We start from the raw sequence: 41371 nt of genomic DNA on the forward strand, positions 1-41371 counted from the left end.
GCATTACGTGAAAAACAGATTGCTATTGGCTCCACTTCTGGCTACACAGAGGAAATGATGAACGTCGTGGCCCGCGAAGCCTCGAATAAAGGATACCAACCTGACGCGATTGTAACCTCAACAGAAGTACCTGCAGGACGCCCTTACCCTTGGATGTGCTATATGAATGCAATGAAACTAAATGTGTTCCCTATGAAGCATATGGTGAAAGTTGGCGACACCGTAAGTGACATGAAGGAAGGTGTCCATGCAGGAATGTGGACAGTAGGAACAATTTTAGGCAGTAGCACACTAGGTCTTTCCCAAGAAGATGTGAACACTATGGATGAATCTCTATTAAAAGAAAAGATGGCGTCAGCACGTGACACCCTTTATGAAGCTGGAGCTGATTTCGTTATTGATGATATCTCAGCATTACCAGAGCTCATTGATCAAATCAACACACACTTACAAGAAGAAGTGAGCACTCATGTCTAATCACGTTCGTCATGGGGAGGGAGATGTTAACCAGTCTCCCCTTCGCTCTCACTGGATGGCTTCTCACCAAAAGGATACAACAGATTGGTTACAGGAGGATGAAACTTACTTTTTACACCAGTCCTTATCGACACCATGCCTTGATGTGTTAGAAGGAGCGCAAGGTGCTACGATTACTACATTAGAAGGGAAAGAACTGTACGATTTTCATGGAAATGCAGTACATCAAGTTGGTTTCCAACACCCCCATGTCATTGAATCCATGAAAAAGCAGCTAGACACGCTAAGCTTCTCTACAAGACGCTACACAAACAAGCCTGCCATACAGCTTGCCAAGAAGTTAGCTGAGTTAGCACCAGGAAGTTTATCTAAATCCTTGTTTGCTCCCGGTGCAACATCTGCTATTGGTATGGCTTTAAAACTAGCACGAATCGCTACAGGGAAGCACAAGACGATTTCCATGTGGGAATCCTTCCATGGCGCGTCTATGGATGCCTTATCTGTTGGAGGTGAAGCCCATTTTCGTCGACAAATAGGCCCGCTCCTTCCTGGCGTCATTCATGTTCCCCCTATTCAAACATATAGACCTCTTTGGGAGGGAGCGAGCCTTGATGATCGACAGCTTGCCTCTTATATCGAATACATCCTGTCTCAAGATGAGGATATTGGAGCCATTGTGATGGAAACCATTCGAAACACAGATGTCCAAATTCCATCGCAAGCATTTATGGAAAAAATCCGAGAGTTATGCAACACCTACAACGTTAAGCTCATATTTGATGAAACGGCAATTGGATTTGGGAGAACAGGCACTTGGTTTGCCTTTGAACAGTACAACATCACACCGGACATGGTCGTATTAGGAAAAGGCTTTGGCGGTGCAGCTTTTCCGATGGCAGCTTTGCTAGCTGATGAAGCTTTGGATATTGCACACGACACATCTCTTGGCCACTTCACACATGAAAAAAGCCCTGTCGGTGCAGCAGCTTCCTTAGCAACGATAGAGGTTATGGAACAAGAACAGCTACTAAGCAAAACGAAAGCATTTGAGCACATCATGCGCGAACGATTAGAAGGCATGAAAAACCAATTTGAGATCATTGGAGATGTTCGTGGGCTTGGATTGTTATTTGCCGTTGAACTTGTTCAAGATCGTGTCACGAAGCAAAAAGCGACAAAAGAAGTAGAGGAAATGATGTACAAATGCCTGGAGCTCGGCTTGAGTTTTAAAGTATCAAAAGGAAACGTACTGCAATTGTGCCCTCCCCTCACCATTACGGAACAACAGCTACACGAGGCTTTAGATCGATTAGAAGCATCTCTAATGCCTCACAGAAAGGAGTAATTATATGTATGAACACAACCAAAACCCATATATGTTGCTAACACCTGGTCCACTTACAACATCAACAACTGTTAAAGAGACAATGTTAGCTGACTGGTGTACATGGGATGATGACTATAAATCAATTGTACAATCGATTAGACATTCATTGTTACATCTTGCGGATGTCTCTTCCGAGCTGTACACGACTGTTTTAATGCAAGGAAGCGGAACATTTAGTGTCGAGTCCGTCATTGGCTCGACCATCCCTCATGACGGAAAACTACTAGTACTTATGAATGGGGCTTATGGAGAACGGATTGGTAAAATTGCTGATCGACTAGGAATCGATTGGACGAGCCTTCCTAGTGGTGAAACGGAACCACCTGACTTGAACGAATTGACTAAGAGCCTCGAAGAAGATGCTAGCATCACCCATGTTGCTGTCGTTCACTGTGAAACCACAACAGGCATGTTAAATCCTATAAAAGAAGTAAGTAACGTAGTAAAAGCCTATAACAAAACATTCATCGTTGATGCAATGAGTAGTTTTGGCGGTATTGAGTTTTCCATGCAGGACTTAGACATCGATTTCCTAATCAGCAGTGCAAATAAGTGTATTCAAGGTGTTCCAGGCTTCGGGTTCGTTATCTCTAAGCGCTCTTCCATGGAGAAATGTAAAGGACTAGCCCGCTCCTTATCACTAGATTTATATGATCAATGGGTAACTATGGAGGAACAAGAAGGAAAATGGCGATTCACCTCCCCAACCCATACAGTCCGAGCATTTCGACAAGCCTTGGATGAATTGCAACAAGAAGGTGGCATTCAGGCTAGACAGGATCGCTATACAAGCAATCAACGTCGACTTGTTGAGGGGATGCGCCAATTAGGCTTTACGCCTCTTCTTCCTGATGAACTTCAATCACCTATCATCACACCTTTTTATCACCCGGACAATCCGGGCTTTGATTTTGAAACATTTTATAAAGAATTGAAGCTACGAGGCTTTGTTATTTATCCAGGTAAGGTGACAAACTTAGAAACCTTTCGAATAGGAAATATCGGTGTTATTGATATAGAAGATATTGAGCGATTACTAGTAGCTGTAGAGCAGAGTATGTATTGGAAGCAAACCATTGCGTAAGGAGGGGCCATCATGAAAGTTTTTTGTTTAGGTGGTGCTGGTAAAATTGCAAGAGAAGCTATATTGGACCTAGTTCAATATAGCTCCTTCACTCACATAACAGTGGGAGACTATAACGTGGAAGAAGCTAAACGAGTAGCGGAGTGGTTAGATGACGAACGAGTGGACGTCCAATTCGTAGATGTAAGGGACTTTGAGAAAACGGTGGAAAAGTTGAAGCCCTATGACATCGTGATGGATGGAACAACCATAACGTTGAATGGTCTATCCACTAAATGCATTGCAGCAGCGAATTGCCATGGTGTTAATTTAAACGGTTTTGGGGAAGAGAACGCTTCTCATGCCTTGTTCCAACAAAATGGTAAAACGTGTGTAGCAGGATTTGGCATGACCCCTGGTGTTACGCAAATGATGGCGATGCATGCAGCGAATCAACTAGATACTGTCGAGAGTATTCGCGTTAGCCATGGATCTTTTCGCCCGATTGCCTTTTCAAAATCGATTACAGAAACGACCACGTATGAATACAATCCTGATTTACCAAGTCGTGTTGTTTTTGAAAAAGGAGAATTTATTCAAGTACCACCTTTTGCTCGTCCAAGAGAGATTGACCTACCAGAACCTTTTGGAAAAACGGAGCAATATATTATCCCTCACGCAGAAACCGTTACACTTGCTGAGGCCTTAGAACATAAGGATCTTCAACTCGTAGAAGTCCGTGGTACATGGCCTGAGCCAAACATGAGATTGATGAAAGCTTTATATGAGTATGGGTTTACTAGAAATGATACGATTACAGTAAACAATCAAGAAGTTGGAATTCTAGATTGCATTAGTGACTATCTAGGAAATTCTCAAGAAGGACAAACTACAAACCTATACGGTTACGCCCTTCATGTTGAGGTAATTGGTCAAAAAGATGAGCATACAAAGCAGCACATCCTTACCCATACACATCCTCTTTCAGATGGTTCTGTGGAAGGATGGGAGAATCTTCGTGCCTACACGAGAAACGTTGGCATTCCAATGGCTATTGCTGCTGAATTAATTGCTCAAGGACATGTGAACGAAACAGGAGTCGTGATTCCGGAATACGCATTCTCACCAAATGATATTTTTACCGAACTTACTAAAAGAAGCATCGCTATCCACGAAGATGTAAACCAGATAAAAGAGAAATACACTGTATCGTAGCCTACTATCATGTAGGCTTCATACGTTACACTATCACTAGGATGAAAGAGTTTTGGAGGAGGAACTGGTTTGTCATTAGTTGCAGAAGAACGTAAACGAGAAATAATACATCTATTAGAACAACAAGGGAAAGTAAAAGTTAGTGAACTAGCCGAGAGACTAAATGTATCTACTGAAACGATACGTAGACACTTAGATGATTTAGAGCATGAGAGCAAATTAAAGAAAGTCTACGGAGGTGCCATTAAACTACAGGTGCAGACCGAACCTCCCCATTATGAACGTTCTTCCATTCGAATGGAAGAAAAGCAGACGATTGGCAAGTTAGCGGCCCAACAAGTGCGTGACCACGATGTCATTGTTATTGATGAAGGAAGCACGCCACTGCAAATGATTCCTTTCTTAACCGATAAAACCAATCTAACAATTATGACGTGCTCTGTTCCTGCTCTTAATACACTCATTGACTATACAAAAAAACAGCTAATCGATGCGCGCGTTATCTTTATAGGCGGTGAAGTCAGTGCAGAACATTTACGGGTATCAGGTCCAATTGCAGAGAAAATGATGGAGGATTTCTTTGTAAACAAAGCATTTATTGCAACAGATGGCGTAGCACTCGATCATGGCGCAACTAGTTATGATCCAAACAAAGCCCTGTTCACGAGAAAATTAATTGAACACGCAGAGGAAGCATTCATTCTTGCCGACCACTCCAAAATCGGCATTCGCACCTATGCCAAAATGGCAAATCTAGACCAAATCAGCGCAGTCATAAGCGACATTGACTCACCAGGCGAATGGCAGCACACCCTTACACGCTTTCAAACTGAATGGATTTCCCCTAAAGCTGAGGAGAGCTAACATGCCCTCAGCTTTTTTGTTGTTTATGCTCGCTTTAATTCCTCTTATGCTCGCTTTGAACCGCTTTTGCTCGCTTCTATTCCTCTTATGCTCGCTTCGAACCACTTTTTGCTCGCTTCCACCCCTCTTATGCTCGCTTCGAACCGCTTTTTGCTCACTTCCATCCCTCTTATGCTCGCTTCGAATTGCTTTTGCTCGCTTCCATTACATATACTCGACATGATTTTCCATTCCCACCGTTCTCCCTCCTCCGACCAAATCATCCACCCCCCTCTTCACCATAATGCCTCAACCTCACTCCCCCTTTTTCCAAGACTACATTGTTCAAATTTTCACAATTAAACTTTCATACCCTCTCCGTGAAACTAAACCTCCCAAAGTTTGTGCATAATTTCTTCCTTTTTCGGGATAAATAGGGTAGATGTGTTTCACATGAAACAAAGACCGAGGTGAAAAATGTTGGATACTGTCGTACTTGCTCGAGCGTTGTTTGGATCATCGCTTGGATTTCACATTATTTACGCTACGCTTGGAGTGGGCATTCCACTCATGATCATCATTGCAGAAGTGATGTATCTAATAAAAAAGGACGAAGATTATTCCATTATGGCGAAACGATGGACGAAAGGGTTCGCCATTTTACTGGCAGTAGCCATTGCATCAGGAACCATCGTCGGTGTTCTACTGTCGTTACTATTCCCAGGATTTATGGAAATGGTAGGACAGGTTATTGCATTACCTTTCCAGATTGAAATTTTCGCCTTCCTCATAGAGGCTGTATTTATGTCGATTTACTTATATGCTGCTGACCGACTTCCTACCTGGCTACGGCTTGTGAGCATAGTCTCTGTAGCCATTGGTGCTGTAGGGTCTGCCATATTAATAACAGATGCTCATGCTTGGATGAACACTCCTGCCGGCTTTGAGATGACAGCGTCTGGTGAGATCACTAATGTCGATCCTTGGGCAGCATTCTTCAATCCTAGCTTTTTCATAACAGCTCTGCATGTTTCTGTTTCTGCTTATATGACGGTTGCGTTTATCATCGCATCATTAGCAGCAGCACGTCTTTTACGAAAAGGATTATCCAACGAGGAACGCAACTATCATAAAAAAAGCCTTACCATCGGAATTTATTTAGGCGCTGTTATGTCACTCGTTACAGCCATTAACGGCCACGAGACTGCACAAATGCTACATGATTATAATCCTAGAAAATTAGCAGCAGCAGAAGGTCTATTCGAAACGACAAGATATGCTCCCTTAAGTGTAGGAGGTTGGACGTCTCGTGAGGATCAGGAAGTAAAATACGCTATTGAAATTCCGTATGCCTTAAGCTTCTTAGCCGGGGACCGATTCGATACAGAAGTAAAAGGATTAAATGAGTATCCAGAAGAATTGTGGCCACCATTATACGTCCATACACTATTCAATGTCATGGTCGGAATTGGGACGATGCTTATGGGGCTAGCCTTCTTAGCAATCATTTGGCGATGGGGATTTAAAAAACCGCTCCCCGGATGGATGCTTGCGTTGTTTGTTGGAGGAGGTCCTTTGGCGATGATTGCCATCGAGGCCGGCTGGTGCTTTAGCTGCATTGGTCGGCAACCATACACCATTGTCAATGTACTAAAAACAACGGACGCCGCCACTCAATCCGAGAACGTCGGTTTGCTGTTTGTTTTATTCATTTCCTTGTATGCTGTCTTATTAGTTGTGACCGCTTTTATGCTCATCTTCTATTTCAAACGGCATCCAGTTCAAGACGAACTAGCCAAAAGCGAGGTGTAGTCCATTATGGAAGAATATTTAATCGCGGTAACGATTTTATGGAGCTTTTTATTTGTGTACTCCATGCTAGGCTCATTGGATTTTGGTGCTGGCTTTTGGGCGTTGGTTTATGGCAAAAAGAAGCATACGAACGCATCAAGCATTGCCAACCGCTTTTTGTCACCCACCTGGGAGGTTACGAACGTATTTCTAGTCTTATTCGTTGTCACGCTCGTCAGCTTCTTTCCTTTTGCTACATCCATGCTAGGAACCCTGTTACTTATACCAGTTGGGTTAGGCTTAATTCTACTCACCATACGTACAACATTTATGATGTTTTCCCATTATGCCAACAAGTTTCAAGATTTACTACGTATTACGTCTGGGATAACCGGATTGCTCATACCTGCTCTGTTGGTCAGTATTCTCCCTATCACACTAGGGGGATTTGTTGTGATAGAAGATGGCTATCCTCAGTTACTGTACGGAAAGCTGTTAACTAGCCCAACGACGTACATGCATATTGCCTTTGGGATTAGTACGGAACTTTTTTTATCAGCGCTATTTCTTACCGACTATGCTAGAGAAGCAAATGATCATTCTGCTTTTGGTACCTATCGCAAACAAGCTATTTGGTTAGGCCCTCTTACGTTACTTATCGCAGTACTTACAATTTTCACAATGCCAGCTGAAGCCTCCTGGCTAGTCGAAAATGTGCAAGACAATCTGTATGGTTTTGGCATGTCCATTGCCCTATTTGCAATCGGATATTCCTTGCTATTCTTTAAGCAAAAGAATGGAAAGCTAGGCTATACTCGCGCAGCCGTAACCTTCGTCATTCTGCAATACGGATTTGCCATTTATGCTTACGGGTCAGCCCATCTCCCATATATGGTGTATCCACACTTAACGATTGAAGCAGGCTTCACGAATACCAATATGTTCTATCAACTGTTAATTGGCTACATTGTCGGCTTATCGATATTAGTTCCTGCATTCATTCTCTTCTGGAGACTATTCTTGAAGGATCAACGATATTTAGAACAAAAATAAAACGCTTGTCGAGGGTGTAGAAACTCCCTCGACAAGCGTTTTTTTATTAGAAGGAAAGAAAACCGGACCAACCCCATTCTGTGGGCAGGCTAACCGGGCGCTTCCGCTTTTCGTTTGTCTAGCTCCAGCGCCCAGCGACTAGCAAACTTCCTGCCCCTCCTTACGATAAGTCAACATCGGATCGCTATCGCTCTCCGTGTTTCCTTTATCTAAAAATACCTAGAGGAAGTTCGATTAAATTCGCTACGTCACGTAGCAACATCGAACCAACCCACGTCGTGTGGGCCGCAGTTTGTACGTCGCTAAACGGGCGCTTCCGCTTTTCGTTATTCCTCTGCTTCTCGTTGTCTAGCATCGGTGATTAATAAATAAAGCAGTGCCCCAATAATTGGGATGACACCAAGCCACCACAACCGCTTCGACCGTTCATTAAGATAGTATGCATGGTGAGCTATGCCAAGCATGGATAGCAATGTGAGTACTACAAAATCAATTGTCATAACATGAACAAAGCGTGATTGCATAAAGGCCTGAGAATAAATTTGGAAATTACCAAAATAAAGTCCAAACGCCATAATTAAAATCGTTAAAAGTAATAATAAAATATAAAGTCCGCGATTAGAAAGAATGGCTTGCACCTGTTTCGGCGTACGGTTTGTTACTCTTCGTTTTTCGATATGGAATACAAAATAAGGCAAAAGACTAAACGCACCCAACACAAATGACCCCAATGCAAAAGGCCATGCCTTTATGGATGCTCGGTCATTTTCTAAAAGTAAAATGCAATACACAACGGGCCAAATGCCGAGTAAGGAAAATACAGCAATCAATAACGGATCTGTATATTGCAAGGAAAACATTTGATTCAGGAAGCTATAATCACTTTCATTAATTGGAGCTAAGAAAAGGGCATAACTTATAAATAATATCCATATTGCAAGTAGAATCGATTTCAGTTCATTCATGAATAGCCATCCTGCCAATCTTTCTTGAACCTTTCAACCTTACCCTCGAGTTCATGCATCATATGTAACAATTGATCCATGTCATCGGGCCCCACTGACTCAGCATCCATAGAATCAACCACCTGCTGTAGCATATTCATTCGATTTTTTAGATAGTCAATCTGTGAAGCTCGATTATCTGTTGCTTTTCCCATCGTTATCCCTCCTCCTATTATCTTTCCTTAATTCCATTATACTTAAAACATTTGTTATTCTGTAACAGAATATTTTACCACTTTTAGCCAATTATGTCCCATCTTAGTGGCTAGCTTACAAAATCAGTTCGTTATGGCTAGCCTCTGGAGCGACTTTATGCTATATCAGAGCGAGAATTGAATAATAGGAGCAACTTTACGAAAATTGGAGCGAGATTTCTACATCTAGAGCGACATTTGAAAATTAGGAGCGACCACCCACATCCGCGTACAAAAAGAGACTACACCTAGTGTAGCCTCTCACTCCTTACTATATTTCAAGTCCCATATATCCTGTAGAACAGGCATTTCTTCTTTCTGTTCAGCAGTCACTTCTTCCCATAGAATCCCTGATGGTTTTTCGTATGGATTCTCTACTGTAATCATGTCTTTTTCTGTCGCGATATAATCCACCGTTACATCATAAGGGTCTCTTGGAAAGTCATCTTCCACCAGTTGCAAGGAATGGATCGTTGTTACCACCGGAACGGGAGGGTTATCCAATTCTCGAATAATCGCATACTCTCGATCTGCATATCCTTCTCCTTTTCCAAGTCGACGTCCATCTTGATGAATGGCTACAGAACCTACGACGATTAAATCGATTGTAGGCATGTCTTGTAAAGGAACCTCATGTCCATACGCGTTCATATGCTTTAAGCTAGCTGCTTTCCGCTCCTCCCCTTTTGGAACATCTTCTGGATTGATTTGAATGAACCCAGCCTTTAAGCGAGGAGTAGGAATCAGCAGGATCTTTCCATCTTTTAGCACCTGTGCTCGTAACGGTAGCTGCGGAGAATCCGGATTAACCTTGATAACCCTTGCTTGTTGGTACGCATCAAGTTGCATCACAAATTCTGCAGCTGCTTCTGCTCCTTTAAAATTAGGAATTCGCCCCTTTACCGGAAAAGGAAATCTAGCTGCCTTCTCCGTTTCTAGCCTCTCCCATACTTTGTTTCGTATGACATCCTTTGTCGACATAACAAACACTCCTGCCTATACTTCTGCACTATATTGCTGATTCGACTTTTGTTTACCTGTGAAGAACCAACCAGTTACGGCAATCATCACAAGTACGGAGTAGAATACAGTTTTCCAAATCCAAGATTCAGCGAAATGGTGAGGTAGAACATGTAAGGAAGGGTGTGCTAGTACATGTACCGTTAACTTCACTCCAACCCAACCTACGATAAAGAACGCTGCTGTTTCTAAGCCTGGCTTTTGTTTTAGTAAAGCTACAAACTTATGAGCCGCAAATCGCATGATGACAATGCCAATGATTCCACCAAGTAATACAACTAGAAATTGTCCGCCATCTAGACTTCCAATCGTCGGTAATCCAGTAGCTGGTAAGGATACAGCAAGTGCTACTGCAGCCAAAATAGAGTCAACGGCGAAAGCCATATCAGCTAATTCTACCTTCAACACGGTTGCCCAAAATCCTTTTCCTTTTTTAGGTGCTGCTTCTGTAGCTTCCTCTTCTTCTTCCTCATCGTCATTCTTTTTATACCTTTTTACAAGATGATTAATAGAGATGAATAATAGATAAGCTGCTCCGATCGCCTGAACTTGCCATATATCAATTAACAACGTGATTACGAATAGCGAACCAAAACGTAAAATAAACGCTCCGGCTAAACCATAAAACAGAGCTTTCTTCCGTTTTTCTTCAGGTAAGTGCTTAACCATTACTGCCATTACTAATGCATTATCTGCTGCCAATATCCCTTCTAGCATCACTAATACTAATAATACCCAACCGTACTCCATCAATAGCTGTAATTCCATGATTCATTCTCCCCTTTTTATTCTTCCGTACAAAAAAATGACCTTTACGCTGATGGTAAAGGCCATTAAAAAAGACCCTTACACGAGTGGTGTAAAGGTCTTGCTAACAACATGAACTGTTGCCAATAAAGCCGGAGATTTCTCTCGCAATGACGACTTTATTGTATAGCTACTCCCCTTTAGGAAGAATACGTTTATTTGATTATCTTTATCATACTGTGCAAAGTAGAATAAGTCAACTACTATTTTTTAAGTAGCTGCGGCACCTGCTGCACCCCCACTAGAGTTGCGTTTTTGTATCATATTCACACCCATTATCACTGCTATTAATTCATCCTCTGCTAGTACTGATGAATGATTGGTTAAGCAAAAAGCAGGTGATTCAAAGAAGCTATCAGTCCTATTAAACTGGGCTATAACTTGTTCTTGCTCATCATGGATTTCATATTGTCTCGAAAAAGCCTCTGACTCAATGGTATATACTCCTCTTCCAAACGCCTCATACTCGAATTTTTTAGCGAAAAAAGAAAAGCGCTGCTTGACCTCTCCCACTTCTTCTTCTGTAGGTTGAGAGATCACCCACGTTCTTGAAAAGAATCGAAATCCTCCAGATAGTGTGATTTCTTCTTTTGTATTCAGTATATCGACACTTGAAGTAAAAGCACTCTTCAAATCTAGGTTGCCTATGTGATCCTTGTTTTCATTATAGATTTCTGTCATCCCTGCAGAAAAAAGAGAATCTGTAAAATAGATAGTAGACATGAAAATCCTCCCATTAACCTGTTTCTATTTCTATACGTAGGAGGGCCATTAACGTTTCACGAGAATGAACACTTTCTACTATCACATGTTCCTATCTTTAGCATGCGGAACGGGCTGATTTGCGAACCCTTCCCCCTTCACTCTTTTAAGCTGAGCCACAATGATAAAACTCACCACAACGAGCAAAAACCATGAACTAATTTTTCCAATATGTACAAGTTCCCATGTATCACCCTGATTTGGATATCGATAGCCATCTAACAATGTCGATATGTTTTCAGCAATCCAGATAAAGAACCCAATGAGAAAAAAGGATAACGTTAACGGCATCTTAAATCGCTCATGATCCACCGTGAAGTACACCATCGTTCGTAGAAAAATGACAAACAAGGCTCCAGTTAGTACCCAGCGAATATCATACACAAAGTGATGCGAAAAGAAATTAATATATATTAGCGCACCAAGAGGAATGGTCCAATACGCATGAGGCCAACGCACAATCATTAAGTCTAGCCTTCTCCATGCCTGAACCATATAACTCGCTACACTTGCATACATAAAACCGCTATACAATGGCACTCCTGCTATTTTGGAATACGCAAAGTCCGGATACGCCCAGGATCCCATATGTACTTTATAGAGTTCTAACACAAGCCCAAAAATGTGGAAGAGCGTTATTACCTTTAATTCATCCTTTGTCTCGAGTCCTGTTTTCACCATGATAATCTGAGCCATCACGCATACTAGCAGGATGAGGTCATACCTTGGCAAACCAGGGACCTGAATAGCTTTTGTGCCAGCAAGCGTCAAAAAGATAATTACTGGAAACAAAGAAGATAAGGCTTGCTGGTACCCAAAGTGCAGTAGTTTGGTAAGAGGTTGCATTTTGTCACCCTTTTTGCGCATCACATTTTTTCCTTACGTAGTTTTTGCTTTAAATATCGCTCAAATAGCACATCCATAAGAATCATCAAGGTTGACCTTGCTGACAAATCATACCCTGCGTATGTAACTCGCTGTACGTGTGCGCTAATGTTATACCGGGTGAGTGAGTTTAGTGTACTCTCTGGAGCATTGGTAATTGCTAAGGACTGTATATCCTGATGATTTAATTTATCTGCAACATGAATGAGTGTATCTGTTTCACCACTAGAAGATAGGAAGATAACAAAATCTGTTTTATTGACCCAATTTGGCAATAAATCAATCATATGTGATTCATAGATGTAAGAAGAATTGGTGTTCACTTGCATGAGTCGTTTGCTAAAATATTCCCCTAACGTTTTGGACAGACCGACTGCTACAATAATGATGCGATTAGCGTCAATCATGCTCGAACTAATCTGGTCAATGTGTTCTGTATCAAGAGAAGAAAATAACTGGTGCATATCATGTTCATACCGATCCATCGTATCTTGTTCCTGTGGTACAGATTCATATTCGAAATGGCGCAACATGTATTTCAGTTCTGCAAACCCCTCTAACCCTAACTTGTGGCACATGCGTACAATAGTTGTCGTGCTAACTGTATTGAGTGAAGCCATTTTAGTAAGAGAGAGATGTTTCGACTGTTCTATATTAGATTCTATGTAATATAATACATGCTTTTCTGCGTGTGTTAGCTTTTGAATCTCCTTGGAAAAATAATCAATTAATGCTCCCATACTATCCCTCCTTCTCGGCGTATTTTATAGAAGCATTATATCACAATTTATACAAGCTTTAATCTTCTTCAAAAGAACAGAAAGTACAAATGTACATAGAGTGTACATTCACAACCCATTTTTCTATGATACAACTATATGTAAGCGATTTTAGAAAAGGTTTTCATGAAAGATAAATATAAGTGGGGTGAACCAACATGGAATTAAAAGAGATGACAAGTAGCTCCTTAATAACCTTTGACATTACTTCAACCAAAAAGGAAGAGGTTATCTGGGAATTAACGGAAGCGCTTTATCAAGAAGGAGCCCTCTCCTCTAAAGAGGATTATTATCAAGCTGTCTTAGAGAGAGAAAAAGTATCTGCAACAGGAATGGAATCAGGTCTAGCCATTCCACACGGTAAATCAGATGCTGTAAAAGAAGCTAAATTTGCTGTAGGTAGGCTACAAAATCCTGTCGAGGACTGGGAAAGCATTGATCCTAATAACAAAGTTGAGCTTGTATTCTTACTTGCTATACCAAATACAGAATCTGGATCTACGCACCTAAACCTTTTAGCTGAATTAAGCACGCGCTTAATGGATCAAGATTATTATCAACGACTCATGCAAGCCAACAGTGCACAAGAGTTTATTACTGCACTAGATCAAACGAGTGATCAACCATCTACAGAACCACAAGAATACGATAAAACAGTTCTTGTTGTAACGGCCTGTGCAGCTGGTATCGCTCATACGTATATGGCTGCTGAAGCAATGGAGCAAGCCGGACGAAAAAAAGGTATAAAGGTTGCTTCCGAAAAACAAGGAGCAAACGGCTTAGAGGACGAGCATTCCTCATCCGTTATTAAAGAAGCAGATGCCGTTGTTTTTGCAACGGATATAGCACCAAAAGAAAAAGAACGTTTTGCAGGATTACCTTATGTTCAAGTAAGGGTTGCTGATCCTCTTAGTAACGGTGAAGAGATTTTAGACCGGGCTTTAAACAATCCGGATGGTACTGTACAAGAAGGGGAAGCTTCATCTGACTCGGCATCTTCCAGCCAGAAAAAACAAGGTGTTCTTGCTGAAATGGGACAAGCCATCTTAACTGGTATCTCCTACATGATCCCCGTCATTGTCGCAGCAGGCTTAATGATGGGAATTGCCAAGCTAGGATCTATGCCATTTGGATTAGTAAATGACATTAATGATGCAGAACGATTTGCCAATCACTCTAATGAATTATTCGTAATTCTACACCATCTGGATAAATTCGGTTATATGATCTTCCAATTTATGTACCCTATATTCGCTGCATTTACTGCTTATGCATTAGCTGACCGTGTCGGAATTGTTTCTGGTTTTATTGGTGGTATTTTTGCTGCTGGTATCCATTACCGTTTTTGGGGAATTGAAGATGGCGTTGCGTCAGGATTCTTCGGAGCTTTAATTCTCGGTTTAGCTGCTGGTTATATATCTAAGTTCCTTAATGAAAAAATTAAGCTCAATAAAAACTTCCAAGCTATGAAGCCTATGCTGATTATACCAGCTATCAGTGTTCTATCTATTTTTCTATTAAATTTCTATATTGTTGACCCAGTGTTTGGTGGCATGAATATAGCTTTACGTAACTTCATTGAATCTGCTCAGTCATCCGGTGAGATTGCATTATCCACTGTGATTGCTGCAGCAACAGCGTTTGATTTAGGCGGACCAATTAACAAGGCTGCTGGTGCCATAGCAATTGGACTAGCTTCCGATGACATATTTCCTTTAACAGCACGTGTGTTATCCATTGTTATTCCACCTATCGGACTTGGGTTGGCTACTGTATTAGACCGCTATCTAGTTGGCCGACGGGTATTTAGCCCTGACCTCCGTGTAACAGGTCAAACGTCAATTCTATTAGGATTTATTGCAATCAGTGAAGGTGCCATTCCATTTATGCTTCGTAATCCGATTATTACGATTCCGATTAACATATTAGGAGCTATTATCGGCTCTACAACCGCTGTTCTACTCGGTGCAAAGCAATGGCTTCCACTTCCAGCATTCTGGGGATGGCCTCTTGTCGAAGGTTCCATCCTTGCTTATTTACTAGGTTTAGCTGTAGGAGCACTATTCATTGCCGTATCGAATGTATTTATCCGCTTTGCTCTTATAAAACGAAACCGTATTACTATATGAACAAATGCTCAGGGCGCCCGGGTAGCGACGTATGTGCTGCGGCCCACACGACGTGGGTTGGTTCGATGTTGCTGCGTGACGCAGCGATTTTAATCGAACTTCCCCTTAACCCGTAGGAGATAAAGGAAACACGAAGAGCGATAGCGATTCGATGTTGACTTATCGTACAGAGGTGAGGGAAGCACACTAGTCGCTGGGCGCTGGAGCTGGACGTGTAAACGCCAAAATTTAAATTTTCTTTTATTTAATTGAGGGGACGCGCCATCTGGGAACGATCCCAATCAGCGCGTACCTTCTTATATGCTTTAGGAGGACATAACCATGACATCAAAAAAAGTTTATGTAGTACCTCACTCCCACTGGGATCGTGAATGGTATTTTACAATTGAAGATTCCAACCTTTTACTTGCTGAAAATATGGACTATTTACTAGATGTACTTGAAACAAACCCAAACTATCACAGTTATGTATTTGACGCCCAGATGTCCGTCATTGAAGAATACCTTCATGTGAGACCTGAAAACCGAGAACGTCTACAAACGCTTATTCAAAATAAACGGATATTGGTTGGGCCTTGGTACACACAAACAGACTCACTGCTTGTGAACACAGAATCCATTATTCGAAACTTATTATACGGGACTCGTATGGCAACAAGTATGGGACATTCCATGAACATTGGGTACCTTCCTGATATATTTGGTCAAAACGCTTACCTCCCTTCCCTTTTCAAAGGATTCGGGATGGAGTATAGCATTTTACAAAGAGGTGTCTATTCAGACCAGTTGGATCAGGACTTAAACTTTTTTTGGGCATCACCCGATGGAGAAAGTATTAAAACAAACCTTATGATGTTAGGCTATGGACCTGGTAAGTTTTTAACATCTGAACAACAATTCTATGAAGAAAAACTACAGCCTATACTAGATAAACTAGCTAATATGAACCAACGTACAAACAACCTGCTACTTCCATCCGGCGGTGATCAAGTACTAGTCCGTGATCACTTTCCAGAAACGATTGAAGCGTTAAATGAGAAAGACAACCAACATGAATATGTATTATCCGACTATGAAACGTTCATGGAAGAAACATGGCATGAGGGGCATTCGTTTGATACAACCATCCCTGGCGAGCTTATTGGCACAGAACGATCTAGAATACACAACACCATCCGCTCCCAGCGCTATGATATCAAGCAATTAAATACTATTGTGGAAAATAAAATACTACACCAACTAGAACCACTAGCTACCATTGGAATGGAACTTGGATTACGATTTCCTCAAGAACGTTTGGATGAAATGTGGAAAGAACTATTCGATGTACACGCCCATGATTCCATCGGTGGTTGTAATTCAGATGATACAAACCACGACGTTCTTATGCGTTTACGAAAAGTAGACCGTATGGCAGATGGGTTGTTAAATCTACAGAAAAAACAAATGACTCATGCCATTTCTAATAAACTGAATCAGGACAACATTTTTGTTGCATTTAATACAAAACCTACACCGTACACAGGTCAAATAAAGGCCACCTTATTCACGGATGAACCTACTTTCCAATTAACAACAATGGACGGTGCTCTACTTGATTCAACGATTACAAAGCAAGACTATTTAAGTGGAGGCAAAAAGGTCGTAGTAACAGCTGAAGGGGATAAGGAGGTAGAGCTACCAGGCTATTACCGTTCTGAACTCTTAATTCATGTAACAGAACTCAACCCGATGGGATATAACACTTTTCTTGTAGATGAGAATGAGGGTTCTGTTGATGCTTTAGAAGAAACAAACGATGGAACTATTTCAAATCAAACATTACGAGTGGATTTTCATTCTAATGGCACGCTATCTTTAACAAATAAGCAATCTGGTCAGAAAATCACCGATATGATCCAATTTGAAAATGTTGCAGATGCAGGAGATTCTTATGACTTCTCTCCACTTCCTGAAGACCAACCTATTTATATAAAGAGTGCAACACTTAACGCAACCAAGAAAACATCAGGTGTTGAGACTATGGAAGTGGTTCACAATGCACATGTACCAGGGGATTTATCAGAACGGTCTGAACAAGTAAATTCCAAAACACTAACCATCCACACAACATTTGAATTAAGGGCAAGTGAAGGGTTTGTAAGAGTACATCATGAGATTCAAAATGAAGTGAAGGATCACCGTGTACGCGTTCTTCTTAAAACACCTGTTACAGAGCCTCAAGAATCTTTTGCTGACCAGGGATTTAGCACAGTCACAAGAAGTGCCATCAATCCTTATCTATCAAACTGGAAGGAACGTGGATTTAAGGAAGCACCTGTTTCCATTTACCCTCTTGAACAATTTGTAGGAGTTGAAAATAAAGCCACTACCTTTGCTGCTATAACATCTGGTATTAAGGAGTATGAGGTGCTTCCTTACCAGGATCAACTAGCTCTAACTCTGTTCAGAAGTGTAGGTCTACTTGGGAAAGATAATTTAGCTTGGAGACCAGGGCGTGCTTCTGGCATCAATAACAAAGTAGTTTATACGCCTGATGCACAAATGCAAAAGCATATGACATTTGACTATGCTATTTGCTTTGAGTCAAAACAAATAGAAGACGAAACACTTTTTGAAAAAACGCAACAGTATAACAATCATTATGTAACCTATCAAAAGCAATCACTAAACACCTTTGAAGAACGATTAGACCGTTTCGAAATTCCGTATCCAGTCTCGGAGTTACCTTCTAGTTTTTCACTATTCCAAATTGAACAGCCACATGTGTTTATGAGTGTTTGTAAAAAGAGTTATGAAGATGAGAAACCGGTTGTAAGGTTATTTAATCCGTCCAATGAGTTGCAACAAGCTAGCGTCGAAACCGATGTGTATGAAACCACTATACGCTCGAACTTATACGAGACCGACTTAGAACCAATCCAACAAGTATCCGTCCCATCCAAAGGATATGAAACCATTAAACTCGGACGTAAGGGGGAATCTCGATGAATCGCGATCAAGTTTTCACAACATTGAAAGAGCAATTACAGACGATTTACGGCAGTGAATTTAGTGAACAATACCTTGATAGATTTAACCAGTTATTTAACAAGTGGGAGAAGAAAGACTGGGCTTCTCCCTCTCCTCTTACAGAAGAAAATGTGTACTTGATTACGTATGGTGATAGCATTTATGAGGAGGGCAAGCCTACCCTTCCTACGTTACAGACTTTTTTAAACAAACATGTGGGAAATCATATTACAGATGTCCACCTTTTACCTATGTTTCCTTATACATCTGACGATGGCTTCTCTGTATCGGATTATCGACGTATTCACCCTACGTTAGGGGATTGGGAGGATATTCAGTATTTCTCTAAAGATTACCGATTAATGTTTGATTTTGTCGCCAATCATATTTCGAAGTCCAGTGATTGGTTCCAAGGATACCTAAATGGAGATCCTCAATATCAACATTACTTCATTCCAAAAACGGATAACTATGACACAAGCCAATTTGTACGTCCGCGTACCTCTCCTTTGTTTCATGAATATGAAGCTATAGATGGAACAAAAACAGCGCTAACCACATTTAGTGAAGACCAGGTAGATGTTAACTTTCATCATTTCCCAGTTCTAGTAGAAATGACAGATATTCTACTATACTATGCACATCAAGGTGGCACTAGCATTCGATTAGATGCGATTGGGTTCATATGGAAGAAATCAGGTTCCACATCCATGCATTTACCTGAGGCACACGCGATTGTACAGCTTTGGCATACAGTCCTAAACTATTTCAAACCAAACACGCAAATCATTACAGAAACAAACGTCCCTCATGAAGAGAACATTAGCTATCTTGGAGACGGAACGAATGAAGCCAACATGGTATATCAATTCACCCTCCCTCCACTTGTTCTTTATACACTTACGACACAACAATCAGACAAACTGACTTCTTGGGCCAAAACGATTGATAAAGTGTCAGAGAGCGCTACTTTTTTCAACTTTTTAGCAAGTCATGATGGGATTGGTATGCGTCCAACGGAAGGCATCCTAACCAACGATGAGAAACAATTATTAGTAGATAAAGTACAGCAAAACGGTGGTCAAGTTTCTTTCAAGAATAACCCTGATGGTACACAATCCGTTTATGAGTTGAATATTAATTATTCAGAAGCGCTACCAAATGACGATGAACAAGATACAGAAACGAAGGTTCAAAAGATGCTTGCTTCTCACGCCATTTTATTATCGTTTATAGGTGTACCGGCAATCTATTACCACTCTCTCCTCGGTTCATATAATCATCATGAGGGAGTGCATGCTTCAGGTATGAATCGTCGTATCAACCGGGAAAAGTTTCAATTGGAACAGATTGAAAAAGAACTAGTAGAAGATAAAAAGCGCCATGATATTTTTACAAATCTAAAATCAATGATTGCGGTTAGACAGCAAGAAAAAGCCTTCTCTCCGTATGCCGAGCAAGAGGTTTTAGAGCTAGGTCCCAACTTATTTGGTTTAAAAAGACAAAATGAAGAAACAGGCGATACGGTTTATTTTATGGTAAATGTGACCAATCAACATGTCGCATCCCCTCAACATGTAACAGGCACTGATTTAATGACTGGCAAAGGTATAGAGGATTACGTTACCCTTTCTCCATATGCATTCATTTGGATAAAGGCTTAAAATCAGGAGGGAATGGAATTTGAACCTACTAATCGCATCTGATTCCTATAAAGGATCCGTCTCTGCATACGATGCTGGAGAATCTATCAAAAAAGGAATTCTTCGAGCAATTTCAGATGCAGATGTTACAAATGTACCTATGGCTGATGGAGGGGAAGGAACGATTGATGCCATTCTTGCAAATAGGGAAGGACGCCTTCATGAAGTGAACGTCCACGATCCTCTTATGCATAGCATTACCGTTTCGTATGCAGGCATTACGCATGAAGGCAAGGACACTGCCATTATTGAATGCGCACGTAGTACCGGACTCCCTCTTATTCCTGAAGAACAAAGAAATCCCATGCTTCTCAATTCCTATGGGCTTGGGGAACAAATACTGGATGCAGTGAAGCAAGGTTACCAGCACCTTATCATCACGCTTGGTGGAAGTGCTACGAACGACGGTGGTGTGGGAATGCTGCAGGCTTTAGGATGGACTTTCTATAATGACAGGGATGAAGAGCTCCCTATTCAAGGGAACCAGGTTGCAAATGTACACCGCATGTCAGACCAACATCGCCTATCTGAATTAGACTCATGTCAGATAACTATTGCAAGTGATGTTACCAACCCTTTTCATGGAAAAAACGGAGCCACTCATGTGTTTGGCCCACAAAAAGGTGCCACTCCTGCTCAGTTAGAGACATTAGATCTGGCTCTAGCACGTTTAGCAAGCGTATTTTCTAAGCAATACGGAGAAAATATACAAACCAAACCTGGGTCCGGTGCCGCCGGAGGACTTGGCGGGGCACTATATATCGGGTTACAAGGAACATTTGAGGCTGGAATCGATGTTGTCATGGACCTGACGAAACTTGAGGACCATATAAAGCAAGCAGACCTTGTCATTACAGGGGAAGGAAGCCTTGATCAACAATCCCTCATGGGGAAAGTCCCCCATGGTGTAGCCAAACTCGCAAAAAAATACAAGAAACCGATCATTGGTCTTGCAGGTCGTCATGACCTTGAACTTGAGCAGCTTAATCGCCACCTTGATGTTGTGTTGTCCATCCAAACAGAAGCACGACCAATGGAACAAGCTATCGAACCAGATTTCACCCGTAAACAATTAACAGTAACGAGCGAACAACTTATAAGGTTATATCTATTAGGTAGAGCTCACTCTACCAATTAAGTATATCAATATACGAAAAAGAGGGTGCCCACATGAGGCACCCTCTTTATTTATTAATAGGTCGGTGATTCAATAATCGCATTCATTTGTGAAACAACGGCTTCTTTCAACTCAGCTAATCGCTTTTCACTTTCTTGATAGGAATTCGATGTTACACCGAAGTAGCATTTAATTTTAGGTTCTGTTCCTGAAGGTCTTAGGCAGCACCAGCTGTCCTGAGATAATTGGAACTTCACGACATCAGCGTCTGGTAATTGAATGGTTTCTGACTCACCTGAAGCATACGTGCGCGTTCTAGATTGGTAATCCTCTACTGCTTCAATCGCAAATGGCCCCATTTTTTCAGCGTCTAACTCACGGAAGTGATTCATAATTTGTTGGATTTTTTCGATACCATCCCTGCCTTTAAGCGTCATGGATTGCAGACCTTCTAGGTAGTAGCCATGGCGTTCATATAAGGTGAACAGCGCTTGATACAACGTTTGTCCCATTGATTTCCAATACGCTGCCATTTCACACGCTGTCATGGCTGCTTGCACGGCATCCTTGTCACGAACGAAATCACCGATTAGATACCCATAGCTCTCTTCATAACCGAACACAAATGAACCGTTTTGATTCACTTCAAATTCACGTATCTTTTCACCGATGAACTTAAAGCCTGTTAACGTTTCTAATGTGTTCGCGCCGTAGGAATCCGCAACAGCTCTCCCCATCTCTGTCGTAACGATCGTTTTTATGATTTGCGCATCATGCGGTAACGGCTTCGTTTGAGACAGTAAGTAATCAATCATTAATGTCCCTAGCTGATTTCCTGTTAACACCGTATATTCTCCATCTTCATTTTTCACAGCCACACCAAGACGGTCTGCATCAGGATCTGTTGCAATTAACAAATCAGCATCTACATCTTTTCCAACCTCAATCGCTTTCTCAAATGCCTGATGCTCTTCAGGATTTGGAGATTCTACTGTCGAGAATTCTGGATCTGGTTGTGCTTGTTCCTCTACTACATACACGCGCTTAAAGCCTAACTGTTTAAGTCCATCTAATACAGGCTCATAGGCTGTCCCATGAAGAGGTGTAAAGACGATTTTTAAATCCTCAGCTTGCTCATCAATGACATTCTGATTCTTCACAATACCTTTTAATTCATGTAAATATGCTTCATCTACTTCGCTTCCAACCCACTTCAATAAGCCTTGCGCTTCTAGTTCTTTCTGATCGAGCACGTCTATTTCTAATTCATTCTCAATACTATTTACATGAGCAATGATTTCGTCTGCTTGTTCTGGGGGAGTTTGTCCACCATCAGCATTATATACTTTAAATCCGTTATATTCTGGAGGGTTATGGCTAGCTGTAATCATAGATCCAGCAGCAGCACCTAAATGTCTTACCGCAAAAGAAAGATACGGGGTAGGACGTAAAGATTCATACACATACGTACGGATGCCATTTGCGCCTAGTACTTTGGCGGTCTCTAAAGCGAACTCTGCAGACATGTAACGGGAATCATAAGCCACCGCTACACCTTTCTCCTTAGCACCTTCTACGTTTTCGAGCAAATACATGGCCAAACCTTTAACTGCCTTGCGCACTGTGTATTTGTTCATTCGATTTGTACCAGGGCCTAAGACACCTCGCATGCCACCTGTACCAAAGGTCAAATCCGTATAGAAAGCTTCCTCTAGGACGTCAGGATGTTGTTCCATCTCATCTAATTGCGTCTTTAATTGGGCATCTAATCCGTTGAATTGTTTCCATTGTTCATATGTTTTCTGCCAAGTCATGCAACCACTCTCCCCAGTTGTTTTAATACAAATAATTGTTTATATTTTTATACATTTTTCCCAACAGGAACATTCACTATCTTTATTAGCAAACATTAAAGGGCTTTCATTTCGTCTCTACAAAAAAAGAATTCATGTTGAATTATATCATAATTTAGAACGTGTTCGATTTATGAATTAACGACACATTTAGACATGTATATGTAAACACAAACGGATTTATTGGTCTTTTGTCGGGGTTTGTTGAAGAACAAAAGCTCAGGGCGCCCGGTTAGCGACGTATATGCTGCAGCCCACACGACGTGAGTTGCTTCAGTGTTGCTGCACCGTTTTATAGCACACTTAGTCACTGGCTCCTTGCTTGTCATAGGCTACCATCATTGCCTGAGACCACAACATACTAGAATGATAGTGCTCAAAAAGCCTCTCAATGGATAAACCTAACTCCTTGGCAACTCGTTCAATATCGTCCCATTGGGCATTCTCAATAAAATAACTTAAATCTAGCACGAGTCGATAAGCATTACGCTCTCCCATTAGAGCACCTTTAATTTCGGTGTGAAGAGGCAGATCGTTTACGATGGTTGCAATAGGTTGTTGCATGACAGCATCAATCAAGGACAGCATCCCTGTTAAGAAATAGCTGGAAGCTTCCTTCCTTTCCCCCATTTCTAACGCAACACTCTCACTAAACTTCGCTCGGGTTAGGCTAATTTTCATAACTTCTGAAGAAACATCAGCATTTGTAGACTTTATATCCTTCATCGCAATGACATACGCCCATTTCTTCATTTCCTTAAACCCTAATAACACAATAGCCTGCTGGATAGACTTAACTGGCTGTAATCGTCGATAAGCAACAGAATTAATCAACCGTAAAAATTTATACGATAAAGAGACATCCATTTCTATTTTTTCAGCAATCTTGTGTACCTCAGGCTCTTCTTTAGAGAGCTCTTCTATTAACTGGTAGTGCTGAAACGGATATATAGGGACATCATGTGCAGTAATAATATGAGGTTTACTGAAGAAATAACCTTGGAACAGCTCATAGCCTAACGCTTTGCATGTTTGAAACTGCTCATATGTTTCCACTTTTTCAGCTAACCAAGTTAAGTTAAAATGCTTTAATTGGTCAAAGAGATACGTTTCCTGTTGCCGCGAATTTTGCAATATATCTATTTTCACAATATCTGTGTATTTCAATAGTTCGTATGTATAGGGATTATCTTCATTGAGAACATAATCATCAAGCGCAATTTGATACCCTTTATCTTTTAACGCCTTGCATGATTGCACAAGCTCATATGTAATTTCGACATTTTCTAATATTTCAATAACCAACGTTTCTGGCGGAAAGCAAAATGGTAGTTGGCTATTTAATAAATTTGCTGTGAAGTTAACAAAACAACTCTTACCTTCTGATATTCGCTCTATACCCATATTATAAAAGCTATTCGTTACGACTTCAGATGTAGCAACATCACCATCAATGGAGGAGAATGAATTCTGCTCTTTTCCCCCACGGTATAATAGCTCATATGCCATTACCTCTTGACGATCATTTAAAATAGGTTGTCTTGCTACGTAAACTTCCATGTTATCTCTACCTCCCCCTCCATTAACTAATATATAGCATTATTGCGGTTATAGAAATATATTTTACAAAATTTTGATAGAGTCTCCTCCAATAGAACTGTTAAAATTTATACACATCCGCTTTGCTCATATCTTCACATAATCATTTATAATAAGAGTATAATTCAAACATAATTGGGTGATATTCATGAACTTATTGGAAGTACTTACTGCTGCAACACCAATACTAGCTGTTTTCTTATTTCTTGTTGTTTTACGTCTGCCAGCTCATGTAGCAATGCCAATCAGTTTCCTCTTAACCGGTGCCCTGGCATTTTGGGTGTGGCAAATACCTAGCATTCGAATATTCGCTGCTTCTATTGAAGGCATTATCATTGCCATCTCTATTCTATGGATTGTATTTGGGGCTATTCTTCTATTAAACACGTTACGTAATAGTGGTGCTATGGATGCAATTCGGAGTGGCTTCTCAGGTGTGACCGCTGACCGCCGAGTTCAGTTGATTATTATTGTATGGTTATTTGGATCCTTTATTGAAGGAGCTGCAGGTTTCGGTACTCCAGCGGCTATTGGAGCGCCTTTATTAGTGGCATTAGGCTTTCCTGCATTAGCTGCAGCATCCTTAGCTCTGATTGCAGATAGTAGTGCTGTTTCCTTTGGAGCAGTAGGAACGCCAGTCATAGTTGGTGTGGACCAAGGTTTAAGACAAGGGTCAACAATAGCCCCTCAAGTTCAAGACAATTTGCAAAACGGATCCATGCTCGATTTCTTACAGCAAGTAGCTCAAAGTGCTGTCATGATGGACTTATTCGTTGGCACGTTTATCCCTCTTATCCTAATCGTTATGTTGACTCGATTTTTTGGAGAACGACACTCTTGGAAAGAAGGCCTTGCGATATGGAAGTTTGCTATTTTTGCAGGACTCAGCTTTACCGTTCCAGCGTTTTTGGTAGCTAGTCTGTTAGGACCTGAGTTTCCTTCTATCATAGGTGGGTTAGTAGGATTAGCTATTGTAATACCTGCTACTCAGAAAGGGTTCTTACTTCCTGATGAGCCTTGGTACTTTAGCGAAGAGGACCGTCTTAAGCAAGAAACGCTTGTATCTCAAGAAACAGGTATGCCTTTATGGAAAGCATGGCTTCCTTATGTATTTGTTGCCCTTATTTTGGTTATAACTAGATTAGAAGTTCTACCAATTAAAGAATCCCTTCGTTCTATTAAAATAGGTTGGGAAAATATATTAGGAACAACAATCAGCACTACATTCGAACCATTATACCTACCAGGTTCCATCTTCATCTTGGTGGTTGGCTTAACCTTTTTCATGCATAAAATGAATGCCCAAACGATACAAAATACAATGAAAACATCCATTACAACCATGATAGGAAGCGCGATTTCACTTGGAACCGCGGTACCTATGGTGCGGATTTTCATCAACTCTAGTGAGAATAGTGCAGATCTATTAAGCATGCCAATGGAATTAGCCCAATTGTTTGCAAGCGCAGTTGGAGGAGCATGGCCTCTTGTAGCACCTTTAATTGGTGCACTAGGATCCTTTATATCAGGCAGTGCTACATTTAGTAATATGATGTTCTCCCTTTTCCAGTTTAGTGTTGCAGAACAAATCGGTGTATCCCCACAAATGGTTACCTCTCTTCAAGTATTAGGTGCCAATGCCGGTAACATGGTCTGCGTATTAAACGTCGTAGCCGCTGCCTCTGTTGTAAACATGGCTGGTAAAGAAGGAACCATTATACGAATGACCCTAGGACCAATGCTATACTACGCAGCAGCAAGCGGTGTGATTGGATTGATTTTTATCTATGTAGTAGGAATGTAATGAACAAAAGCGCAAGCGCCCGGTTAGCGACGTATATGCTGCGGCCCACACGACGTGGGTTGGTTCGATGTTGCTACGTGATGTAGCGGTCTTAATCGAACATCCTTTAAAACCGTATGAGATAAAGGAAACATGAAGAACGAAGTGATTCGATGTTGACTTATCGGACCGAGGTGAGGGAAGCACACTAGTCGCTGGGCGCTGGAGCTGGACGTGGCAAGAGCTCAGGGCGCTCGCATAGCGACGTACAAACTGTCCTTGGATAATGGAAGTTCAGTACCGGCTGGAAGTTCGATTAAGACCGCTGCATCATTCAGCAACACCCAACCTACGTCGTGTAGGCCGAAAGAAAACACTTCACCTAATTTAGATACATGCACTTAACCTCCTGTAGATTACTTACAGGAGGTTTCAAATTAGTACTCCCCTTTCCTTTATTGCTTGCAGGAGATTTACGTTTTATAGAGAAATCGATATAATTGGAAAAGATTTTATAATAGAAGGTAGTGGAAGCATGTACAATAAGCGTTGGTTTCAAGCTTTAGTCGTTACAATTTTAGTCTTCATCCTATTTTGGTTGATGAGACATAACCATTACGTTTTCGAACCGGTCTTTAAATACATAAGTGCCATTGCATTTCCCGTAATAGCAGCTGGAGTTCTATATTATGTGACTCGTCCCATTGTTCACATGCTAGAAGAATATAGAATCCCCAGATTGCTTTCCATATTCATTGTATTTCTATTACTAATTGTCGTCGGGTTTTTAGTTGTAAATTTCATCGCACCAATTGCTCAACAACAATTCTCTAGATTCTACGATAACTTGCCAGGCATGATTAATGAAGTGGAAAACCTGATTACCCTATGGCAATCAAATCAGGACATTATCCCGGAAGAATTCATGTCTGAAATTAAGAGTGCGCAGGAACAACTTACTGGATCCATCAAAGATGTAACTCTTGGGTTTACCGATTTTCTAATTAATACGATTGCCCAAATCGTTCAATTCTTGTTCTTACTTATTCTTGTGCCTTTCTTTTTATTCTTCATGCTCAAAGATGGGGAAAAACTTCAGCCGTTTGTGTCTCAGTTCTTTAAAGATAAAAAAGCTGGGAGCATTACGCGTTTATTTCAGCGCGTGGACCATACGCTTTCTTCATTCATACAAGGTCAGCTATTGGTCAGTTTCTTCGTAGGCATTCTACTATTCATTGGTTATGTGATTATTGGATTAAACTATTCTTTAACGTTAGCTTTGTTTGGTCTTATAACAAATGTCATTCCTTTTGCAGGTCCATACTTAGCAGTTGTACCAGCAATACTCGTTGCCCTGTTCCAAGATCCACAAAAGGTTCTGTGGGTTATCTTAATTATGATTATTGCGCAGCAGATCGAAGGGAATTTCATATCACCAAATGTTATGGGGAAAGCATTAAGCATTCACCCACTAACGATCATTACACTTATATTGGCTGCAGGTAGTATAGCCGGATTCCTTGGGTTGCTTTTTGTCATTCCATTCTATGCAGTGGTGAAAGCGGTAATAGGTCATTTTTATGAAGAAGCATTAGATTCGAAGGAGTTTTAGTTTAAGAAAGTCGTAGGCAATATAAAATGTATTTATTGTGAAATAAATATAGAAAAAGCAGAACAATTGGGTTTTATCCCTAGTTGTTCTGCTTTTCTAGTGTATGGCTAAACTATTGTATTTGTATGTTAAATAAGTACTTAGATCGATGGAAAATGTAGGATATAGTCAAATTGTTTGTTTTTCTCCCCTCTTAATTATAAGAAATATTAAAAATGCTATTAGCATCAGAGTGTTGAGTATGAACATAGTTACGTAATATACAGACTCGTTCCCTTCTATTAAATATGTTAGATATCTAATGGAATTGATAAACAAGACAATAGCAACGATGATACGGATTGACCTCTTAATAAATTCCCCTCCCTTCCCTCTTAAAAAATCTAATAAGTTTGTTAAGCGTAACTGCTACATATGATTTAAATTCAACCTCTTACTATATCTACACTCATTTTACCATAATTTTACATATTGCTAAGAACAACCAATTCAACTGTTACTTATTTCGGTTACACTTTAAAAACGACCTATTTCGAATCCATCTCCCTCATTTAGCATTTATAAGTTGATTTTATAACTGATGAAAGTACACAAAAAAAAACTATTATGTATTAGGCTACATATTAAAAAACCTAGCACAATATGTGCTAGGTTCAAGCAACTACACTACTCCCCTTGTATCAAAAAAGGGGGGACCTTCTGTTAAGCTGTTTCATCAAAAATGGTCTCTGGTTTAAATGATCCAACCGCAGCCTGTTGATTGGCGTATAGCTGTTGCACTCTTTGGAAGTGGTCAGCTTGTTGCTCCGCTTCATCTTCTGATGATTGTGATTGTTTCTTTAATTCGGCTTGTGCTTCCATCATTTGTTGGGAAGCCTTTGCAGCTACTTGCATGTCTTGCGATGAAGGGTTAGCAGGAGCTAATGCCGCCCTCCGTACCTGTTCCATCGCTTGAATGGTTTCTTCAGGGTCATCTGTTTTTGGCATGCTAATAGGAACTTCTCCACCAGTAATGTATTGCTGTCCATCTGGTCCTTTTTGGGTGTCATAACTGATACCACCTGCAAATTGTCCTCCGACAGATTGATGAGCTTGTTCGTGGGCCTTCACCTTTAGCTCCGTCGCTTTTAACTTAGAGATTTCTTGCTTCGCTTCAGCTGATAACTTATTTCCGTAGTGAAGTTCCTCTTGCTTTACTGATGATTGTTGCTTTGACTGCTGTATTGATTCATTTTGAGGCTCATGATGCGGACTATTTTTCTGAGTGTGCTCAACTTGCTTGGATGGTTGAACTGGTTGTGTCATTACTTGGTTCACTGCTCCGATTGCCGCCATTTTCACACCTCCTTCAGAAGCAGAGCTACTTTTTTCTTCGGTTTCATTCCACTTAAGTTAAGTGACTTCTTTCCTTATCTTTCGACAAAACATCGTCTATCCCTTTAATCCTATCAAAAGCATATCCTAGATTCTTTTGTTACAATTGAAGAGCTGCAAAGATCGAAGACAACATCCGAAAGAGGTGGGTACATAATGGAACAACAGCCTGAGAAGTTATGGAATCGATCGTTTATTTTATTGATTTTAGCCAACTGGTTTACCTTTATGAGTTTTCAGATGTTAATCCCTACTTTACCCCCTTACATGGAGGATATTGGTGGGAGTAAAACACAAGTAGGACTTGTTACGACCTTATTTTCAATCGGCGCCATATTAAGTAGGCCTTTTATTGGTCATATCTTGCAAAGTCAGGCACGTAAGGTCTTAGTGCTGGTTGGTTCCATTTCGTTACTAATCATTACATCCCTATATTCTGTGACAACCATTATTGTAGTATTTTTATTATTCCGTTTCATACATGGTCTAGCATGGGGCTGGTCTACAACTACAAATGGAACAGCTGCTGTTGATTTAGTCCCTAAGAAGAAGATTGGTGAAGGTATGGGCTACTTCGGCCTTTCCGTAACCATCGGGATGATTATTGCACCAAGCCTTGGAATTTTTCTATTTCAGAACTACGACTTTAACATCCTTATCATCGCATCCGTCAGTTTAGGCCTTATCGCACTCACTTTATTCAGCTTTACGAAGTTCATCACACCTGAAGAGGTCCATAAGAAAACGTTCGACATGAAGTCATTCTCATTCTTTGGATCCCTCATTGAGAAGCCAAGTTGGTATCCTGCCTTAGTGTCGTTTTTTAATACATTTGGTTATGGTGCAATAGTGACGTTCATCGTCATCTACGGTGAGGAAAAAAACATCGATCATATTTACTTGTTTTACTTATTTAACGCAACCTTCGCCACCATTGCAAGGCCGATTACGGGACGTTTCTTTGACAGAAGAGGACCTTGGCTCGTTATTATGATCTGCTCTATTTTCGCTTTTGCAGGCATGTGGACGATTGCTGTTGCTGAAAACTTCATTTACCTCATTATTGCGGGAATTCTATTCGGAATTGGATTCGGCTCAATGATGCCAGCATTCCAAGCATGGATCATCTCTAAAACAACACAAGAAAGAAGTGGCATTGCCAACGGTATGTACTATTCTTCTATAGATTTAGGGATTGGGCTTAGTGCGCTCCTATTAGGTGTCATCTCTAACCAACTTGGACTCGAGACCGCTTCTCTGTTTAAAATCTCAAGCGCTAGTTTCCTATTAGTTCTTCTTTTGACCTACTTCGATTATCGAAAAAACAAGCATATTCCATGGGTAGAAGCATCAGAGTAATTCTGATGCTTTTTTACGATTATAAAGAAAGAAGCTATACCTTCATTGACTATGAGCGCACACATATCTATCCTTCTATACTATTACAATTTTTTCTTTTCAAAAATTTTTGATAATTAAATTGACAAAAAAAAAGCCGCCTGTTAAGCTTTAAAAGGCTTTCTCGGAGATGGGAAAGAAAGGCGTATGCTTGAATCTAAACAATCATCCTTGTTCATACTAAAATCGTCACACCATTTGTTTTGACAGGACTGATTTGATTTTTATGTATTGTTATAAGAAATGCTTTAAATAAATAGTAATGCTTAGATTATCTGTTCTAGAGATGAACTCTACTGATACCGTATCATCTTTATTTAAGCTAAATATTCTAAAAATTTTGTCATTATATAAATAACTACGGTGCTTATTACACACATACAACTTTACACTAGATGAAACCACACCCATCTACACAACACAACTAGACAGAGAGGAGTATCACCATGACAAAAAAAGATACACTGACGATTGGTTTTATGCTTTTCGCTCTATTTTTTGGAGCTGGTAACCTCATTTACCCACCAGAGCTTGGTAGTCAAGCTGGTATGAACTACTGGAATGCTATTGCTGGGTTTATCATTACAGGTGTTGGCCTACCAATCGTAGCTGTTACAGCGATTGCATTTGGCAGTAGCGATGCTAGGTCACTAGGAAATCGGGTTCATCCTTTATTTGGTCTTATTTTTACATCTGCAATTTATTTAGCTATCGGACCTTTTTTCGGAATTCCACGTGCAGCGAATGTTGCCTACGAAATGGGGATAAGTCCCTTAGTAGGTTCAACATCGGGATCTTTATGGCTTTTTGGATTTACCATTATCTTCTTTGCCTTAGTATTCTGGATAAGTTTAAACCCATCTAAAATAGTAGATCGAGTTGGCCAATGGTTAACACCTGTATTGTTAGTAGCAATTGTATCCTTATGTGTTGCGAGCTTCTTTAATTTTGATGCCCCATTCCAAGCGGCATCTGGTAACTATACAAGTGGACCTCTATTTCAAGGGTTCGTAAATGGTTATTTAACAATGGATGCCATCGCAGGATTAGCCTTTGGAATTATTGTGGTAAACGCCCTAAAAGATAGAGGTGTTAAACCTGGGAAGTCGATGATTAAAGAAACGATAAAAGCTGGACTTGTTACAGCTGCTGGGCTTACTTTTGTGTACACTTCTATTGGTTGGATGGGAGCTAAAATGGCTTCCCTTGATTCCTATGATAACGGAGGAGACATTTTATCCTCTGGTGCAGAAATGCTTTTTGGATCGGCAGGAGCACTAATCCTTGGGCTCATTGTTGCTTTAGCATGTTTCACGACATGTGTTGGCTTAACAGTAGCTTGTAGCCAATTTTTCTCTTCTACATTTTCAAAGCTAAAGTACACTCATGTAGCGTTTGTAGTAACAGTGGTCAGCTTTTCAATTGCGAACCTTGGATTAAACCAAATCATTGCATACTCCGTCCCTGTCCTTAAATTCATTTATCCTTTAGCTATCGTATTAATCATCTTATCCTTCTTCCACCAGCTGTTTAAAGGCTCTAGCTATGTATATCGAGGTGCGCTCCTATTCACACTTGTATTCAGTATATATGATGGCTTAAACGCTTTTGGTCTGAAGATGGAATCATTAGAGAATGTATTGAGCATCTTTCCTTTATTTGAAAAGAGTTTAGGATGGGTAGTACCGGCACTTATTGGTGCAGTTATAGGGTATTTAATAGACCGAAATAAAAATGGAACGTCGATGAAGGCTTCTACACGTAAAGCATCTTAACTCAAAAGCATAAGCGTCCGGTTAGCGACGCGCTAAATAACTAAGAAAACTCCTGCCACAGCCTGTGTCAGGAGTTTTTTTAATCAAAGCGATTGACTCTCTAAATAATCAATTTGTTGCTGGTGATATTGATAGAGACAATAGAAGTAGTGGTATAATTCCCCATCTAGATGCTGGTACTGTCTTGCTAACTGTTCAAATATTTCTGCCTGCCTTGAATGAAAATTGAGGTTTTCCATCACCGCACCCTCCCTTTTCTTCATCATTTATTTACTTTATGCCAAAAATCTATTGTCCTATACATTTCATCTCCAAAAAGACTATAATTATCTCTCCATTCCCTTGTTATTCAGTCTATATCCTTCCTTATTATGGATTTTCTCAGATTAAAAAAAAGCATCCCTCTCTGTCATAATGAATGACAGAAGGGATGCTTCTAGACAATTATTCTTTGGAATCAGGGTTTTCCTGATCTTCACCATTTTCATTTCGCTGCTCGATTATCTTATCTTGAATCTTTTGAAATTCCTTACTAGGTGGCATCAAACTCACAATTACATCACCATTTTCAGCTTTAGGCTGACTCTTGTGAGTAAAGAACGATAACTTGCCTGATGGCTTGTAGACAAACAACATAAGCGTCTCAGGGTGACGTTCTTTCATGTATTGTTGATACGTGTACTGATTTGTAATGTTTGTTTTACGAAATACGTACCCGCTATCCACTTTTTCATTTAGATGCTCCCAAGTTGCCTGTTCGTTAAATAACAACCTTCCACCTATCGTATTACCCATAGCTTCTAAATCATCACCTCTTCGGTTATGAAGCGTTAACTGGAATAGGTTGCTACGACCAATTTCAGGTACGAATGTATTACAAACGAGAGCATTGTAGGAATCGAGCTCTGAAGCTGAGATCATATATTCATACGGCGTCATATCTAAGTGATATTCGGTCTGCTCTGATAAAATTTCTTCTTTCATAAAAGGCACACCAGCTTTTCGAACCGGAATCAATCGTTGCCAGGAAGAGTCTGTAATCAATACAGGTATCTTCAATTCTTTTAACACCTTAGCTAATTCAGCTGAAAAACTACTCCCTCCTACGATTAACACTCCAGGTTGCCCATCAATAGCTAAGTCTAACTTTTTAGCTAACCAGCCAATGGAGAACCCATGCGCACATACGGTTGCGAAGACAAGTGCAAACGTTAAGGACGTTAAAATGGAGGCATCTTCAAATCCTGCTTCCGATAAAACACTTGCGAAGTACCCAGCAACAGTTAATGCTACGATACCTCTTGGTGCAATCCAACCGACCAGGGTACGTTCTGCAAATGATAAATCGGTCCCAATCGTAGACACCCATATCGATAATGGACGGACTACAAACAGCATAATTAACACATATGAGATGATGTTTAGATTAAATATCTGCATTAGTGTATCAACAGAAAGCGAAGCTGTTAACATCACAAAAATGGCTGATACGAGTAATACAGATATATTCTCTTTGAAATTACGCATGTCTTCTATCGAGGAAATATGCATGTTAGCAAGTGTCATCCCCATAGCTGTAACTGCCAATAGTCCTGTTTCATGTGCAATTTCATCTGCAACGGTGAAGCACAAAATAACCACAGCAAACATGACAGGAGACTTCAAAAATTCAGGTACGTGACCATTTTCAAACATGTAGCCAAGACCTTTACCTAGCACATAGCCAATCACTACAGCCAAGAATGAAGCAAAGAAGAAGAAAAGTAACGCATTTGCTGTTACATCTTCATTGGTTAAGAAAAGAATAATCTCAAATGCAAATACAGAAAGAAGAGCGCCGAATGGGTCGACGATAATCCCTTCCCATTTTAGTATCGCAGCAGGTCTAGGCTTTAATTTAGCTTGCCGTAAAAGTGGCAAAATTACAGTAGGACCGGTTACGATGAACAAACCACCTATTACAAATGCAACTGCTAAGGATAAATCGGCGACAAAGTGGGCTCCTAATGATCCTAGTAACCAAGCTATAAAAGCCCCTAATGTAACAATACGCAAAACAGGTCTGCCTAAACCTCTAACCTCACGGAAATCTAGGCTTAAGCTACCTTCGAATAATATAATAGCAACTGCTATAGAGACAATCGGCTTAAATAACTCACCAAAATCTTCAGCAGGTTGTAAAATGCCAAATACCGGTCCAACTAAAAGACCCACAATGGACATTACCACAATGGCAGGAATTCTGTACTTCCAACCTATCCACTGTGAACCTACGCCGAGCGCACCTATTAACATAAAGTCAAATAAAATTGAGTGAAACATAAGTTCGCCCCTTTATGTAAGAGTATAAAATAATCATGTATTCACATATCTTGAAACCAAGTTATTACGAAACACACATATAAACATATTCTAAATGGGTGATATGAATATGTAAATCATTTAGTACTTATTTTAGTTTTCACTTAACATTTCATTCTCATCCAAATAGGCAGGAATCCCTTTTGGAAGTTATTTTGGAGCAGGTATTAAGGAGAAAAAGTCTTAAAATTTTTAGCATTAAAAAAACGCACCTGATCCCTATACATAAGCAATCAGATGCGTATCACCAGTTTTTCAAACGTTAACAAGCAGACGGCTGTATTTGGATAACGACTTTCCCTTTAACATGATGAGATTCACTTGCTTCATGAGCCTTTTGAATCCCCTCTACACTAAATGGGAATGCCTTACTGACAATAGACTTAACTTTTCCTTGCTCCATTAAGTCGGCTAGCTTTCTTAGTTGCTCACCTTTTGGTTGTAAGAAGATAGCCGTAGCTTCTACGTTATATTTATTAGCAAGTTCCTCAGAAGGCTGCTGCGTAATGGAAACAAGACGCCCACCTTTTTTCAATACCTCAAAACTTTTTTCCTGCACGTCTCCACCTATTGTATCTAGAACAACATCATAATCTTCCAAGATATTTTCGAACTGTTCTGTTTGGTAGTTAATAAAATGATCTACCCCCAATGTTTCTAGAAATTCTTTATTTTTGCCACTAGCAGTGGTAGCCACATAAGCACCGGCTGCCTTAGCGATTTGAATGGCATAATGCCCTACTCCACCTGAACCTGCATGAATAAGGACCTTTTCTCCTTCTTTTAGCTTTGCTGTTTCAAATAGACATTGCCATGCCGTTAAGCCTGCTAAAGGCGCAGCAGCCGCTTCTTCAAAACTCACTCTATCAGGCATACGGGCTACTAAATGTTCCTCAACAGCAATGTATTCCTTATACGTACCATCTGGAGTTGTCTCAGGTCTAGTGAATACACGATCCCCTTTTTTAAATTCGGTTACATTGCTACCAACCTCAGAGACAACGCCAGCTGCATCCCATCCTAATATAATAGGAAAATTCCAATCTAATACGTCTTTCATATAGCCTTCGCGAACTTTCCAATCGATTGGATTTACGGAAGTTGAATGCATTTCAATTAATACTTGATCGTCATTTATTTCTGGTACAGGAACTTCTTTTGCTTTTAATTGTTCCTTGCCGCCATATTGTTCAATAACTACTGCTTTCATCATCACCACTCCTTTCATCTCACTCGAACTATACCCACTGCAAACAAGCATCACACTTCTCAAGTGCCTTATTAGAGAAGTCGAGCACATTCATAAGATGTGTAAAAGGACAGCAAACGGATAAAAGTTTTATGTTCCTCCATAATAGCGCCATAATCGTGAATAACTGTTGAGGCGCTGGACCCGTTACTTTTTTTGAGGAAGGGGCTGCGGTAAAATGGTTCGCTTTCCGCGGAGGAACATGCAAGCCTCCTCGTTCGGCTACGCCTCTTAAAACTATTTAGATTAGTTGATTCCAAAATCAACACCAAACTTTAACATAGCCATTTTAATAGGCAAAAAAAGACACACCCTATAAAGGATGTGCCTCTCTAAAATGATTAATCTTTATTTAATCCTTGTTCATGAAGTAGTTCGTTGGATACTTTTGGTGCTAACCACAACATTGGTAACAGTAGGATGGAAACTGGTACTGCTGTTACAACAATGAAGTTCTGTAACGATCCAATACTTCCTTCCCCAATATACAATAGGATGGCTGCAATCGATCCCATAAGGATAGACCAGAAGACACGTAAGGAAACTTTCGGATTTCCTTCACCAGAAACAGCCATTGCAATGGTATAAGACATAGAGTCACCTGTTGTAATAACGAAAATAACCGTTAGTAACAAGAATAATGGCGAAATAATATTCGCTAATGGTAATTGCTCTGTAATTGCAATCATTGCTGCAGGCATACCACCATTATTCAGTTGTTCTGATACAGAACCAGCATTTTGTAGTTCATAGAAAATACCAGATCCTCCGACAACGGTAAACCAGAATGTCGTTACAAGTGGTGCGATAATAGCTACAGCCATAATAATTTGACGGATTGTTCTTCCTCGTGAAATACGGCTTACAAGAATAGCCATCATTGGTCCATATCCAATAAACCAACCCCAGAAGAATACTGTCCAGCTACCTAACCATCCTGTATCTCCACGGAACGTACTGATAGAGATAAAGTTCTCTGCATAGAATCCGAATGAGGATACGAATGAATCTATAATAAAGCCTCCAGGGCCAAATAGTAGCACAAAGAAAATTAATCCTATTGCCAAGCGAACGTTAAAGTTACTCAACGCTTGAATACCTTTATGAAGACCTGTTACTGCTGAAATTGTCGTAACAATGACAAGTGAAATAATGATAGCAAGTTGCGTTGAGAATGCATCTGGTAGTCCAAATAGCGCTGATAATCCATAACTTGCTTGTAGACCCAAGAAGCCAATCGGTCCGATTGTACCTGCAGCTACAGCAATAATAGAGAATGCATCCACTAATGTACCAAGAATATTGTTATTTAGCTTTTCTCCAAATATAGGATAAAGTAATGTTCTTGGTTTCATCGGCATGCCTTTATGATAATGACCATACATCATTACAACAGCACTTAACGTACCAAGGATTGCCCAAGCTAAAAAGCCCCAGTGCATGTAGCTCTGTGCTAATGCAGGCATAATGGCTGCTTGAGATTTCGCATCAATACCTTCATGCATAGGAGGAACTGTTAAGAAGTGATACATCGGCTCTGCCGCTGCCCAGAATACTCCGCCTCCTGCAAGTAATGTTGCCATAATAATGGATAACCATTTAAATGTACTCATTTCCGGTTTTTCTAAAAACCCTAATCTCACATTTCCATAGCGTGAAAACGCAATATAAAGTCCAACTAAGAAATGCAAAAGCATAAGTACTTGCCAAAATGCACCAAAGTACTTAGATGACCATGCGAATCCTGAATTAACAAAGGTTTTAACTGCATCGATATTCCAGAATGCTGCGATTACGAATAATACTAATAGTCCTCCACTTAGGCCAAATACGGGCCAGTCAATTTTGGAGGTGTGCTCTTGTTTTTTGGTAGACATGTTAGGTTATATACTCCTTTAGTTTTATTGCCTTTCTAAACACATTTTCACACTCTCTCATAAAACACCGTGGATGTAAAGAGTAAACTATTATAAAATTTGTAGAAGTAATGATTAGGGTGCCAAAAGAAAAGTGAGTTTATTCAACTCACCTTTCATTTAACGTCCATACTCTTACTCGCTTGTCTGCTGAGGCTAACCCTAAGTACTGTCCAGAAGGAGAATAGGAGATTCCGTAGTTACCTTTAGGTTTTACTTTCAGGTTACTTTCTTCGTTTAGATCAGATAGGTTAAGGAGTTTAACTTGGTAAGGCATACTAATCGCTACTTGTGTTTCATCAGGTGACACATCTAGTGAATAATATCCTTTTTCCCCTATCGTACGTTCACATATAACCTCATTTTTTTGTAGATCCCATACCTTCACATCTCCCATATATCCAATGGAGACACCTTTTTTATCCTCATCAAAAAACTGAAAAGACATGACAGCTGTATCATGCGCATCAATAGAAGTTACTTGGTCTCCAGTAGATACGTTAAAAAAACGAATCTGATTCCCCATACCACCTATCGCAGCTATACTAGAAGATTGGTTTAAAGCCATTACCCCCACATTCTTCTTGTCCGCTTTTAGTTGGTTGGAAATCTCTCCTTCAGGTAGGTGCCTTACTGCAAACATATAATCAGGTGAACTGGTAACCACAAATGATTCGTCTTCAGCAAACATTAGTGATCCAATACCTTTTTTCTGTTCATCTAACGTTTTGATACATTCCCCAGTAGATACATTCCATTTTCGAAACGAACCATCAGCTGAAACAGACAGTAAGGTTTCGCCCTGATCTACAAAACCTATTCCATTTACCGTTTTAGTGTGTCCTTCAAAGCTTTGAAGAAGTTCACCATTCTCTACATCCCAAAGTTTCAATTCCCCACTAAATCCTGCTGAAACTAGAGATTTCTCATTAGGAGAAAAAATAACTTTGTTAACGTGTGATGTATGTGCGTGAATAATTAATGGATCCATGTACAATCTCCCCTCTTCAACATATTATCCTCATTATATAAGAAAAGTAGTGAAACAAGCTATTCGCCCTATTGAAGAACATGGTACGATAAGAAAAGATACATGCAAGAAAATATAATGTTTTATTTATAGATTTACTTACATAAAGGATGGGTGTCGATGCTGAAGCAAGCTCATGACATACTAGAGCAGTATTTCGGATTTTCATCGTTTCGTCAAGGACAGCAACAAGTCATTGAACATATATCACAAGGTCACAATACTTTAGGAATCATGCCAACAGGTGGAGGGAAATCGATTTGTTATCAAATTCCTGGACTTGTTGTAGATGGCACAGCCCTTATCATCTCCCCACTTATATCGTTAATGAAAGATCAGGTTGATTCATTAACCTCACTAGGCATATCCGCTACTTATATCAATAGCTCTTTATCTTCCGAAGAGCAATTTGAAAGGTTAAGAAATGCTTCCAACGGAGAATACGATTTCGTATATGTTGCTCCCGAACGTTTTGACTCCGAATCTTTTCTCCGATCACTTCGATCGACACGTCTTTCATTGATTGCATTTGATGAAGCACATTGTATATCTCAATGGGGGCATGATTTCAGACCAAGTTATCGTTCTGTCGTGCAAAACATTCAACGGCTCGGAACACTCCCCCCTATCGTGGCACTTACTGCAACTGCGACCGAAGAAGTAACACGTGATATCCAACAATTGCTATCTATTTCAGAGAAATGTGTTGTAAATACGGGATTTGCAAGAGACAACTTACATTTTCGGATTGTTAAAGGCAAGGAAAAGCATGACTATATTCAAGATTATGTACGTTCAAGACCAAATGAGTCTGGAATCATCTACGCCTCTACACGGAAAGATGTGGATCGACTGCATCAATGGCTAACGAAAGAAGGATACCAGGTAGACAAGTACCACGCAGGATTATCAGAGGATGAACGAAAAGAAGCGCAAAACTCCTTTATTCAAGAAGAAACGACCATTATGGTGGCAACAAACGCATTTGGAATGGGAATCGATAAATCAAATGTGCGCTATGTGATTCATTACGCTTTACCAATGAATATTGAATCCTATTATCAAGAAGCGGGACGTGCTGGCCGTGACGGCGAACCTAGTGACTGCATATTACTTTTTTCCGCTAAAGATATTCAGCTTCAAAAGTTCTTGATTGAGCAATCCTTGATGGAAGAGGATAAAAAGTCCGTTGAGTATCAGAAATTACAGCAAATGATTAATTATTGTCACACAGACCGCTGCTTACAAGAATACATGCTAAGCTATTTTAAAGATCCTTTTGAGCACCCTCCATGCGAAAAATGTAGTAATTGCCTCCATGAAGGAGAACTTAAGGACATTACCAAGGAAGCGCAAATGATTCTATCATGTACGAAGCGCATGGATGAACGCTTTGGATCAGGTCTTGTTGCCAAGGTACTGAAGGGATCGAAAAGCCAAAAAGTGAAGGATGGACGTTTTCACAAACTATCAACATATGGCTTACTATCTCACCTCACTGAAAAAGAGATCACGCAAATGATTCAATTCCTAGTAGCAGAAGGGTATTTAACTGTAGGAGAAGGTAAGTTCCCTCTACTCCGCTTAACATCAGAATCAGTCTCTGTTTTAAAAGGAGAAGTCACCGTGTCAATGCTACTTGAATCAACATCTGTAGCTGTTAAAGAAGAAAACTATGATGAACAAATGTTTGAAAGCCTTCGAGCTCTTCGGAAATCAATCGCAGAAGATTACGACATTCCACCTTATATCGTGTTCTCTGATGCTACATTAAAAGAACTATGTAAACATCAGCCGAAAACCAAGGCAGATATGCTCCAAATAAAAGGGATTGGTGAGAAGAAATTTGAACAATATGGAGAGGTCTTTTTAGAGGCACTGCAGTCTTATAATGCACAACAAGTTACTTAGAACAAAAGCGTAGATGCTTTGTTAAGCTAATGCTTTCATAATTTATTGGCTGTGTTTAAATTTGTTGTTGATATAATAATGAAGTTTATGTTCTTTCATATAAGCACCATTATGTTGAGGACTTGGATTCGAGATATATTAAGGGTGAGGTCCGATACTTTATGAGAGTTAGGGTTGGGTGGGAAACAACTCGCGTCCTGCGGCCTCAATTGCCATAAAATTGATCGAGTTTGCTATTCGTAGTAGCGACCTTTTGCCATAATTATGGG

Annotated in this window: 32 protein-coding genes (1 of these 32 running past the window's edge); 16 read left to right on the forward strand and 16 right to left on the reverse strand. The window is 40.3% G+C overall.

The window, feature by feature from the left end; translation table 11 throughout:
- The 5 genes from phnX to N782_RS04795 form a co-directional block, all read left to right on the forward strand.
- A protein-coding gene (gene phnX / locus N782_RS04775) for a phosphonoacetaldehyde hydrolase (RefSeq protein WP_036816798.1) crosses the window boundary here: on the forward strand, positions 1-477 show its 3' portion. The gene continues 336 nt to the left of window position 1, outside the view; 477 of the gene's 813 nt are visible here — the last part of the coding sequence; the start codon falls outside the window, past its left edge; the stop codon is at positions 475-477.
- The gene (gene pbfA / locus N782_RS04780; protein WP_036816800.1) at positions 470-1822 is read left to right on the forward strand and encodes a (R)-1-hydroxy-2-aminoethylphosphonate ammonia-lyase; all 1353 of its coding nucleotides are present in this window, start codon (positions 470-472) and stop codon (positions 1820-1822) included. The genes phnX and pbfA overlap by 8 nt, the downstream gene beginning before the upstream one ends.
- Before the next feature lie 4 nt (positions 1823-1826).
- Positions 1827-2948: a 2-aminoethylphosphonate--pyruvate transaminase gene (gene phnW / locus N782_RS04785; RefSeq protein ID WP_036816802.1), complete on the forward strand. Its 1122-nt coding sequence runs from the start codon at positions 1827-1829 to the stop codon at positions 2946-2948.
- Positions 2949-2960: 12 nt separating this feature from the next.
- Entirely contained in the window at positions 2961-4142 is a 1182-nt protein-coding gene (locus N782_RS04790; RefSeq protein WP_036816805.1) for a saccharopine dehydrogenase family protein, read from the forward strand.
- A 69-nt stretch (positions 4143-4211) separates the two neighbouring features.
- Positions 4212-5006 carry a DeoR/GlpR family DNA-binding transcription regulator gene (locus tag N782_RS04795; RefSeq protein WP_036816807.1) on the forward strand — a complete coding sequence of 265 codons (795 nt, stop codon included), beginning with the start codon at positions 4212-4214 and terminating at the stop codon, positions 5004-5006.
- Positions 5007-5050: 44 nt separating this feature from the next.
- Here the strand turns inward: N782_RS04795 and N782_RS04800 are convergent, their stop codons facing one another.
- A complete protein-coding gene (locus N782_RS04800; RefSeq protein WP_036816810.1) occupies positions 5051-5269 on the reverse strand; it encodes a hypothetical protein in 219 nt (72 codons plus the stop codon).
- A 196-nt stretch (positions 5270-5465) separates the two neighbouring features.
- Between N782_RS04800 and N782_RS04805 the strand changes: the two genes are divergently transcribed.
- Positions 5466-6797, forward strand: a complete 1332-nt coding sequence (locus N782_RS04805) for a cytochrome ubiquinol oxidase subunit I (protein ID WP_036816812.1) — start codon at positions 5466-5468, stop codon at positions 6795-6797.
- 6 nt (positions 6798-6803) lie between these two features.
- Positions 6804-7829 carry a cytochrome d ubiquinol oxidase subunit II gene (locus N782_RS04810; protein WP_036816814.1) on the forward strand — a complete coding sequence of 342 codons (1026 nt, stop codon included), beginning with the start codon at positions 6804-6806 and terminating at the stop codon, positions 7827-7829.
- Between the two features lie 326 nt (positions 7830-8155).
- Here N782_RS04810 and N782_RS04815 read toward each other — a convergent pair whose 3' ends face one another.
- From N782_RS04815 to N782_RS04845, 7 genes are all read right to left on the reverse strand, one after another.
- Positions 8156-8794: a hypothetical protein gene (locus tag N782_RS04815; RefSeq protein ID WP_036816817.1), complete on the reverse strand. Its 639-nt coding sequence runs from the start codon at positions 8792-8794 to the stop codon at positions 8156-8158.
- Positions 8791-8988 carry an SE1561 family protein gene (locus tag N782_RS04820; RefSeq protein ID WP_036816818.1) on the reverse strand — a complete coding sequence of 66 codons (198 nt, stop codon included), beginning with the start codon at positions 8986-8988 and terminating at the stop codon, positions 8791-8793. The genes N782_RS04815 and N782_RS04820 overlap by 4 nt, the downstream gene beginning before the upstream one ends.
- A gap of 300 nt (positions 8989-9288) precedes the next feature.
- A complete protein-coding gene (locus N782_RS04825; RefSeq protein WP_036816821.1) occupies positions 9289-10008 on the reverse strand; it encodes a 5-formyltetrahydrofolate cyclo-ligase in 720 nt (239 codons plus the stop codon).
- A gap of 15 nt (positions 10009-10023) precedes the next feature.
- A complete protein-coding gene (locus N782_RS04830) occupies positions 10024-10815 on the reverse strand; it encodes a TerC family protein (RefSeq protein WP_036816823.1) in 792 nt (263 codons plus the stop codon).
- 249 nt (positions 10816-11064) lie between these two features.
- Positions 11065-11577, reverse strand: coding sequence for an LURP-one-related family protein (locus N782_RS04835; protein ID WP_036816826.1), 513 nt, complete (start codon positions 11575-11577; stop codon positions 11065-11067).
- A gap of 81 nt (positions 11578-11658) precedes the next feature.
- On the reverse strand, positions 11659-12483 hold the full coding sequence (locus N782_RS04840; RefSeq protein ID WP_420805576.1) for a DUF817 domain-containing protein: 825 nt from the start codon (positions 12481-12483) through the stop codon (positions 11659-11661).
- The gene (locus N782_RS04845) at positions 12483-13241 is read right to left on the reverse strand and encodes a MurR/RpiR family transcriptional regulator (RefSeq protein WP_036816828.1); all 759 of its coding nucleotides are present in this window, start codon (positions 13239-13241) and stop codon (positions 12483-12485) included. Before N782_RS04845 ends, N782_RS04840 begins: the two co-directional genes overlap by 1 nt.
- Before the next feature lie 197 nt (positions 13242-13438).
- Between N782_RS04845 and N782_RS04850 the strand changes: the two genes are divergently transcribed.
- The 4 genes from N782_RS04850 (at position 13439) to N782_RS04865 (ending at position 21262) form a co-directional block, all read left to right on the forward strand.
- Positions 13439-15409, forward strand: a complete 1971-nt coding sequence (locus N782_RS04850; RefSeq protein ID WP_036816831.1) for a fructose-specific PTS transporter subunit EIIC — start codon at positions 13439-13441, stop codon at positions 15407-15409.
- 321 nt (positions 15410-15730) lie between these two features.
- Entirely contained in the window at positions 15731-18400 is a 2670-nt protein-coding gene (locus N782_RS04855; RefSeq protein WP_036816834.1) for a glycoside hydrolase family 38 N-terminal domain-containing protein, read from the forward strand.
- Positions 18397-20085: a sugar phosphorylase gene (locus N782_RS04860; RefSeq protein WP_036816836.1), complete on the forward strand. Its 1689-nt coding sequence runs from the start codon at positions 18397-18399 to the stop codon at positions 20083-20085. The genes N782_RS04855 and N782_RS04860 overlap by 4 nt, the downstream gene beginning before the upstream one ends.
- A gap of 19 nt (positions 20086-20104) precedes the next feature.
- A complete protein-coding gene (locus N782_RS04865) occupies positions 20105-21262 on the forward strand; it encodes a glycerate kinase family protein (protein WP_036816837.1) in 1158 nt (385 codons plus the stop codon).
- Between the two features lie 53 nt (positions 21263-21315).
- On the opposite strand, the gene N782_RS04870 is transcribed toward N782_RS04865, so the two are convergent.
- The gene (locus N782_RS04870) at positions 21316-23055 is read right to left on the reverse strand and encodes a phospho-sugar mutase (protein ID WP_036816839.1); all 1740 of its coding nucleotides are present in this window, start codon (positions 23053-23055) and stop codon (positions 21316-21318) included.
- A 342-nt stretch (positions 23056-23397) separates the two neighbouring features.
- The gene (locus tag N782_RS04875; protein WP_036816842.1) at positions 23398-24654 is read right to left on the reverse strand and encodes an EAL and HDOD domain-containing protein; all 1257 of its coding nucleotides are present in this window, start codon (positions 24652-24654) and stop codon (positions 23398-23400) included.
- Positions 24655-24841: 187 nt separating this feature from the next.
- Between N782_RS04875 and N782_RS04880 the strand changes: the two genes are divergently transcribed.
- On the forward strand, positions 24842-26497 hold the full coding sequence (locus N782_RS04880) for an L-lactate permease (RefSeq protein ID WP_036816845.1): 1656 nt from the start codon (positions 24842-24844) through the stop codon (positions 26495-26497).
- 514 nt (positions 26498-27011) lie between these two features.
- Positions 27012-28088 carry an AI-2E family transporter gene (locus N782_RS04885; protein WP_036816848.1) on the forward strand — a complete coding sequence of 359 codons (1077 nt, stop codon included), beginning with the start codon at positions 27012-27014 and terminating at the stop codon, positions 28086-28088.
- 702 nt (positions 28089-28790) lie between these two features.
- On the opposite strand, the gene N782_RS04890 is transcribed toward N782_RS04885, so the two are convergent.
- Positions 28791-29423: a putative metalloprotease CJM1_0395 family protein gene (locus tag N782_RS04890; RefSeq protein WP_052111180.1), complete on the reverse strand. Its 633-nt coding sequence runs from the start codon at positions 29421-29423 to the stop codon at positions 28791-28793.
- A gap of 195 nt (positions 29424-29618) precedes the next feature.
- On the opposite strand from N782_RS04890, the gene N782_RS04895 reads away from it, so the two are divergent.
- Entirely contained in the window at positions 29619-30821 is a 1203-nt protein-coding gene (locus N782_RS04895; RefSeq protein ID WP_036816850.1) for an MFS transporter, read from the forward strand.
- Between the two features lie 485 nt (positions 30822-31306).
- Positions 31307-32635 carry a branched-chain amino acid transport system II carrier protein gene (brnQ, locus tag N782_RS04900; protein WP_036816852.1) on the forward strand — a complete coding sequence of 443 codons (1329 nt, stop codon included), beginning with the start codon at positions 31307-31309 and terminating at the stop codon, positions 32633-32635.
- Positions 32636-32718: 83 nt separating this feature from the next.
- On the opposite strand, the gene N782_RS21445 is transcribed toward brnQ, so the two are convergent.
- The 5 genes from N782_RS21445 to N782_RS04920 form a co-directional block, all read right to left on the reverse strand.
- Positions 32719-32874 (reverse strand): hypothetical protein, encoded by a 156-nt coding sequence (locus N782_RS21445; protein WP_161783073.1) that lies wholly within the window; start codon positions 32872-32874, stop codon positions 32719-32721.
- A 205-nt stretch (positions 32875-33079) separates the two neighbouring features.
- Positions 33080-34957, reverse strand: coding sequence for a cation:proton antiporter (locus N782_RS04905; protein ID WP_036816856.1), 1878 nt, complete (start codon positions 34955-34957; stop codon positions 33080-33082).
- A gap of 301 nt (positions 34958-35258) precedes the next feature.
- Positions 35259-36206 carry an NADP-dependent oxidoreductase gene (locus N782_RS04910; RefSeq protein WP_036816858.1) on the reverse strand — a complete coding sequence of 316 codons (948 nt, stop codon included), beginning with the start codon at positions 36204-36206 and terminating at the stop codon, positions 35259-35261.
- Between the two features lie 380 nt (positions 36207-36586).
- A complete protein-coding gene (locus tag N782_RS04915) occupies positions 36587-38122 on the reverse strand; it encodes a BCCT family transporter (protein ID WP_036816860.1) in 1536 nt (511 codons plus the stop codon).
- A gap of 148 nt (positions 38123-38270) precedes the next feature.
- The gene (locus N782_RS04920) at positions 38271-39152 is read right to left on the reverse strand and encodes a WD40 repeat domain-containing protein (protein ID WP_036816863.1); all 882 of its coding nucleotides are present in this window, start codon (positions 39150-39152) and stop codon (positions 38271-38273) included.
- Between the two features lie 159 nt (positions 39153-39311).
- Here N782_RS04920 and recQ point away from each other — a divergent pair, with 159 nt between their 5' ends.
- Positions 39312-41102, forward strand: coding sequence for a DNA helicase RecQ (recQ, locus tag N782_RS04925; protein WP_036816865.1), 1791 nt, complete (start codon positions 39312-39314; stop codon positions 41100-41102).
- The last annotated feature ends 269 nt before the right edge of the window (positions 41103-41371 follow it).

The organism is Pontibacillus yanchengensis Y32 (genome assembly GCF_000770635.1).
Taxonomy (GTDB): Bacteria; Bacillota; Bacilli; order Bacillales; family BH030062; genus Pontibacillus; species Pontibacillus yanchengensis.

Excerpts from the sequence above, each read along its gene's own strand:
- pbfA (WP_036816800.1), top strand. The coding sequence starts at position 470 with ATGTCTAATCACGTTCGTCATGGGGAGGGAGATGTTAACCAGTCTCCC.
- phnW (WP_036816802.1), top strand. The coding sequence starts at position 1,827 with ATGTATGAACACAACCAAAACCCATATATGTTGCTAACACCTGGTCCA.
- N782_RS04790 (WP_036816805.1), top strand. The coding sequence starts at position 2,961 with ATGAAAGTTTTTTGTTTAGGTGGTGCTGGTAAAATTGCAAGAGAAGCT.
- N782_RS04800 (WP_036816810.1), bottom strand. The coding sequence starts at position 5,269 with ATGATTTGGTCGGAGGAGGGAGAACGGTGGGAATGGAAAATCATGTCG.
- N782_RS04810 (WP_036816814.1), top strand. The coding sequence starts at position 6,804 with ATGGAAGAATATTTAATCGCGGTAACGATTTTATGGAGCTTTTTATTT.
- N782_RS04815 (WP_036816817.1), bottom strand. The coding sequence starts at position 8,794 with ATGAATGAACTGAAATCGATTCTACTTGCAATATGGATATTATTTATA.
- N782_RS04820 (WP_036816818.1), bottom strand. The coding sequence starts at position 8,988 with ATGGGAAAAGCAACAGATAATCGAGCTTCACAGATTGACTATCTAAAA.
- N782_RS04825 (WP_036816821.1), bottom strand. The coding sequence starts at position 10,008 with ATGTCGACAAAGGATGTCATACGAAACAAAGTATGGGAGAGGCTAGAA.
- N782_RS04830 (WP_036816823.1), bottom strand. The coding sequence starts at position 10,815 with ATGGAATTACAGCTATTGATGGAGTACGGTTGGGTATTATTAGTATTA.
- N782_RS04835 (WP_036816826.1), bottom strand. The coding sequence starts at position 11,577 with ATGTCTACTATCTATTTTACAGATTCTCTTTTTTCTGCAGGGATGACA.
- N782_RS04840 (WP_420805576.1), bottom strand. The coding sequence starts at position 12,483 with ATGCGCAAAAAGGGTGACAAAATGCAACCTCTTACCAAACTACTGCAC.
- N782_RS04845 (WP_036816828.1), bottom strand. The coding sequence starts at position 13,241 with ATGGGAGCATTAATTGATTATTTTTCCAAGGAGATTCAAAAGCTAACA.
- N782_RS04850 (WP_036816831.1), top strand. The coding sequence starts at position 13,439 with ATGGAATTAAAAGAGATGACAAGTAGCTCCTTAATAACCTTTGACATT.
- N782_RS04855 (WP_036816834.1), top strand. The coding sequence starts at position 15,731 with ATGACATCAAAAAAAGTTTATGTAGTACCTCACTCCCACTGGGATCGT.
- N782_RS04860 (WP_036816836.1), top strand. The coding sequence starts at position 18,397 with ATGAATCGCGATCAAGTTTTCACAACATTGAAAGAGCAATTACAGACG.
- N782_RS04870 (WP_036816839.1), bottom strand. The coding sequence starts at position 23,055 with ATGACTTGGCAGAAAACATATGAACAATGGAAACAATTCAACGGATTA.
- N782_RS04875 (WP_036816842.1), bottom strand. The coding sequence starts at position 24,654 with ATGGAAGTTTACGTAGCAAGACAACCTATTTTAAATGATCGTCAAGAG.
- N782_RS04880 (WP_036816845.1), top strand. The coding sequence starts at position 24,842 with ATGAACTTATTGGAAGTACTTACTGCTGCAACACCAATACTAGCTGTT.
- N782_RS04885 (WP_036816848.1), top strand. The coding sequence starts at position 27,012 with ATGTACAATAAGCGTTGGTTTCAAGCTTTAGTCGTTACAATTTTAGTC.
- N782_RS04890 (WP_052111180.1), bottom strand. The coding sequence starts at position 29,423 with ATGGCGGCAATCGGAGCAGTGAACCAAGTAATGACACAACCAGTTCAA.
- N782_RS04895 (WP_036816850.1), top strand. The coding sequence starts at position 29,619 with ATGGAACAACAGCCTGAGAAGTTATGGAATCGATCGTTTATTTTATTG.
- brnQ (WP_036816852.1), top strand. The coding sequence starts at position 31,307 with ATGACAAAAAAAGATACACTGACGATTGGTTTTATGCTTTTCGCTCTA.
- N782_RS21445 (WP_161783073.1), bottom strand. The coding sequence starts at position 32,874 with ATGGAAAACCTCAATTTTCATTCAAGGCAGGCAGAAATATTTGAACAG.
- N782_RS04905 (WP_036816856.1), bottom strand. The coding sequence starts at position 34,957 with ATGTTTCACTCAATTTTATTTGACTTTATGTTAATAGGTGCGCTCGGC.
- N782_RS04910 (WP_036816858.1), bottom strand. The coding sequence starts at position 36,206 with ATGAAAGCAGTAGTTATTGAACAATATGGCGGCAAGGAACAATTAAAA.
- N782_RS04915 (WP_036816860.1), bottom strand. The coding sequence starts at position 38,122 with ATGTCTACCAAAAAACAAGAGCACACCTCCAAAATTGACTGGCCCGTA.
- N782_RS04920 (WP_036816863.1), bottom strand. The coding sequence starts at position 39,152 with ATGGATCCATTAATTATTCACGCACATACATCACACGTTAACAAAGTT.
- recQ (WP_036816865.1), top strand. The coding sequence starts at position 39,312 with ATGCTGAAGCAAGCTCATGACATACTAGAGCAGTATTTCGGATTTTCA.